The organism is Aeromonas sp. 160P (assembly GCF_055193095.1).
This window is the reverse complement of the sequence record NZ_JBUXKV010000001.1, coordinates 1,511,843-1,567,974: the sequence shown is the minus strand read 5'-3', so window position 1 is coordinate 1,567,974 and position 56,132 is coordinate 1,511,843. Positions and strand designations below refer to the sequence as shown.

Sequence of the window (56,132 nt, the reverse complement as noted above, 5' to 3'; positions counted from 1 at the left end):
GATTTTCACCACCAGACGCAGGTTGGACTCGATCATGCGCTTGCGGGCTGCTTTGTCACCCCGCAAGGCACGACGGGCGTAGTAGACTTCCTCTTCGGCAGTAAGCAGCGGGGAGAAACCTATCTCCCCCAGATAGAGTTGCGTGGCATCCATCACCTTGTTCAGTTCCGGTGCCAGCAACTCATCGGAGATCGTCTCTTCTGCCTCGGCAGTGACCTCCTGCAACCCTTCTGCTTCTACCTCATCGTCATCCTCATGGGAATGAGACTCAGCGTCAAACTCTAACTCTGCATCCTGCATTACCAGTTGTTCTTGGCTCATGGTGTGTCTCCCTGACGTTACCAGAGTAAGACTCGACCTCTGGGGTTAACGCTTTGGCAAATAGCTCATCGGATTGATCGACTTGCCCCGGTACCGGATCTCGAAATGCAATCGCACATCCGGCGCGTCCGTGCTACCCATGTTGGCAATCACCGAGCCCCCCTTGACGCTATCCCCTTCCTTCACCCGCAACTCATCGTTGTGAGCGTAGGCGGAGAGATAGTCATCATCATGCTTGAGGATGATCAGCTTGCCGTACCCCCTTAAAGCGCTACCGGCGTATACCACCTTGCCGCTGCTGGCCGCGTAGACGGGTTGCCCCTTCTGGCCTGCTATGTCGATCCCCTTGTTACCCTGTTCTGCAACAGAGAAACCCTCGACGATCCGGCCTTTTGCAGGCCAGTGCCAAACAAGTTTCGACTGGGAGTTGCTTGTTTTTTGTTCTTTGACCTGAGCGTATTCTTTCGGTGCTGCCGGAGCAACGGATTTCTGCGAAATGAATGGCGTGGTCTGACCTGACCCACTTGGCTCAGCCAGCGGACGTGGCCCACTGCTCTGCTGGCTCACTGCTACCGGCGTCACAGTTACCGGACGAGTCGCCGCGACCATCTGGGTCGAACCACCACCAGCAGACTGGACGTTAAGCACCTGACCCGGCTGCAACGCATAGGGGGCACTCAAGTTGTTGCTCTGTGCCAGTGTTTGCGGCGCCATACCAAACTGGCGGCCGATACTGCTCAGGGTATCGCCCCGACGAACCTCATAGGTGCTGGCACTTCTGCTGGATGTGGTTACAGAGCTGGATGAATCAAACCGCAGCCGCTGACCCGGATAGATGTTATAGGGGGGGCTGATGTTGTTGAGACTGGCCAGCGAGGGGACATCGCTACCGGAATTGAAGGCAATGGAGTAAAGGGTATCCCCTTTCTTGACCACATAGCCGCCACCCTGAATGGGGGCTCCCCCTTGAACTCCACCCTGGCGAGCCGGGATGGTCGAGACGAACTGATCATCACCGACACCGTCCACTGGAGCTGCCGTTTTACTGGAAGCGCAGGCAAGCAACAGCCATGACAACACCACAACACAGCTTCCTTGCCAAATAGGCGAACGCATAATGGATCCTTAACGACTAAACCAGAAATAGGCCACAACGGCCAGACCAATACAGAGCCAACCGAGCACATCTACATAGTGCATCAGTTTGCGTTCCATCTTTTCACCACCCCAACGCATCAGGCCCGCAACCAGAAAGAAACGCATGCCACGACCGATGAGGGAGGTGATGATGAAGGGCAGCAGAGCCATTTGCAACAACCCTGCCGTCACGGTAAACACCTTGTAAGGAATGGGGGTGAAGCTGGCAATGAAGATGACCCAGATACCCCACTGTTCAAACCAGTGGCGGGCGATCTCGATCTTGCTCTGATAGCCAACCGATGCCACCAGCGGTTCTACCACCGGATCCCAAAGGGCGTAACCCAGGGCATAGCCGAACAGGGCACCCAGCACCGAGAATAAGGTCGCCAATCCGGCGTAATGCCACGCCTTGTTCGGCTTGGCGAGCGCCATCGGCGCCAGCATCACATCCACCGGGATCGGCCAGAACACCGACTCGATAAAGGCGATAATAGAGAGATACCAGGGGGCATACTTGTGGCGCGCCCACTGCATTACCAATACATACAAACGGGAAAACAACTTCACTCAACATCTCCGTCGATCAGGGGAACAAAACGGACCGGCTCCAGAATACGACTGGTCAACTGGGAGCCGGACCGTTCAATCAATTGCAAGGTTTGCTGGCTGTCACCTACCGGCAATACCAGTCGGCCACCCTCAGCCAGCTGGTCGGTCAGCGCGGTCGGAATTTCACTCGCCGCAGCCGTCACCAAAATGGCGTCATAAGGTCCCTTGTTGGCCCACCCCAGCCAGCCGTTGCCGTGCTTGGCCGAGACATTGTGCAGATCGAGCTGGCGCAATCGGCGTCTGGCCAAAAATTGCAACGACTTGATCCGCTCCACGGTATAAACATGCTCCACCAGATGGGCGAGAATGGCCGTCTGGTAACCGGAGCCAGTGCCGATCTCCAGCACATGGGCCGGATTATTTTGCATCAGCAACTCGGTCATTCGCGCCACCATATAGGGCTGCGAAATGGTCTGACCGTGGCCAATGGGCAGCGCCGTGTTGTCCCACGCCTTGTGCGCCATGGCTTCATCCACAAACAGCTGGCGCGGCACTTTCGCAATCGTCGCCAGCACGCGAAAATCACGAATATCCTGCGCAATAAGCTGATTTAACAGGCGCTGTACTATCACACCACCCTCATCCCTGCAGATCTAACCAGGCTCCCAGACCGGCGAGACTGTCATAGGCAGTCATATCGATGGTCAGGGGAGTAATCGAGACATAACCCTGCTCGATGGCAGCAAAGTCGGTACCTTCTCCAGCATCCTGCTGGTTGCCTGGCGGGCCAATCCAGTAGATCGGCTGGCCACGGGGATCCTCGGTGCGGATCACCGACTCCGCCCGGTGGCGATTGCCAAGGCGGGTGGTCTTGATCCCCTTGATCTGCGCGAGGGGCAAGTCCGGCACGTTGACGTTGAGGATCTGATCGGCAGGCAGCGGGTGCTTCATCAGCCCCTTCACCAGCAGGGCCGCATAGTGGGCCGCCGTGGCGAAGTGAGTCTTGCCCACCAGCGAAATGGCGATGGAGGGGTAGCCAAGATGGCGCCCCTCAGTGGCCGCTGCGACCGTCCCCGAGTAGATGACATCATCCCCCAGATTGGCGCCGTGATTGATGCCAGCCACCACCATGTCCGGCTCCGGGCGCACCAGCTCGTTGACCGCCAGATGAACGCAGTCGGTCGGCGTGCCCTTCACCGCATAGTAACCGCTTTCGTTGAGGCGGGTGACCCGCAGCGGTACTTCCAGCGTCAGGGAGTGACTCGCGCCGCTGCGGTTGCGATCCGGCGCCACCACAATGACCTCACCACAGGCGCGCAGCGCCTCGCTGAGGGCAGCAATGCCCTCGGCATGTACACCATCATCATTACTGACCAGAATTCGCATCGGTCTGATTCCTGAAACCATGATCGGCCTCTTCGGCCAGCATTAACTCGCGCACCACGCTGGTGGCAAACGCGCCTGCCGGCAGGAAGAAGGAGAGGGTCAGCGCCTCGCCATCCAGCTGCCAGCTCATCTGCTCCGGCTTGAGCAGCAACGGGCGGCGATCCTGATCCAGCCCGGCTTTCTCCAGCCCATCACACCATTCGGCATACGGGGCCAACACAGCCTGTTCAAACTCGGCAGCGGCGCCCTGGCTGGCCAGACGGCCACGGCCCCACTGGGGTGCGGTGAGCTGTACGTCGCCGGAGGCGAGGCGGGCCGCCAGCTCAGGGGTGACGCTCTCTTCGCTGAAGATGGAGTGGCTGCCCTTGAGCATCACGCAATCACCGGCCAGCAGCTGATGGGCCAGCCCCTGCTCGATGCGGGCGCTGACAATGGCGTTGAACAGCATGCTGCGGGCGGCAGAGAGGTAGAGGGAGCGCTTGTTGCGATCCTTGATCCGCTTGCCAGCGAACATCGCCTTGGCCGCTTCCAGATTGTTGCCATCGCGGCCAAACCGCTGCTCACCATAATAATTGGGGACGCCCTCAGTGGCGATGGCCTGCAGGCGATCTTCCAGCGCCTCGGCCTGGCTGACACCGGTCAAGCGCAGGGTGAAGTGGTTGCCCTTGAGGTAACCCACCCGCAGCTTCTTGTTGTGGCGCTTGGCTTGCAGGATCTTGATACTGGCACTCTCGATGACCGACAAGTCCGGTTCAGCCTTGCCCGGCAGGTGAATGCCGAACCACTGCTCGGTGACCGCGTGGCGATCCTTGAGGCCCGCCCAGCTCACCGCATTGCGGTTGACCCCGGCCGCATCGGCCAGCAGACCTGCCACCCAGGCAGTGTTCTCGCCGGTTTTGCGCACCCGGACGAAGATATGCTCCCCTTCCCCGCAGGGCTCGAAACCAAGATCTTCATTCACTACGAAATCGGCTGCCTCAGCCTTGAGGATACCGCGGGCAGTGGGTGCCCCGTGCAGATAGGCAAGTTGTTCCAGCATTATTGTTTCACCAGTAGGACGACGGCTTCGGTGGCGATCCCTTCCTTGCGCCCCGTAAACCCAAGCTGTTCGGTGGTGGTCGCCTTGACGTTCACCCGATTCAAATCACATTGCAGATCAGCGGCCAGCACGGCGCACATGGCGTCGATATGGGGAGCCATTTTGGGAGCCTGAGCGATGATGGTGACATCCAGATTGCCGATGGCATAACCCGCCTTCTGTACCCGGGCAAACACGTCCCGCAGCAGGATACGGCTGTCGATCCCCTTGAACTCGGCGGCAGTATCGGGGAAGTGGCGACCGATGTCACCGGCACCGATGGCCCCCAGCAGGGCATCGCTTACCGCGTGCAGCACCACGTCACCGTCGGAGTGGGCAATCAATCCCTGTTCGTAGGGAACCGGCACCCCGCCCAGCATGCAGGGGCCTTCCCCGCCAAACTTGTGGACATCAAAACCATGACCAATACGCATCATACCTGGCATCCTCCACACATGCAGGGAAGGCCCCCGTCACACTGGTGCACCTCAATACCCTGTCCAATCCGGACCATGTCAGCTCCTTTAGTCACTGCGCTTGCAAAAATGGCTTATGCCTGCTGGCTTAGAAACAACCCCGCCAAAGAGAGATCCTCCGGCCGGGTCACTTTGATATTGTCGGCGCGCCCCTCCACCATCCGCACGGTGAATCCGGCGCGCTCCATGGCGGACGCCTCATCGGTGATGGTGGCCCCCAGCAGCAATCCCTCTTCCAGCGCCCGTTGCAGGGTGCGGGTCGGGAACATCTGCGGCGTCAGGGCATGCCAGAGCTGCTCGCGCTCGACGGTGGCGATGATATTGCCCTCGCCATCTGAGCGCTTCATGGTATCGCGCACCCGACTGCCAAGAATGGCGCCACCGCAGCCCATGGCTGCGGCAATCAGCGCATCGAGATCGCCGTGGGTCAGGCAGGGGCGAGCCGCATCGTGCACCAGCACCCACTCCCCTTGCGCCACATGAAGACCATTGAGGACAGAAAAGGCGCGCTCGGCGCCTCCCTCTACCCGCACAATGCGCGGGTCAGCCGCCACGGGCAGGGCCTCGAACCAGCGGTCATGGGGCGCCAGCGCCACTATCACCTGTGTGATGGCGGGGTGAGAGAGCAACCGCGCCAGGGTATGTTCGAGAATGGTTTTACCCGCCAGTGGCAGGTACTGCTTGGGGCAATCGGCCCCCATTCGGCTACCGATGCCGGCGGCAGGGACGATAGCCGTCAGGCCGGATACCCGGCTGGCATCAGTCATCGTAGGGCTCATCGTCCGGCGCTGTCTCTTTGTCTTTCTCTTTGGGGATGATCCGGTAGAAGGTCTCCCCCTGCTTGATGTAACCCAGATCGTTGCGCGACAGCTCCTCGATGGCCGCAAGGCCAGAGGTGAGATCATCTATCTCGCGGTAGATGAGGTCGTTACGATCCTTGAGAGTCTGGTTGTCCCGCTGTTGCTGCGAGATGGCCTCCGACAGGTTCTGATAATCGGATAGCCCGTTCTTCCCCAGCCAGAAGTCATATTGCAGTCCCCCCAGCAGGAGGATCAGGATCAGGGTGAATAGCCGCATGCACTAGGTCTCCTTCAGGCGGCCTAGTGTCCCATATTCGGTGGCAAGACAAAAGAAAGCCAGCACCCCTGAGCCACCGGCCGAACAGAAAAAAGTGCCCAAGAGTGAATCAGATAGCACAAAGCCCCGCCAAACCGGTACAAGGATGGCCAACCAGGGCACACCTCATCCGGGGCGGGGCTCTTTATCAGAGCGGGATTAACCAGTTCAGTTGACCGCGACCGGCTCTCCCACGCTCTCGGCAGGGGTATTAAACTCCTCCTCTGCCTCGCGGAAACGCTCCAGCATCGCTTTTGATGGCGCTTCGCTCAGCAGACTGCCCACCACGATAGCCAGCAGCGCAAACAGGAAGCCCGGGATGATTTCATACAGCCCCAGCCAGCCGAACTGCTTCCAGACGATGACGGTGATGGCACCGACCAGCATACCTGCCAGTGCGCCGTTGCGGGTCATTCGCGGCCACAGCACCGAGAGCAGCACCACGGGGCCGAAGGCGGCACCGAAACCGGCCCAGGCGTAGCTCACCAACCCCAGCACCCGGTTCTCCGGATTCATGGCGACGGCGATGGCAATCACCGAGATCAGCAGCACCATCAGGCGCCCCACCCACACCAGCTCACGCTGGGAGGCATTCTTGCGCAGGAACGGCTTGTAGAGATCCTCGGTGATGGCGCTGGAGCAGACCAGCAACTGGCAGCTCAGGGTACTCATCACCGCCGCCAGAATGGCGGAGAGCAGCACACCGGCGATCCAGGGGTTGAACAGGATTTTGGAGAGCTCGATAAAGACCCGCTCCGGGTTGCCGGTCACTCCAGCCGCCACTTCCGGGAAGCGGGCAAAATAGGCTAGCCCGAAGAAGCCGATGGCCACCGCGCCTGCGAGGCAGAACACCATCCAGGTCATGCTGATACGGCGGGCATTGGCCATGGAGTGGTGGGAATCCGCCGCCATGAAACGGGCCAGAATGTGGGGCTGACCGAAGTAACCAAGGCCCCAGGCCATCAGCGAGACAATGGCGATCACATCCAGATTCTTGAACATGTCGAGGTTGGTGGCGCTCTTGGCGGCCACCTCGATCATGGCGCTGTCCACCCCGCCGACTGCGATGATGACGAAGACCGGGGTCAGGATCAGGGCGAAGATCATCAGGGTCGCCTGTACCGTATCGGTCCAGCTCACCGCGAGGAAGCCGCCGAAGAAGGTGTAGGTGATAGTGGCGGCGGCACCGACCCAGAGGGCGGTGTTGTAATCCATGCCGAAGGTGCTCTCGAACAGGCGGGCACCGGCCACCACGCCGGAGGCGCAATAGATGGTGAAGAACAGCAGGATCACCAGCGCCGAGAGGATCCGCAGCACCTTGCTGTGATCTTCAAAACGGTAGGTGAAGTAGTCCGGCAGGGTCAGGGCGTTGCGGTTCTTCTCGGTATGTACCCGCAGGCGGCCCGCCACCCAGCGCCAGTTGAGGTAGGCGCCGATGACCAGACCGATGGCGATCCAGCTCTCGGAGATGCCGCTGACGAAGACGGCGCCGGGCAGGCCCATCAGCAGCCAGCCGCTCATGTCGGAGGCACCGGCAGAGAGGGCGGTGACCCAGCTCCCCATCCGGCGGCCGCCAAGAATGTAGTCATCAAAGTTGCGGGTGGCGCGATAGGCGACGAAGCCGATCAACACCATTCCGAGGATATACACCAGGAAGGTGATTAACATGGGTGTGCTAGCTGTCATGCAAAACTCCGTTTTGTGTCAATTTCTGCCCGCTCTGGTGACGGGCTCATCCCTAAAAAACCGGCCTAGCTTAATCAGCCGTTCGCGCCAGCTCAACCATTTTTAACAAACACAAAACACAATAAAAACCTTTGCGCATCAAATCATCTGCCGCATCAAGAGGATGGCGCCAGATTTTCTGCCGTGGCAGTGGTGGCCATATCGCCGCGTCAGCGGCTATTGAGCGTTATATTTTCACATTTTGTTACTCTCCAGCTTTTTACATCTCTCTCGTCCGCTCCTACACTCGCCGCCTTGTTTACGCCATTCCAGCCAGAGGTCGGCACCATGTCATCTCATCTGTCACACCTGCGAACCCTCGCCCGCCGCCTTCATCCGGTGGAAGAATCAGGTCACCTCATCAGACGGGCCAAGTATGTGGGGCGTCTCTGGCTCAATTCCGGCACCCGCGCCCTCTATCGCCAGCAACAGGAGCAGCCGCTGCTGGCACAGGCGATCAGCCGCTTCCCCGATATTCTGGAAAAGCCGATCCACCCCTATCGCCACAAGGGGCTAAGCAAGCGCCTGCGCGCCGGGCTTATCAGCGATCACTACCAGCAACTGGCCCGCCAACTGCCCAAAGCGCAACAACTGGCAATCTACAGCGGGCGCGGCCTGCTGCTGGCCCAGTGGCAGAGCGACAAGCTGACAGCACCGCTGATCCTGCAACTGGATTACCAAACCCACATGGGTAAAGAGGGGGAGATGAGCCTGACCCTCAAGCTGGGTGACGCGGCGCTCTATTACATGGCCCTCAATCTGTGCCCCGCACCGACCCCGACCCTCGAGATCTGCTCGTTGCAGGGCGGCAAGGGGCTGGGCGAGGAGATCAAGCAGGTCACCAAGGCCTGCGGCGGGCTGCGCCCCATGTCCCTGCTGGTCTATATGGCCGCCGAGCTGGCCCGGGGGTTAGGTTGCAAGAGTCTGCTCGGGATCCGCACCCAGAGCCACATCTACCAGAGCAGCAAGCGCACCGCCGATCGGGTCAAGTTTGATCTCGACGGCTTGTGGCAGGAGCATCAGGGCTGCGTGCAGGATGAACTCTGGCTGAGCCTGCCGCTGGAGGTGCCCCGCAAGACGCTGGAGGAGATCCCCTCCCGCAAGCGGGCCAGCTACAAGGGGCGCTATCAGCTGCTCGATCAGCTCGGCAGCGAGCTGCAGGCAAATCTGCTGCCAAGCTGAGTCAGGCCAGCAGAAACAAAAAGGGCGAACAGCATGCTGTTCGCCCTTTTTCATGACGGGGATCGGCCTTAGCGGTTGATCGCCATCGGCATGCCGTTGCGCTGCTCCAGCGCCTGTTTCACCAGCTGGGAGTCGCTGTCGGCGTGAGCAATGAAGCGAGTTACCGCCGGGGTCATCGGCAGCGGCGCCGGCAGCTTGGAGTTGAACTCCTCCTCGCTGCGCGAAAGCGGCTGGTGCACTTCCAGATAACGGTGACCATCCTGTTCCACAGAGGCCTTGATCGGCTGGTTGACGAACTGAACGCGAGTGCCGACCGGTACCTGCTGGAACAGGTAGGCGATGTCGTCGTTACGCAGACGCACGCAACCGTGGCTCACCCGCAGGCCGATGCCGAAGTTGGCGTTGGTGCCGTGGATGGCGTACATCTTGCCGATATAGAGCGCGAACAGCCCCATGGGGTTGTCAGGACCCGCCGGCCAGACCGCAGGCAGACTCTTGCCATTGGCGGCATATTCGGCATGCATCTTGGCGGTCGGGGTCCAGGTCGGGCCCGCCTTCTTGCGCTGCACGCTGGTCACCCAGTTCTCCGGGGTGTCGGTGCCGAGCTGGCCGATGCCGATGGGCAGCACTTCCACCACTTTTTTACCCTTGGGGTAGTAGTAGAGGCGCATCTCGGCCACGTTGAGCACCAACCCTTCCCGCGGCGCATCCGGCAGGATCAGCTGCTGGGGGATCACCAGCTTCTGACCAGCCTGCACCAGCAGAGGATCCGCATCGGGGTTGGCTTCGGTCATGTTGGTGAGCCCCAACTGGAATTTGGCCGCAATGGCCTCCAGCGGCTGGCCGTTCTCTTCGGCCGTCACCACGTATTGCAGATTTTCACCCACCAGACGGCTGTTGGCCGCCGGCAGAACATATTCAACAGCGAAAACCGGCGCAGCGGTCAGCAGCAGGCTGTAGCAGAGTGTTGCCACACTATTGCGAAGGATCTTCATAACTTTCCCATGATGGTGACTTGAAGTGACATCTCAGGGCTAACGGCTGATCAGCGGAGGATCAGGGGCGCGAAGAGAAGGCCGCCATTTTTCTCCTCTGCACGGCAAATTTCAACCGACAAGTAGCGATGGGTCGATGATTAATATATGGATTTTTCCGCATCCTCGACCCGCCCGGTTTCCTTGCTTATCCCCGTTGCCAGCCACGCATGTCGTAACCTGTAGGAGATTGATGCAACCGCAGATGAAATTGCTCAATGACGGCAAAGATATGGTCAAAAATATCGGCCTGGATCCCTTCGTAATCGGCCCATGCGGTGGTCGCGGTAAAGCAGTAAATTTCCAGCGGCAGGCCGTCGGAAGTGGGCGCCAGCTGGCGCACCATCAGGGTCATCTCCTTGCGAATGCCGGTGTGGGCACGCAGGTAGGCATCCAGATAGGCGCGCAGGGTACCTAGGTTGGTGAGGTGACGACCATTGATGGGGCAGCTCAAGGCATCGCTCAGTTGCTGGTTGTAAGCACTCAGCTCTTGCTCCTTGCGGCTCAGATAGGGCGCCAGCAGTTGCGCCTGCTTGAGCTGCAACTGCTCATCGGCAGTCAGAAAGCGCACGCTGGTCATGTCGAGATTGACGCTGCGCTTGATGCGGCGGCCGCCCGATTCGGTCATCCCCTGCCAGTTCTTGAAAGAATCCGAGATCAGCGCATAGGTGGGAATGGTGGTGATGGTCTTGTCCCAGTTCGACACCTTGACCGTGGTGAGGCCGATGTCGGTCACCTCGCCATCGGCGCCGTACTTATCCATCTGCAGCCAGTTGCCGACACTCAGCATCCGGTTGGCGGAGAGCTGGATCCCCGCCACCAGCCCGAGAATGGGGTCCTTGAACACCAACATCAGCACCGCGGTCATGGCACCCAGACCGCTGAACAGGAACAACGGCGACTTGCCGAGCAGCAGGGCGATCATCAGGATGCCCACTAGAATGCTGCCTACCAGCTTGGCCCCCTGGAAGATGCCGCGCAGGGGTAAATCACGGCCTAGCCGGGTATAGCGGCTCACCGACAATACACAGTCAAGCAGGGCGAAGAAGGCCAGCAACAGGAACAGCAGGATCCAAAACTGCGCCACCATCTCGATCAGCTTGAGGCTATCTGAGCTGCGCGGCAGCCAGATCTCCGCCTGACCAAGCAGCACGGCCCCCTGTAGCACGAAGGCGAGCCGGTTGAAGAGGCGCTGTTGCAGCTCGGGCGGCAGCCACACCTGCTTGGCCTTGCCGAGGAGCCCCACCAGCCGCACCAGCAACACCCGGTGCAGCACCATGTGCAGCAGCAACGAGGTGATGACGATAAAACCCAGCGCGATCACCAGCGCCATCAGGTTGGTCACTTCCACCCCGAGGCCCGACAACCAGTTAAAAAACGCCTCTTTCATTGCTCTCTCCCGAACCTGGCAGCCGCTGGCTGCAAAAACAGTGGGGTCAGGGTACCGCTCCCCTCCCCCAAGTCAAATCGGCGAACGCCAGAAACGACAACGCCCGGCACAGGCCGGGCGTTGTTTCAAAGCGAGGCTGACTTAGCAGACCAGGCTCAGGGCATCGCGGGCGATGACCAGTTCTTCGTTGGTCGGGATCACCAGGGCGCAACGGCTGTCGGCGGTGGTGATGCGACCTTCGCCACCCAGTACCGCGGCGTTGTTGGCCTCTTGGTCCACCTTGAAGCCGAACAGGGCCAGACGAGCCAGCACCATCTCGCGCACCATGGCGGCGTTCTCACCGATACCGCCGGTGAACACCAGGGCATCCAGACGACCATCCATGGCGGCAGCATAGGCACCGACATACTTGGCAACACGGTAGGTGAACACATCCAGCGCACGCTTGGCACCGGCATCGGTGGCGTAGTTGCTGGTGACATAGCGGCAGTCACTGCTCGCTTCAGTCAGACCCAACAGACCGGATTCGCGGGTCAGGACATGGTTAATCTCGTCCACGCTGTAACCGAGCTGGTCGTGCATGAAGAACACCACAGCAGGATCGATATCGCCACTGCGGGTACCCATCGCCAGCCCTTCCAGCGGAGTCAGACCCATGGAGGTGTCAACAGACTCGCCGTTCTTGATGGCGCAAACAGAGGCACCGTTGCCCAGGTGGCAGTTGATGATGTTCAGTTCATGCAACGGCTTGCCCAGCTCCTTGGCCACTTCTTCCGCGATATAGCGGTGGGAAGTGCCGTGGGCGCCGTAACGACGAATGCCGTGTTCACGATAAAGCTTGTGCGGCAGCGCGTAGAGGTAAGCCTCTTGCGGCAGGGTCTGGTGGAAGGCGGTGTCGAATACGGCCACGTTCTTCTCGGACAGCTGCGGGAACACCTTCAGCGCGGCACGAATGCCGATGAGGTGGGCCGGGTTGTGCAGCGGGGCGAACGGAATGGCGGCTTCGATACCGGCGATCACGCCGTCATCAATACGCACGGAGCGGGAGAACTGCTCGCCACCGTGCACGATGCGGTGACCGATGGCCACCAGCTGCTCGGTAAGAGTCGGATCCTGCGGCAGGATGTGACCCACGATATGGTCGAGGGCGGCCTGGTGAGCGGCACCCGCTCCCAGCATGGCTTCGCCCTTGACCCCGTGGAGTTTCCATTTGATACGTGCATCATCCAGATTGAAGCATTCGGCCAGGCCGGACAGCATGTCCTCACCTGTTTCGGCGTCCATTACGGCAAATTTCAGGGAAGAGCTACCGCAGTTAAGGATCAATACCAACTTGCTCATGTTCTACATCTTCCTGTGCTTCGGCTTTATGCCGACAGTGTCGTGTCATCCAAAAGAGGATGGGATTCCCCTGCCGGGGGCTTATGGTCGCAGGAGGGTGTGCGCCCAATTTTTAAATTCTTGCTGTTGAAAGAGTCGTAACGCATCAAGAGTGCATAGCGCTCATTTCAATTCGCGACAGGCCCGCGCTGATCTCAAGCGACCCTGTCGTGGTCGGGTGTCTGACACCCAAGAATAGCGATCAACCGGTGATCAGCAGATCTTTATGCACCTTGACCACCAGCTTCTTGACGCGAGCGGGCTGATTGAAGGTGCAGAGCGGACGATGCAGCTCCCCTGGCCAGAAGATGGCGAAATCACCGGGCTGCAGCGCCAGATAGCTGGTCTGCTCGTCATCGACAAACCAGAGGTCGGGATGGGGATGGTCGGCGCCGTCGCTCACGTAGTCGTGGGGGCCCACACCAATCCACTCTTCACCGCGCAGCAGCAGCTGGATATCGAGATAGTGCTGATGAAACTCACCACGGCGATCTGCAGTTGGCTCGGTCAGATCATCGCTCACCAGACAGAACAGGTTCAGGCCATCGATCTCGGTCTTGCCGAGCGGTGCCTCACCCCAGTGAGCCACGCTCTTCACCACCTCGGCCATGATGCGGGCCAGTGGGGCAGGCAGCGGCGTACGCTGCAGGGTGTTCAGGCTACCGGTGATCATGGCGTCTGTTTCCTGTTAGGTATATCTGCGTGGCATCTTTGCCAGCCAATGAAAAAGGACCTGTGACAGGTCCCTCAATAATGCCCTCTGCAATCCGTGCAAAGGGGTTTAAATCTTTTGCTGATGTTCAGCGCTCAAGCACTGTTACACACTCATCAGGTAACTGCCAAGAGGCATAGTCCCATTTTCACGGTGATCGTACCAGCTGAAACCATATTATTCACCACCCTTTCACTGTCGACTTTGACCAGACGCAAAAACGGGCGCATCAGCGCCCGTTTTTTTCGCACAACCGCATAAGAAGCGGTGTCATTCAAACCTTATTGGCGTTTTCCACCGGTTTGGCATACATGGCACGCCAGATATCTTTGTGCTCTTGGGGCACTTCCGACTGACGGGTCAGGAAGGCTGCCTGCTCGATGGTGTTGGCCTTGCCAGAGACATCGGCCGCCAGATAGTTGCTCGGGAAGAGGCGGTAGCTGCTCCAGATTGCCTTGTCGATCAGCGCGGCCAGTTCGTCCGGATCGCTGAACCCCTCGCTGATGGGGGCGCCGAAGGAGACGTGTACCCGCCCTTTCATGCCGACGATACCGGCGACTATGCTCTCGATATCCTCAAACTCGCCCTTCTCATAGCAGCCGTTGACCGACTTTTCATAGAGCTCGCGGGCCTTGGCCTTATCGGTTGGGTCCAGCTCATAGCTGATGCTGACGGGCACGATATTGAGGCTGCGCATGTAATCAACGAAGTCGATCTTCTGCTTCTTGCCGTCAACGTAGAACATCTTGAGGATGGCCGGATCTGTCTTGTCATCGCCATTCTTGGCGCGCCCCTCTTTCTGGGCGATCCAGATGGAGTGACCTTCGTGCACCGAGTTGCCGATATAGGCCGACAGTTCCCCGAGCATCTTCATCATCTCGCGTGGCCCTTTGGCAGATCGCTTGACGATAAAACTCTTGTTGAGCTTCATCAGCTCGGTGGCGCAGGGCTTGCGCAGCAGGTTGTCGCCGATGGCGATGCGCACGGTATCGAAACCATGGCTATGCAGCCCCCAGTTGACGAACGCCGGATCCATGGCGATATCTCTGTGGTTGGAGACAAACAGGTAGCCCTGCTCTTTTTTCAGATGCTCGATTCCGGAGAAGGTGATCCCCTTGGTGGAGGTGGCAATCATCCGCGACATATAACGGGTCACGCCGAGCTGCACCTGACGCACAGTAGTGACCTTGGACCACTTGCGGCGCAGGAACAGGCGGATCAGCGGGCGAATGGCCCACCCCAACCAGCTCATCAGAGAACCGAAACGATATCTGGCAATGGCCCCGATAAACTCATCATCCTGGATCAGTCGTTCGATGGCGGCCGGTACTTCTTCATCGCGGTAAGGGCGAATATCCGCGAATCTATCTACGTCAGTCACAATGTCAGCCTTGCATGCTAGGGAGTCGCGGCCAACCTGCGTTGGCCGGGAGAATTCAGGGCGCGATTTTACACGCTTTTATGGCAAGGGGTATGCAGCAAGCAACAATAGTGCGATCTGATCAGTTAATTAATCAAGGCTCAACGCCAGTGCTACGGCTGCCTCGGCATGAATGGCGGTGGTGTCGTAGAGCGGCACGGCTGCTCTGGCATCGCCCACCAGCAGGGCAATCTCGGTACAGCCGAGGATCACCGCCTCGGCACCTGCGGCCGCCAGCCCCGCGATAATGGCCAGATACTCGGCGCGGGATGACTCGCGGATCTCGCCAAGGCAGAGCTCGTCATAGATGATCCGGTGCACCCGCTCCCGCCCTGCTTCATCGGGCACCAGCACCGCCAACCCGAAGCGATCCTGCAGGCGTCCCTTGTAGAAATCCTGCTCCATGGTGAAGCGGGTGCCGAGCAGGCCAACTCGCGTTACCCCGTCTGCCCGCAATTTGGCAGCCGTCGCATCGGCGATATGGAGCAGCGGGATATCGATGGCCGCCTCAATCTCGGGGGCGACCTTGTGCATGGTGTTAGTGCCGATCAGCAAAAAATCGGCGCCGCCATCCTGCAGCTTGCGCGCTTCCGCCGCCAACAGGCGAGCGGTGGCGGGCCAGTCACCGGCATGCTGCAACCGCTCAATCTCGGCAAAATCGACACTGTTGAGCAACACTCGCGCCGAGTGCAAACCGCCAAGCTGTGCCCGCACCCCGCGGTTGAGCGCCTGATAGTAACTGACGGTGGACTCCCAGCTCATGCCACCCAGCAGACCGATACATTTCATATGAACTCCTTTCATCCCAAGGGAGGGCCGAGCCACGCCACCTTGCAGGCAAGGCAACGCGGGCGAGATAAAAAAGGCCCCGCAGGGCCAACAAGACAGCCGGTAACGGCCCGGGTCAGCCCCGGGCTAAAGCCAGATCATCCCGACACAGGCGGCCGTCGCCAGCCCCATGCCAAGATTGAAACGTCGCCAACCCCGGGCGGTGCGAATGATTTGCCGCACCTGGGCACCAAAAAGCACCCAAAAAGCCCCGGTGTAGAGGCCAGTAATAAAGAAGATCAGCAGCACCCAGAGCGCGGAGGGCCAGTAGGCCTCCCCCGCCAGGGTGAAACCGCTGATGGCGGAGAGCGCCATCATCCACGCCTTGGGGTTGAGCAGTTGCAGCATGGCACCCTGATGGGCGGGGATCAGCGGCCGGTTGCCCTCGGCCGGGCCGCTGGCGGTCGCTACCTTCCACGCCAGCCAGAGCAGATAAGCCGAGCCGATAAGCTTGAGGCCATCGTGCAGCAGCGGCACTTTCTCGAACACCACCCCGAGCCCCAGCGCGGTGGCGAGGATCATCAGATTGATCCCCCCCACCACCCCCACCAGCAGGGGAATGGTGCGGCGAAAACCTTGCGCTGCGCCGGCGCTGGTGAGCAGCATGTTGTTGGGCCCCGGTGTGCCGCAGGTGACCAAGGCAAACCCCGCCAGGGGCAGTAACCAGTTCAGATCCATCTCAACCTCTTGTTGATGCAAAGCGCCCGTTATGGGGAAAGCCTTCTAATATGCAGAGCCAACCCCGTGGCGACAAGTCAGAAATGCCTCTTTCTTGGCCACCTCGTCCATCAACGCTACGCGGTTCAATACCAGAGCATCACCACACAGAGCGCCGTCAGCAGGCCGAGGGAGCCATTGAGCCGCCGCCAGCCACGATCCGAGCTGATCCAGTTGCTCAGCTGATGGCCGAACAGCACCCAGACAAAGCAGACCGGCAGCGCCACCAGCACAAACATGGTCATCACCGCCAGCTGACTTGGCCAGTAACTGGCACCGTGCAGGCTGAACAGACTGATGGCGGAGATCCCCATCATCCACGCCTTGGGATTGAGAAACTGGAACCCCAGCCCCTCCAGCATGGTCAGCGGACGAGCGCGCCGGGCCGGATCTCCCGGTGCACCGGCCACCGCGATGCGCCAGGCCAGCAACAGCAGGTAGAGGCTGCCGAAGATCTGCAAACCGAGCCGCAGCAGCGGCCAGCGCTCGAACAGGGGATAGAGCCCCAAGGCCAGTACCAGCTGCAACACTGGCTGACCCACCCCCACCCCGAGCAGATGTGGCAGGGTGCGCCGCACCCCGAAGTTAGCACCGGAGGCGGTCAGCATCAGGTTGTTGGGCCCCGGCGTACCGCAGGTGAGCAGGGCAAAACCGAACAGGGTGATATACCACTCCATCGTCATATTGTGACTCCTTCCTCGCCACATTGTATCGATACAATGTGTGCTACTTGGTTGTGATTGGGATGAAATCCACGCTATATTGGCAGCAACGTTGGATCAATGGATTTATTGTCACCATGACAATCTGGACCCCGGACCTGGCGGCCTTCGATGGCCCCCTCTACCTCAAGCTGGTCAAGGCGCTCGAACAGGGGATCGCGAGCGGCGAGTTGCCCGCCCAGACCCGCCTGCCCACCCACAGATCCCTGGCGGATCGATTGGGCGTCACGGTCGGCACCATCACCCGCGCCTATGGCGAAGCGGAGCGACGCGGCTTGCTGGCGGCCAGAGTGGGCCACGGCACTTGGATTAAGGGAAGCGAGGTTAAGGGGGCGGGTACCGATCCCGCCAATGAGTGGGTGATCCGCAAAGAGGAGGGGCATCGCATCGAGCTGTGGCAGAACCTGCCGGTGCAGCTGGATCGGGCCGCCATCATTCGCCCCCTGTTGGGTGAGGTGGCGGACGGAAATCTCAACGCCCTGCTCGGCTACGACCAGGAGGCGGGGCGGCCGGATCAGCGCCAACAGTTCGTTGATTGGCTGGCAGATCAGGGGGTGACCAGCAGCGAGGAACGCCTGCTGTTCAGCCACGGCGCCCAGCACGGCATCATGCTGGCGCTGCTGGCCACCAACTGCGTGGGGGAGACCATCCTGTGCGAAGGATTGAGCTACCCCGGCATGCTGGGCAACGCCCGCCAGCTGAAGAATCAGGTGGTGGGACTGGCGATGGACGAGGAGGGGTTGCTGCCCGAGGCGCTGGAGGCAGCCTGCCGCACCCGGCGGGCCAAGCTGCTCTACCTCACCCCGACCCTGCAAAACCCCACCACCGCCATCATGAGTCTGGCGCGGCGAGAGGCCATCGTCGCCATCGCCCGTCGCCACGATCTGCTGATCATCGAGGATGACGTCAACGGCCTGCTGCCGGAGCCCCACCCAGAGCCGCTGGTCAATCTGGCACCGGAGCGGGTCATCTATCTGGGCAGTCTGGCCAAGATCGCCTGCGGCGGCCTGCGGGTCGGCTTCGTACTGACGCCCCCCACCCTGCGCAGCGCCTTCGCCCAGACCATGCGGCTGTCGAGCTGGATGGTAAGCCCGTTGCTGGTTGAGCTGGCCTGCAAGATGGTGAGTCAGCGCCAGATCATGCCGCTGATCCAACAACAGAGAGAGATACTGAAACGCCGTGGCGAACTGCTGCGCCACCTGCTGCCCGCCGCCCGCTGGCAGCCGGGCAGCATGCACGCCTGGCTGCCGCTGCCGGAGCCCTGGCGCAGCCAGCAGTTTGTCGCGGCCGCCGATGCCCTTGACGTTGGCGTGGCGAGCGGAGAACACTTCGCCGCCGGCCAGTTCGCCGCTCCGCAAGGGGTGCGCCTGAGCCTGAGCCAACCTGCCACCGACGCCCGGGTGGGGGAAGGGCTGGCCCGTCTGGCGCAACTGCTGCAGGGGACGCCCCCCAGCAACCCCCTGCTATAGTCAGGGCCACCCGAATTGCCCCTCATTCGCCAAGGAGATGCCATGCCCCCCATCAGAGCCGTCCTGCTGCTTGCCACCCTGCTGCTGGGCGGCTGTGCCTCATCATCGACCCACCAGCAGCTGGGGGCCGCGCTTAATGGGCTAGAAGGGGAATTGCAACGGCTGGAAGAGGAGTTGGCGGCGATGAACGGCCTGCACTATCAAAAGGCGATCGATGCCCCCCTGAGCCTGCGCCGGGCGCTTAGCACACCGCAACCCACCCCCGAGGGGCTGGTGCCGGTAGCCAGCAAGCTGGAAGATGGGCCGCAGCTCAGCTATCGCTACCTGCTGCCAGCGGGCATGGCGACCCTGCCACAGAGCAACCTCTGCCAACGCTACGAGTTCGAGCTGCGCCACCTCGGTCGCCTCGGCAAGCTCGAATTAAGCTGGCAGGGGGAACATGGCAAGGGTTCGCGGTTGATCCGCCAGGCCGACTGCCCCTTTGCGGCGCAGGCCCGCCCGCTGTAATAACCGATAACAGCCATGAGAGATGGCAATAACCGATTGAAATAGCAGCTTATAGTGCCCCTTCCACCACCCTGCCAGCTACTGTTAACTTTTCACTCATCAAGTACTGTGACTATGTTCCCATTGGGTCTACCATAATCAACTTAATGGTTTGCTCACAGGAAGTGCGCGCATGACGATACTGCTGCTTGAAGAGGCTCCCCTGCTCCGCAGCGCCATCACCCGGCAACTGACCGAACAGGGAGTACCCGCCGACCGGATCCACTACCACAGCCATCCTGGCCACTCCCACAGCGGCCTGCTTGCCCTGCTGCAACAACAGGCGTTCAGCGCCATCATCTGCCAGCAGGACAAACAGCAGGGACTGGAGGGGGCTCGCCTGCTGCACGAGGCTCACTACCTCGGCCTGCTGCAACCCGGTTGCGTACTGCTGTTGCTCGATGCCGATCAGAGTGAGCCCGATTTTCTCCCCTCGGATCTCTACTTCTCTCTCTATCTGTCGCTCCCCTTCATCACCCAACAGCTCACCGTCGTGCTTGAGCAACTGGTGAAATTAAGCAGCCTGACTCGCGCCCTAGCCGCCCCCATCCTGCTGCGAGAGTGGCAACTGGCCACCGCCCTGTGCGAAGACCTGCTGTTTCAGCGGGAGCATCGCTCGCTGGCTCCCTGGCTGGATCGGCTCAAGGGCTACCTGCTGCTGCAATCGGCCGAGGGGGTCGCCGCCGCCCAGCACTACGCTCTTTGTGCCAATGAGTATCTGGCGAGCTGGCCACGCGCCGGGTTCTTCTACGCCATGCTGGGGCTGGGCAAACTGCAGAACGCCGAGACCGACTTGCAGCGCCATCAGGCCAAATTGCCTGCCGCCACTCGGCTGGAGCTGCAACTCGCCAGTCAGCTGCACCAGCATCAGTGGCAGGCAGCGTGGGAAACCATGGGGGAACTGCAGCAGATCCGCCCCCATCAGCCGCGCTGGCATCAGCTGGCCATGTTGCTCGGGCTGGTGCAGAAAAATGAGGAGAAAGCGCTGGAGCAGGCCAACAGCCTGACCCTGCGCCACTTCACCGAGCAGCACATCCGGCTCACCATCGACGGCTTCATGCTCAATGCCAGTCTGGCGGTGCTGTGGGGAACCCTGTCCGGCAACCGGCTGCGATCCCTGCAACAGCAGTGGGATCACCTCAAACGGACAACCACGCTGGAACCCCATGAATATGGGCTGCTGCATGCGCTGATGCTGGGGCTGGAGTACCGCTTTGACGAGGCGCTGATCCTGATTGCCCATCACCAGCCGGACGATGCGAGCGACAGCCATCTCGCCTTGTTGCTGGGTTTTGCGGTCAGCCAGTTCTGTGGCCTGCCCCACCACGCCCAGCGCTACCTGACCCAACTGACCCACTACCGTACCAGAGTGGCGCCCCACCCGCTGACCCGCCAGCTGTTTCATCATCTGGTGACCGAGCTGGGCCAGCGCCTGACGGCGCGAGAACAACGGCTGAGCGAACTGCGCCAGCTGCGCCACAAGGCGATGCAGGCCCGCCAGTATCAGACCGCACTACAGGCGGGTTTGCAGCTGCTGGAGGAGTTCCCCGCCCTGCCCGGCGATGCCTGGCACCTGCTGGAGTTGTTACAACACGGCTGGCCGGCGGGCATGGCGGCCCCCAGAGTGTCGCTGCTGGTCGACACCCTGGAGCGACGCCTCAAACACAGCCCCGCGTTTCTGGATCAACATGGACAGCAGTACCAGCGCACCCTGCGCGAGATCCGCACCCATTTGCAGCCACACCTCTCCGGCAACGGTCCCTCATGCCTTGTCGAAAGGCGGCCCGAGTCATGATGGTGCAGACGGCGCGCCAACCGGTGCCATCAGTTGCGCTCTAGTCTGTTGCGCTCAAATAGAGAGAGGGGAGCCTTGGCTCCCCTCTCTCTATTAGTGCTCTGTGTCAGCTTGGTATGATGAACGCCGGGCTCAATCCAGCGCGTCACTCGCCAGCGCCACCTTGAGAAAATCCTTCCAACTGATGATGCCGACCAGCTCGCCGTTCTCCAGCACTGGCAGGCAGGATACTCCCTTTTCCAGCATCAGCTTGACGCCGTCACGCACCGTGAGATGGGGGCCGATGGTAATGAGCTGACGGCTCATGACCTGATGAGCCCGCCGGTTAAGGGTCTCGGTATCGCGGCTCATTTCGGCCTCGGAGTCGAGGTAGGGGCTGATGGCGCGAAACAGATCCCGGTCCGATATGACCCCCACCAGTTTATCCTCCTCCAGCACTAGCAAATGGCGGAAGTGAGCCTGCTCGAAGATACCTTTGATGACATTGAGTCGATCATCCATAGAAACGGTGGCGACTCGAGTCGTCATAATATCCCTGATATGCATGCTAACCTCCGTGAACTGAACTGGTTTCTCTGTTATGGCATGTTTTTACCGCGCCAGCCAGTGGCCAGCCCTTTGCTCAAGTGCAAATCCTCGCCATTTCACGTAAGATCCGCGCCAGATTTTCTCCTCCATTTTGAGCAAGCAGACCCTCTCCATGATAGTTGCCAGTCAAATCGAACTGATCCGCGGCGGCCGCAAGCTGCTGGACAACGCATCCGCCACCATTCACCCCGGCCACAAAGTGGGCCTGGTGGGTAAAAATGGCTGTGGCAAGTCCACCTTTTTTGCACTGGTTCGCGGTGAGCTGAGCATCGACAACGGCGCCTTCAGTCTGCCAGTCGGCTGGCAGATTGCCGGTGTCGCCCAGGAAACCCCGGCGCTCGATTGCTCCGCCCTCGACTACGTGATCGACGGCGACAAAGAGTTCCGCATTCTGGAAGGCCAGCTGCAGCAAGCCGAACATGATGACAATGGCCTGCTGGTCGCCGAGCTGCATGGCAAGCTCGACACCATAGGCGCCTACAGCATTCGCGCCCGCGCGGCCGAACTGCTCCATGGTCTGGGTTTTAGCGACGAGCAGCTCGGCTCGCCGGTGCGCAGCTTCTCCGGTGGCTGGCGAATGCGTCTAAACCTCGCTCAGGCGCTGCTTTGCCGATCCGATCTGCTGCTACTCGATGAACCGACCAACCACCTGGATCTCGATGCGGTGATCTGGCTGGAGAAGTGGCTCAAGGGCTATCAGGGCACGCTCGTCCTTATCTCTCACGACCGCGATTTCCTCGATTCGGTGATCAACCGCATCATCCATATCGAGAACGGCAAGCTCAACGAATACACCGGCGGCTACTCCGATTTCGAACTGCAGCGCGCCGAACAGCTGGCCCAGCAGCAATCCATGTACGAGAAGCAGCAGCGGGAAATGACCCACATGCAGGCGTATGTGGATCGCTTCCGCTACAAAGCCTCCAAGGCTCGTCAGGCCCAGAGCCGCCTGAAAGCGATGGAGCGGATGGAGAAGATCCTCCCCGCCCACGCCGACTCCGAATTCAGCTTCGAGTTTCGCCAGCCGTCGGCCCTGCCGACCCCGCTGATCGCCATGGAGAACCTGTGCGCCGGTTACGGTGACAAGGTCATTCTGGAGAAGATCAAAATGAACCTGGTACCGGGTTCACGGATCGGTCTGCTCGGTCGCAACGGCGCCGGTAAATCTACCTTCATCAAGATGCTGTCGGGCTCAAACCCGCCACTGTCTGGCAAGCTGGAGGTGAGCGCCGGGGTCAGCATCGGCTACTTCGCCCAGCATCAGCTGGAGACCCTGCGTCTCGACGATACCCCCCTCGATCATCTGGCCCGCCTCGCGCCGGACAAATCCGAGCAGGAGCTGCGCAACTATCTGGGCAGCTTCGGCTTTCACGGCGACAAGGCGCTGGACAAGGTGGCCCCCTTCTCTGGTGGCGAAAAAGCGCGGCTGGTGCTGGCTCTCGTCACCTGGCAAAAGCCGAACCTGCTGCTGCTGGATGAACCGACCAACCACCTGGATCTGGAGATGCGCCACGCCCTGACCATGGCGTTGCAAGGCTTCGAAGGGGCCATGGTGGTGGTCTCCCACGACCGTCACCTGCTGCGCACCACCACCGATGACTTCTATCTGGTGCACGGTGGCCGGGTCGAGCCGTTCGATGGCGATCTCGACGACTACCACAAGTGGCTCGGCGAGCAGGAGAAAGAGGCCAACGCCAAACCGGCTGATGGCCCGGTCTCCGCCAACTCGGCGGTGGCACGCAAGGATCAGAAACGACTGGAAGCCCAGTTCCGCCAGCAGACCCGCCCGCTACGTCAAAAGCTGGAGAAGCTCGAAGCGAGCATGGCGAAGCTGCAAGACAAACTTGGCGACATCGAGAGCCAGCTGGCCGATCCTGCCATCTATGAAGAGGGCGCCAAGAACCGGCTCTCCGAACTGCTCAAATCCCAGGGCCCCCTCAAGGAGCAGCTGGAAGAAGTTGAGCTGGAGTGGATGAGCCTCTCAGAGGAGCTGGAAACCATGGAGCAGGCCTTCTTTGCGTGATGAGCAGCTGATGGCAAGCGAACGGATCGCGGTACATGAGTTACCGACGCCGCTGGGCTTCTGGCACTGGAGTGGCAAGGTCTATGGTGAGCGCAGTCAGGACTGGCTCACCGTGCAGACGCTGGGGGGCAACGTCAATCTGGCGCTGCTGCTACACCGCCTCGATCAGCTCGGCATCCTGGTCGATCTGACCGACCTGCAACCGGCGCTGGTGCAGACCGAAGCGGTGCTGACCCCGTGGCGCGCCCTGCGCCAGAGCGCCAAGGCGCGGGTCGATGCGCAGGAGTACCAAACCATGCTGGCCCACGAGCTGGAGCTGGAACGGCTGCAGCAGGGGGTCTTGCTGCAGACCCTGCGCAGCCTCTCCCTGTATCGCGGCAACAGCCGTAATTTGTTGAACTATCTATCGTTATTGGGTGCCCAGCAGGGGCCCCTCAGAGACCTAATATGCTGAGCTACCGCCACGCCTTTCACGCCGGCAACCATGCCGACGTACTGAAACACGCCGTTCAGGCCCTGATCATCGAATCCCTCAAGAAGAAGGATAAGCCCTTCATCGTGCTGGACACCCATGCCGGTGGCGGTCTCTACGACCTGCGCGGCGACTGGTCCCAGAAGAAGGCCGAGTATGCCGACGGCATCGGCCGGCTGTGGGACGAGCGGGCCCAGTGGTCAGCCATGGCCCCCTATCTCGGCGTCATCGAAGAGATGAACCCCGGCCAAGAAGGGCACGGCGGCGAGCTGCACTACTACCCGGGCTCCCCCGAGCTGTCACGCCGCCTCACCCGCGAGCAAGACAAGCTGGCGCTGATGGAGCTGCACAACAACGAGGTGGACGATCTGCGCGCCAACATGGGCTATGACCCCCGCGTGGCCGTGCACCACCGTGACGGCTTCGAGGGGCTGATCGCCCTGCTGCCGCCGACCCCGCGCCGCGGGCTGGTGCTGATCGATCCGCCCTACGAGCTGAAGGAAGATTACTTCGCCGTGGTCGATACCCTGAAAAAGGCGCAGAAGCGCTGGGCCACCGGCATCTACGCCCTCTGGTATCCGATCCTCGGGCAAGAGGCGGACAAATCCCGCGACATGCTGCGCGCCATCAAGCGCGAGAACTTCGGCAACGTACTGGTGGCCGAACTGGAAGTGGCCGGTCAGACCGCCGACTGGGGCATGAACGGCTCAGGGATGCTGATCATCAGCCCCCCCTGGATGCTGGATGAGCAGATCGAGGCATTCCTGAAACCGCTGTGTGCCAAGCTGGCCCAGGGTGCCGGCGCCCAGTACAAGGTGGAGTGGCTCAATAAAGCGGAAGCCTGAGCTGCCTGAAACCTGAAGCCTGAATAAACCTGAAGCCTGAATAAAAAGAGAAGCCCCGTGTTGGGGCTTCTCTGTTTTTTGCGCACCGTGCTTTTTGTACTGCACCAGGGTTCGACGCCAGTACCAGTGGCGGCAACGGGCTCTCTCAGGCATAGGGATGAACATGGCGGATCGGTGAGGCACGAGCTTGATAGGTTTTCTCTATGCTCACAATAGATGAGAATAGTTTTCATTTAGTCTCATTCTAGCGGATACTCATCTCATCACCAGAGGGAGCCGCCATCATGAAAAAAACCATCAGCTTTGCCATCCTGCACTTTATCGTTGCCTTTACCGTGGCCTACCTGCTGACCGGTGAGCTGCTGACCGCCAGCCTGATCGCCCTGATCGAGCCCGCCGTCAACACGGTCGCCTTCTACTTTCATGACCTTGGCTGGCACAAGTTCAAGCCAAATCATAGCCTGCAGGCCAAAACCAGCAGCTTCGCACTGGTGCACTTCAGCATCGCCTTCGGGGTTGCCTTCCTGCTGAGCGGCGAACTGCTCACCGGCGGCGTGATGGCGACGATCGAACCGGCCATCAACACAGTGGTCTTCTTCTTCCACGAGCGGCTGTGGCGTAGCCGCCAGCAACTGGCACTGGCCTAAGCAACTGCGGCAAACCAAGCAACTGGATAACTCACCACTCGGCCCCGGCGTTACCCGCATAAAAAACCCGACATTCCGGCAAGGAAGGTCGGGTTTTTCACATCAGCAGAAACCGTTGACGGGATGCATCACCCGATGCCCCCATCAGCGCCTATCAGGCTTTCTTGCAGAGTGGATCCACGATATAGGCGCTCTGATCAAACTTCTGCCAGGCACCGGTGCCGACACCATCGACCACCAGAATGGAGACAACGCCGAAATCGATAAAGATCCCGAGCAGGGTGGTGGCGTCAAACGACTTGGAGACCGGGATACTCACCGAGTAGCAGTCGGCACGCTTGACCGTGATGATGTAGTTCTCTTTCTTCTTGAACGAGGTGATCACATTGCCATGGCCCAGCAGCATATCGTTGACGTAAATCTCCGCATCCGGATCCTGACTGCGGATAGAAACCTGTTGGCTGGTGCCATTGAACATGGCAGCGCAACCGGACAGCGTGATGGCCAACAAGGCCCCCATCAAAAACCTGAACATATTTTTAGCCTGCTTGTTATGAACAAAAGCCGGCAATCTAGCACGTCACTTGAGGCGGAGTGAAAGCGCAATGCCACCCACTGGGGCGTTCGCTCAAAATAGCGACGCCTCCGCTCTGTTGTTAACCCGTTATTGTCTCAGCCAACAACAAACGCCTCGGCGCCCGAGTGAGCTATGCCACAACCGCCCCTCCCCCTGCAAAAAGCGCTCGGCCCCCAAACCGAAAATTAGGACCCCCACCTTTTTGCTCAAGACTCCCACATCCCGCCAACGGGCGATCAAACAGCCTTACTAATTAATTTATTGATCTTACTCAGGAATTTTCCATCTGCCCCTTTCCCTCAGTCTGCCCGCCAGTAATATAGCCAATTGGCAACACTCGCCTCGTCGGAGTCTCCCATGAGCCATGCCAACCCTATCCCGTTGGTTAAACGCAGCAGACTGGAGGCTGAAATTCAGGGGCGGTAGCCATGCCAAATCTTGCCCAGCCCCTTCTTGTCAACGCCAGGCAACCAGCAAGCCGGTGACCCATCAACAACATCCAAATCAAGGTGGTGTATGGAAACACAAACCCTGCATCGTGGTCGGCTGATCGACCATATCCAGCTGGTGGTCAAAGATCTGGTCGCTAGCCAGCGCTTTTACACCGCAACTCTGGCCAGCCTAGATATTCCGCTGGGTGGCACTGGCGATAGCTACTTCTGGGCTGACGAACTGTTTGTTACCGCTATCGACAGCCCCGCCGCGCTGGGGGTGCTGACCGGTCGCCATCATCTCGCCTTTCAGGCGCAAGACCGCGCCATGGTGGATCGTTTTTATCAGGCCGCGCTGGCCAATGGCGGCAAAGATAACGGCGCCCCCGGCGAGCGCAATTATCACCCCGGCTACTACGCCGCCTTTGTCCTCGACCCGGATGGCAATAATATCGAAGCGGTTTATCACGGTGAGACAAAGCACAGTGCGGATTCGGTGGAGATTCAGTTTTAGCAAGAATATTGAATCCCTGTTATTTAAATTTCTGCTATGACAAAAAATGGCTACAGCTTGCTCAATAATTGAGAGCCATGATTTTTACCTATATATTTACTGTAGCAACAACAATCATTATAAAGGCGGTAAAGTAAACACCGTCAGACACATGAGATAGACTGAAATATTTGAGTTAAACTTTCCAATAAAATTATAAATTTTATTTGGTGTTATACGGGAGACTCGATTCTCTGATTAGTATCGCAGTCCATCTAATCATTGATATCTAATTTTCTATAAAGAAGATCGGAAACAAAAAATATGATGCCACCACAAGAAACCATATTGTATGAAAGTAACTCAACCGTAATAAGCTGGCTTGGCGCAGTAGTCAGCATTGCTTGTACAATATTTTCATTGCTACTGATTGCTGGCGCACTAGCCTCTTCGGAACCGATTCTTGGCATCTTGGGTTGGCTGATACTAGTGCTTATTTTTCTGCTGATAGCTATGTTCTCCACAATATTTATCTACTCAATTCCGAGAAGTAAATACAAGGTCGTCTGGAATAAAAATGAACGTCTTCTAAAAAAGATAGGGAAAAATGTAAATCAAGAACTATGTGCAGCAACAGCCCCCATCAGATTACGCGCAATAAGAATAAATACCGGGAAGGCATATGTTGAATGCTTGATAGCGATAGACAATCACAGAGAGATAACAATTGCATCATCAGGTTATAATGGAAATATTGAAAAGCTGATTGATAAAATATTATTAGCAACTAATGGTGCTTGTATTAAAGAAGAAGGCTAGCCCGCAGTTAAAATAACACAGCGTATTCGGACAATCACGTATAACCCCACCACGAAATAAGCAAGGATCGGAAGATCCCCTTGCGGGGTTGATATCGAGCGCTTTGGCGTGACCCAAGGTGCGCCGCCGCCACTATAAGTTAGATTTATGGGTTTCCCGCCGATGACCCAATTTTTGCTTATAGTGGCTATCGCCAGCCAACACGCGCCTGAAATAGCTCGATTACGGGCCCCTGGGCGCTGGTCATATACTCTTCCGCTCCTATGACACGCCGAGGAGGCGTTGATATGCAATTACAGACTCACACTTTTATCATCAATGGCAGCCCGCTGCCCTGCCTGCAGGCCGGTTCGGGCGAGCCGCTGCTGCTGATCCACGGCGCGCTGGCCAACCATACCCTCTGGCTTGAACATATCGAGCTGCTCTCGAAGCACTACACCGTCTATGCCCCCACCCTGCGCCACTTTGGCGAGGCAGGCAAAGAGGGGGCATTTGGTCTTGAGACCCACGCCAACGATCTGCTGGCACTCTTGGCACAGCTGGCGTGCGGGCCTGTCCATCTGGTCGGGTGGTCTTATGGCGCGGATGTGGCTCTGACTGCCGCCCTGATGGCACCGGAGCAATTCATAAGCCTCTATCTGGTGGAACCGGGGTGCCCCGGCGCCCTCGATGAACAGGGGATCGCTGCCTTTATGGCCGATGCCGGGGCCATGTTTGGCCCCGTGTTTGGTCAGGTTGGGGAAGGGTTGCTGCAAGAAGCTGTTGCGACCCTGATCGATGGCTCGGGTGGTCATGCAGGCTATTTTGCTGCGCAGCCCCTCAAGTGGCAGCAGGCACAACTGGTAGAGGCCGACAGCCTGCCCAAGCAGCTGAGCCAGAGCGAGCGGCCAGATTGGTCGCCAGAGCGCCTTGCCGCGCTCAGCGTGCCCACATGCATCGTGCAGGGCGCAGATACCAGGGCGCAGTTTGCGCTGGTCTTCGAGGCTATTGGCAATGCCATTCCCGTCAGCGAGCGCTTGCAGGTGCCACACATAGGCCATCTCTACCCCATCGAACAGCCCGCGCTGTTTGTGCAGCATCTGCAACGCTGGCTCGAACAGCAGCCATAAAAAAACCGGAACCCAAGGGTTCCGGTTTTTTTCATTCCAGCCGAGGCTGGCAAACCAGCAAATTAAGCCTGGTTTTTAACTTCTTTCAGACCGCGGAAAGGAGCTTTGGCACCCAGAGCTTCTTCGATACGGATCAGCTGGTTGTACTTGGCAACACGGTCAGAACGGCTCATGGAACCGGTCTTGATCTGGCCAGCAGCAGTACCAACAGCCAGGTCGGCGATGGTCGCGTCTTCGGTCTCACCGGAGCGGTGGGAGATGACGGCAGTGTAGCCAGCGTCTTTGGCCATCTTGATGGCAGCCAGAGTTTCGGTCAGGGAACCGATCTGGTTGAACTTGATCAGGATGGAGTTGGCAACGCCGTTGTCGATACCGCGCTTCAGGATCTTGGTGTTGGTTACGAACAGGTCGTCACCCACGATCTGGATTTTCTTGCCCAGTTCAGCAGTCTGGTAAGCAAAACCGTCCCAGTCAGATTCGTCCAGGCCATCTTCGATGGAGACGATCGGGAACTTGGTGGTCAGGTCAGCCAGGTAGTCAGAGAAACCGTTGGAGGTGAAGATACGACCTTCGCCTTTCAGGTTGTACTCTTTCTTCTCTGCGTCGTAGAACTCGGAAGCAGCACAGTCCATCGCCAGAGTGATGTCGGTGCCCAGCTTGTAACCGGCAGCAGCAACGGCTTCAGCGATTACTTCCAGTGCTTCGGCGTTGGATTTCAGGTTAGGAGCGAAACCACCTTCGTCACCGACTGCAGTGTTGTAGCCCTTGGACTTCAGCACTTTGGCCAGGTTGTGGAACACTTCAGCGCCCATGCGGACAGCTTCTTTCAGGGTCTTGGCGCCAACCGGCTGGATCATGAACTCCTGGATGTCGACGTTGTTGTCGGCGTGCTCACCACCGTTGATGATGTTCATCATCGGCAGCGGCATGGAGTAAACACCCGCGGTGCCGTTCAGCTCAGCGATGTGAGCGTACAGCGGCATGCCTTTGGCAGCAGCGGCGGCTTTGGCGTTAGCCAGGGAAACAGCCAGGATGGCGTTGGCGCCAAACTTGGATTTGTTCTCGGTGCCGTCGAGGTCGATCATGATCTGGTCGATAGCGGCCTGGTCCTTGGCATCTTTACCCAGCAGAGCTTGAGCAATCGGGCCGTTTACGGCTTCGAGGGCTTTCAGAACGCCTTTACCCAGGAAACGGCTCTTGTCGCCGTCACGCAGTTCCAGCGCTTCGCGGGAACCGGTAGATGCGCCAGACGGAGCTGCTGCCATACCAACAAAACCACCTTCCAGGTGAACTTCGGCCTCAACGGTCGGGTTACCACGGGAGTCGATGATTTCACGACCGATTACTTTAACGATCTTGGACATGTGTATTTCCTCAGGTTTCGTAAAAAAACAACAAAAATATGCCAAAAAAAGCGGCTGTGGCACAGAGCCCCAACCGCATTTATTTTAAATTACTTCAAATTACGCTTCTGATACTCGCCTGCCGCCTTCACAAACCCGGCGAACAGAGCGTGGCCATCACGAGGAGTGGAAGTGAACTCCGGGTGGAACTGCGCTGCCACAAACCAGGGGTGATCCGGGATCTCGATAATTTCCACCAACTTCTTGTCGGCAGAGAGACCAGTCACTTTCAAACCGGCTGCTTCAATTTGCGGCAGCAGCTTGTTGTTCACTTCGTAACGGTGACGGTGACGCTCGTAAATGGTCGGGCTGCCGTACATCTGACGCACCTTGGAACCTTCGACCAGGTGGCAGAGCTGGGAACCCAGACGCATGGTGCCGCCCAGATCAGAGCCTTCGGTACGGGTCTCGACGTTACCTTCTTCATCAACCCATTCGGTGATGAGGCCGACAACCGGATAGGCACAATCTTTCTTGAACTCGGAAGAGTGCGCGCCAGCCATGCCCGCGACGTTGCGAGCAAATTCGATCATGGCAACCTGCATGCCGAGGCAGATACCCAGGTAGGGGATCTTGTTCTCGCGGGCATACTGGGCCGCCAGAATTTTGCCTTCCACGCCACGCTCACCGAAGCCACCCGGGACCAGAATCGCATCCAGACCTTCCAGCAGCTCGGAGCCACGGGTCTCGATATCCTGGGAGTCGATGTACTTGATGGTGACAGAAAGACGGGTCTTGAGACCACCGTGCTTGAGTGCTTCGTTGACCGACTTGTAGGCATCCGGCAGGGATACGTACTTGCCGACCATACCGATGGTCACTTCTGCAGTCGGGTTGGCCTCTTCGAACACAACCTGTTCCCACTCGGACAGATCGGCTTCCTTGCACTCCAGACCGAAACGCTCGGTGAAGTAGGAGTCCAGATTCTGGGACTTGAGCAGTGCCGGGATCTTGTAGATGGAGTCGACGTCTTTCATGGAGATGACGGCGCGCTCTGGCACGTTGCAGAACAGGGCGATTTTGGCGCGCTCGTTGGCCGGAATGGCACGGTCAGAGCGGCAGATCAGCACATCCGGCTGGATACCGATGGAGAGCAGCTCTTTAACGGAGTGCTGGGTCGGCTTGGTCTTCACTTCACCGGCAGCCGCCAGGTAAGGCACCAGAGTCAGGTGCATGAACATGGCGTTGTTGCGGCCAACGATGGTCGCCAGCTGGCGAATCGCTTCGAGGAACGGCAGGGATTCGATATCACCCACGGTACCGCCCACTTCGACGATGGCAACCTGATGGCCTTCGGCACCGGCAATCACCCGCTCTTTGATGGCGTTGGTGATGTGCGGGATCACCTGAATGGTGGCACCCAGATAGTCACCACGGCGCTCTTTACGCAGTACATCGGCGTAGATACGGCCGGTGGTAAAGTTGTTGCGACGGGTCATCTTGGTGCGGATGAAACGCTCGTAGTGGCCCAAATCCAGATCGGTTTCGGCCCCGTCCTCGGTTACGAACACTTCACCATGCTGGGTCGGGCTCATGGTGCCCGGATCCACGTTGATATAGGGGTCCAGTTTCATGATGGTCACATCCAGACCACGGGCTTCCAGAATGGCCGCCAGAGAAGCTGCGGCAATGCCTTTGCCGAGGGATGAAACAACGCCACCAGTTACAAAAATATATTTTGTCGTCATGCTGAACCTGAAAGAAGTTTAGGGAGTTTTAAGGGGTGCTTCGGGGATGAAGCAGGACGGGGAAACAATATAGCAAAAACCCCTCTCCCAAACAATGAACAAAAATCTATCAGGCTCATCGTCACCCCATCTTGCGCCAAATCAATTTTGCTCGGTTTCCTTGGCCCGATCCCAGGCAGCATCTAGCTTTTCAAGGGTGCAATCGGTCATTTTCAAGCCTTCTGCGGCGATAAACTGCTCAACCTGACGAAAGCGCCGCTCGAACTTGCCATTGGCGCCTCGCAACACCTGCTCCGGATCCTTGCCCAGATGGCGTACCAGATTGACGGTGGCAAACAGCAGGTCGCCGAGTTCGTCGCTGACCCGCGCCTCGTCCACATCGGCCATCAACGCCTCTTCCATCACTTCGTCGATCTCTTCGTGGATCTTGTCCACCACCGGCCCGAGTGTCTTCCAGTCAAAGCCGACGGTGGCGCAACGTTTCTGAATTTTGGCGGCGCGGGTCAAGGCGGGCAAGGAGAGCGGGATATCATCCAGCACGCTCTCTTTATCAAGGGCCGCGCGTTCTTTGGCTTTTTCCGCTTCCCAATTGGCCTTCACTGCCTGCTCATTATCGAGGTCTGCATCAGAAAAGACGTGAGGATGGCGGCGAATGAGCTTTTCACTCACCGTATCGATGATATCGGCAAAATCGAACAGTCCTCGTTCCTTACCAAGCTGGGCATAAAACACCACCTGAAACAGCAGATCGCCCAACTCCCCTTTCAACCCCTGCCAATCCTCGGTCTCGATGGCATCGGCCACTTCATAGGCCTCTTCCAGGGTGTGCGGCACTATGCTCTGGAAGTTCTGCTTCAGATCCCAGGGGCAGCCGGTTTGCGGATCGCGCAGACGAGCCATGATGTCGAGCAGTTGGGGAAGGTCGTAACGTTGGGACATGGAATATTCGCTTGTTGATTCGTACCACATGGAGAAAAACAGTGACCGACCTGGCGGTCGGTCACGAGTTGGTGCTTGATGACAATCAGAGACGCTTGGCGCTGATCACATCGTTAAGCTGGCTCAACTTGGCCAACGCCCGGTTGAAGGCGTTGATGTTGTAAATCTCCAGCTCCATGTCGATCTCGGCGGTCTGCTCACGCACATTCGAGCGCGAGCGCACCCCCATCACATTGATCTTCTCGTTGGCCAGCACTGTGGTGATATCACGCAGCAAGCCGGAGCGATCGTTGGAGATGATCCGGATGGTAAGGCCGTAGCCACCGGAGTAGTTCTCCCCCCACACCGCATCGATCAGCCGCTCCGGATTGCGCCGTGACAGCTCCTTGAGCTGCTCGCAATCTTCCCGGTGGATCGAGACGCCGCGCCCCATGGTGATGAAGCCCTGAATGGAGTCTCCCGGGATCGGCTGACAGCAGCGGGCGATATGGGTCATCAGGTTGCCGACCCCTTCCACCACTATGTGATCTTTGGGTTTGTGGCGCAGCGGCGCATTGGCCTTCTGTTCCAGCTTCTCCAGCAGGCGGCGATCTTCTTCCTCCGCCGTCGGCTTGTTGTAGCAGGTGTCGAGATAGTTGAGCACCTGATTGATCCGGATATCGCCACTGCCAATCCCGGCTAGCAGATCGTCGGTGCTCTCCTGATTGAAGCGGCGCAGCATGTTGCCCTTGTCGATCTTGGACATGCTGAGGTTGTGGCGATCGAGCTCTTTCTCGAACAGCTCGCGACCGGCCACTATGTTCTTGTCCCGATCCAGCTTTTTGAACCAGGTCGCTACCTTGGCCCGCGCCCGGCTGGAGCGCAGGAAACCGGAGTTGGGGTTCATCCAGTCGCGGCTCGGGTTCGGCTCCTTCTGGGTGATCACCTCGACCTGATCGCCGGTCTGCAACGCGTAGGTGAACGGCACGATGCGGCCATCAATTTTGGCACCAATGCAGCGGTGGCCGATCATGCTGTGGACGTGATAGGCAAAGTCGAGCGGAGTCGCACCTGCTGGCAAGTCGATCACATCCCCTTTCGGGGTGAAGACGTAGACCCGATCTTCGAACACCTGACTGCGCAGATCCTCGAGCAGGGAACCGCTCTCGGAAAGATCCTCCTGCCAGGCAAGCAGCTTGCGCAGCCACTCGATCTTGTCTTCGAAGTTGTTGGCCTTGTTGACCGCATGAGCCCCTTCCTTGTAGCGCCAGTGAGCCGCCACGCCGAGTTCTGCATCCTGATGCATCTGGTCGGTACGGATCTGGATCTCGACGGTCTTGCCCTCGGGCCCGACCACCACGGTATGGATCGACTGATAGCCGTTGGGTTTGGGGTTGGCGACATAGTCGTCAAACTCACGGGGAATATGGTGGAAGTGGGTATGAACGATGCCGAGCGCCGCATAACAATCCTGCAGCCGCTTGGTGACTACCCGCACCGCACGCACGTCGAACAGCTCGTTGAATTCGAGGTGCTTCTTCTGCATCTTGCGCCAGATGCTGTAGATGTGTTTCGGACGACCGTTGACTTCAGCCTCGACCCCCGCCTCTTTGAGGCCATCCCGCAGCGATTGCACAAACTCGCGGATGTAACGCTCCCGATCAAGACGCTTTTCATCGAGCTGCTTGGCGATCTGCTTGTAGGTGTCCGGATGCAGGTAACGGAAGGCGAGATCTTCCAGCTCCCACTTGAGCTGGCCGATGCCGAGCCGGTTGGCCAGCGGCGCATAGATGTTGGTGATCTCCTGAGCCATCAAGACCCGGGTCTCTTCATCCGCTTTTTTTGCTTCCCGCAGGCAGGCGATCCGCTCCGCCAGTTTGATCACCACGGCGCGCACATCCTCGACCATGGCGAGCAACATGCGGCGCACGTTATCGACCTGTTCCGGCGAGGTTTCACTGCGATGGAGGGTCTGCAGGGAGCGAATCGCTTCCATCTCCAGCACCCCTTCCACCAGCTTGGCGATCTTGGGGCCGAAGTCTTCGTCCATCCGCTCCTGGCTGATGAGACCCGCCTCAACGAAGGGGTAGATGATCGCGGCCTTGAGGGTGCCGAGATCCATGCTGAGCATCAACAAGATGCCCGCCATCTCGACGCCACGCACCAGCAGGCGGCTGGTAAGGGCTTCGTCTCCGAGAGTCAGACAATACTGGTAAACAGTTCGCAGCTGATCTTTGTCACTGTCACTCAGTGCGAGTGAGCCAACCCACTCCTCCAGAGTGAAGTTATCTTTCAAATGAATATCGCGAACCGCCACCATGGTATCAATCCTTTAAATTATCGGGCCGAAAGCTAGCGCTTTCTCTCCTCATGAGACTGCGTCAAATGGGGATGTTCGGGGTGCTTTTCAAGGCATATTGTCAAAAAAGACAATAGAGTAGCCCCACCGACCCTACCTATGTACGAGTGCCTAGCTTACCCCAATCACGACAGCCCAAACAGCGCCAAGCTGTCACACCGGGTGGACTTTTGTCGCTCTCGCGCAACCGAACCAAAGACGCCAGATGGCCGCGATGGCGCATCTGGGGAGCCGTTTCCTAGATCCGCTCAAACAGCGCCATGGATTCCAGATGACCTGTGTGAGGGAACATGTCGAGCATGCCGAGACGCACCAGACGGTAGCCACCTTTCACCAGCACCTGACTGTCACGGGCCAGGGTGACCGGGTTACAGGAGACATAGACCACCCGCTTGGGGGAAAGTTTCACGACGTGTCCCATCACTTCCAGCGCACCGGGGCGAGCCGGATCCAGCAGCACCAGATCAAACCCTTCCCGCGCCCAGGACATCCCGACGATGTCACCGCTCAAGTCCGCCTTGTAAAAACGGGCATTGGTGATGCCGTTGCGGCGGGCGTTCTCTTCAGCCCGTTGCACCATGGCCAGCTCACCTTCGACACCGACCACTTCCCGGGCCTGATAGGCCAGTGGCAAGGTGAAGTTACCTATGCCGCAGAACAGATCGAGCACCTTGTCATCTTTGGTCGCGCCGAGCCATGCCAACGCCTGCTCAACCATGCTCTGGTTGATCGGGCCATTGACCTGAATGAAATCACCGGGAACAAATGCAAGAGACAGGCCATCCAGTGAGTAAGATGGAGAAAATTGTTGCTGTAGTGCTTCGATACGCTCATCCGCCGCCTGCAGGTAGAGGTCGATCCCCTGAGCTTGGGCAAACGCCACCAGCAGGGCGCGATCCGCCTCATTGGGGCGACCGGTATGGCGCAGCAGCATCAAGATCCCCTGCTCGGCCTGGATAAGCTCGGCGTGGCCCAGCTCGCGCTGGCTCTTGAGCCGGTTGAGGCACTCACGCAGCGGCGGGATCAGTGCCGAGAGCGGTGCAGTCAGCACCGGGCAGCCGTCGATTTCAACCAGATCGTTGCTGTTGCGACGGCGAAAACCGACCCGGGTGCAGCGACCATTCTTGTCAAATTTGATGGCCAGTCGACAGACCCGGCGGTAGGCGCGATCTTCACCGGTCAGTACCGGATCCAGTGCCGGGGCCTGAATATTGCCCAACCGCTCGAACAGACTGACCAGTCCCGCCGCCTTGGCACTCTGCTGATCGGCCACTGACATCTGCTGGGCATTGCAACCGCCGCACTCGCGGAAGTGGCTGCAGAAGGGGGCAATGCGGTTGGCCGCTGGCGTCACCACTTGTTGCAACGCCGCGTGGCCATATTGTTTCTTGTCTTCGGTGATGCGAGCCTTGACGACCTCGCCGGGCAGCGCCCCTTCAACGAAGATCGCCTTACCCTGGTGACGACCAATACCGACGCAATGATGATCCAGACTGTCTATCGTAAATTCAATACGTTGGAGCTGGGTTGACTTCTTTTGAGGCTTGAAAAACTGGGCCATAAAACTTGGTGCCTATAGGTGGCTATGTCATGATTGTGGAATCTGCAGCTGGGTATTGTCCCACAAGAATAATAGTATGACCAAATACGGCCACAGAGCCCGTGTATTGCCATCGACCCTATCGCCAATCCAGCTCACTGGTGACCTGTTCGTATGACCAAATATGGCCTGAGAGCACGCGTTCTCGCCTTTACCATTTTGCCCACCCTGATCATCGGTGGCCTGATGGCCGGTTACTTTACCTTCCACCGCTATCAGCAGTTGGAAAACAACCTCATCGATCAGGGGATCAACATCATTGAACCCCTGGCGATTGCCAGTGAATATGGCATGACCCAGCACAGCCGCGAGTCCCTCAAACGGCTGATTGGCCTGACCCACCGCAAAAACTCTCCGCTGATCAAGTCCATCGCTGTCTTCACCCAGGACAATCAGCTGTTCGTCACCTCGAACTATCATCGGGATTTCACCCGCCTCAGATTGCCAGATGGGGTGCCGATCCCGGATCTGACCAGCATCACCTTGCAGGGGGACGACATCATTTTGCGCACCCCGATCCAGGCCGAAACCAGCATGGACGGTTTCCCGCTGCCCAGCGATGCCGAGCCACCGATGATCGGTTATATCGCGATGCAGATGACCACAGATCGGGCCATGCTGCTGCAGTACCGCGATACCTTCTTCGCCATCATCATGGTGATCATCGGCGTCGCCTTCAGCACCCTGTTTGGTTTCCGGCTGGTCAAGAGCGTGACCCAGCCCATCACCCACATGGTGCAGGCGGTGCACAAGATCAGGGAGGGACGGCTCGATACCCGGGTCAGCGGCCAACTCACCGGCGAGCTGGATATGCTGAAAAATGGCATCAACGCCATGGCCAAGGCGCTCTCCGAATATCACGAAGAGATGCAACAGAATATCGATCAGGCCACCTCGGATCTGCGAGAAACGCTGGAACAGATCGAGATCCAGAACGTCGAGCTCGACATGGCCAAGAAACGGGCGCAGGAGGCGGCACGGGTCAAATCGGAGTTTCTGGCCAACATGTCTCACGAGCTGCGCACCCCGCTCAACGGCGTCATCGGCTTCACCCGCCAGTTGCTGAAAACCAGCCTGACCCCGAGCCAGACCGACTACATGCAGACCATCGAGAAGTCGGCGCGCAACCTGCTTGGCATAATCAACGACATCCTCGACTTCTCGAAGCTGGAAGCGGGCAAGCTGCAGCTGGAGCACATTCCATTCAGCCTGCGCGACACCCTCAACGAAACCATGCATCTGCTCGGCCCCAGTGCCCACGACAAACAGCTGGAACTGTCGCTACGGGTGGATGCGAACGTACCGGACACCCTCACCGGTGACCCCATGCGGCTGCAACAGGTGCTGACCAACCTCACTGGCAACGCCATCAAGTTCACCGAGCAGGGCAACGTAGATGTCCATATCGAACAGATCGGCAGTGGCCACCACAAGGTGAGACTCAACGTCCAGATCCGCGATACCGGCATCGGCATCTCACCAGAGCAACAGCGCCAGCTATTCCAGGCTTTTAACCAGGCCGACTCCTCCATCTCTCGCCGCTACGGCGGCACCGGGCTAGGCCTCGTCATCACCCAGAAGCTGGTACAGCAGATGGGTGGCCAGATCCGTTTTGAATCGGTACTGGACCAGGGCTCGACCTTCTCGTTCAGTCTGGATGTGGAGGTCTCACCGCTGCCTCAAACCGACCAGCTGCCGCTGGATCGTATTCAGGGTAAACGGCTCTGGCTGCTGGAACCGGACGCCTTCGCCCAGGCCTCGCTGCTTGCGCTGCTGGCGGAGTGGCAGCTCGATGTGCACCCCTTGGCCATTGACGCCCCCTGGCCTGAAATGAGCGAGCAGGATATGGTGCTGATCGGCAGCAGCACCCGACACATACCGCAGCAAGTGCTCCAGCGGCTCGACAGCCTGAGCGGGCAGCAGCAGAACACCATAGTGCTGCTGAGCAGCCACGAACCGGCGCTCTATGAAGCTATGCTGGCCCACGGTGCCCAGCACTGCCTCTCCAAACCGGTCAACCATCGCAAGCTGCTGCACGCCCTACTCTCACCGGAAGCGAGCCGCCACAAACTGCCAGCGCAGCCCGCCCACCACCCATTGCAGCCGATCAAGGTGCTGGCGGTGGATGACAACGCCGCCAACCTCAAGCTGATCGCCGCCATGCTCAAGGAGATGGTCAGTCAGGTGGTGGTGTGCAAAAACGGCAAAGAGGCGGTCAAACAGGCCCGCAGCCAGCCATTCGACATCATCTTTATGGATATCCAGATGCCGATCATGGATGGCATCAGCGCCACCCAGGCGATCCGCAATCAGTCCCTCAACACCACCACCCCGATCGTGGCGGTGACCGCCCACGCCATTCCCGGTGAACGGGAGCGGCTGATCCGCCAGGGGATGGATGACTATCTGACCAAGCCCATCGACGAGAGCATGTTGGCCCAGCTGATCACCGATTTCGCCCATCGTCGTCATCAGAATGACGGTGCCCAGCAGATCGACTGGGCACTGGCGGTGCGTCAGGCGGCGGGGAAAGAGGATCTTGCCAAAGAGATGCTGACCATGCTGCTGGCCAACTTCGACGAAGTCGAGCCAGTGCTGGATGCCGCGCTGGCGAGTGAAGTTGCAGATGAGGAGGTGCTGACCCAGATCCACCGCCTTAATGGTGGTTGCGCCTACTCCGGCGTACCCGGCTTGCAACGGCTACTCTCCCAGCTGGAGCAACAACTGCGTGACGGCGTGCCGGTCAGCGAGCTGGAGCCCGAACTGCTGGAGCTGCAGGATGCGCTGGAACTGGTGCGTCAGGAGGCACCCCGCTATCTTCCCTGACGCCAATTTGCTTGATTGAAACTGTATCGGTCCCCGCTTTTTCTGACGCGGGGGCCGCCAGATGGTAAAGTTGCGCCGTTTAAACAGGAGTCATCATGACCAACAACGATATTCTGCGCCGTCTGCGCTACGCCCTCACCATCAGCAACGATGAGATGGTCGACATGTTCGCCAAAGGCAACTTGCCGGTCACCCACACCGATCTGCACAGCTGGCTGATGAAAGAAGCGGCGGAAGGGGAAGAGCAAGAAGCAGGCTATGTTGCCTGCCCCGATGCGGCCCTGAGCCAATTTCTGGATGGCTTCATCATTGCCCGCCGTGGTGTGCGAGCAGATGCCCCCGCCCAGGTGATCCCGAACCGGATCAACAACAACCTGATCCTGCGCAAGCTGCGCATTGGTCTCAACTACAAAGAAGAGGATATGCTCGGCACCCTCAAACTCGCCGACTTCAGCCTCTCCAAATCCGAGCTCAGTGCCCTGTTCCGCTCCAAGGATCACAAGCACTATCAGGATTGCGGGGATCAGATCCTGCGCAACTTCCTGATCGGCCTCACTGCCAAGTACCGCGGCTAACCAGCAGCGCGGCTGACCGAGCAGAGCCTTCGACATGCGCCAGCGACTCACTCTTACCACGCTCACCGGACCGGCTGCAGCAGGGGGATGGCGCTGGCGCTTGTTACTCCCCCTCTTCTTCTTGCTGCTGGGTGGCTGCACGCCGGCCGAGTATCAGCTCTCTGCCCGCTATCAAAGTGCCAACCAGAACGCCCGCATCGCCTTTCTGATCCTCCATTACACCGACGAAGATGATGCCAACTCCCTGCGCCTGCTGACAGAGCCGGAGCACAAGGTGAGCGCCCACTACCTGATCCCCCGCGAAAACCGCGAGACCCCGCTGCCGATCTATCAGCTGGTGCCGGACAGCGAACGCGCCTGGCATGCAGGGCGAAGCCGCTGGCACCAATATGCCGGGCTCAATGCCAGCTCCCTTGGCATCGAGATCGTCAACCTCGGTTATCCAGCGGAAGATGAGCCGCTGGCCCCCGATGCGCGGCGCTGGCAACCCTACACCCCGGCGCAGATTGCCGCCGTCGGCGCCCTCAGTCGGGAGCTGGTCGCCCGCTACCAGATCCCGGCCACTCAGGTACTGGGCCACAGCGATGTCGCCCCCGAGCGTAAACAGGACCCCGGCCCCCACTTCCCCTGGCGCCAGCTCTATCTGGAATACGGGGTCGGCGCCTGGCCTGATGAAGATCGGGTGGCCGAGTTGCTGGCCAGCCCCCTGCCTGAATGGGATGCGGCCATGTGGCAGCAGCAGCTGGCCCGCTATGGCTATGGCTTGCCCCAGACTGGCCAGTGGGATGAGCAGAGCCGCGCCGTGATGCGCGCCTTTCAGCTCCACTTTCGAGCCAGCAAAGTCGATAGCGAAGCGGACCGCGAGTGTCAGGCCATCCTGATGGCGCTGCTCGAAAAATACTTCTCCTGATCCCCCCGCACGACTACGTACGGTTTGATAGCCATTAGCTATCAAACCGTTAGCCACGAGCAATTGTCCCTCTATTTTGCAAGGCGTTACTCTTACTGCGTTCCGAAAGACAATTTCAAACCGATTTCCACATCTGGAGGTGAATGATGAAAAGCCCGATTGGTCTTGATACTGCTCAATCACAAGTCCTGGCAGCCGAGTTGAACAAATTGCTGGCCAGCTACCAGATCCTCTACATGAACGTGCGCGGCTTCCACTGGAATATCCGTGGCAACCAGTTCTTCGAACTGCACCTGAAATTTGAAGAGATTTACAACGACCTGCTGCTCAAAGTCGATACCCTGGCCGAGCGGATCCTGACACTGGATAGCGTGCCCATGCACAGCTTCAGCGACTACCTGAAAGTCTCTGCCATCCCTGAGCAGAAGGGGCTGCACGATGGCCGCGCCTGTGTCGAATCGCTGCTGGAGAGCTTCCGCGAACTGCTGGTCGCCCAACGCCGTATTCTGGGCCAGGCCGCCGAAGCCGGTGATGAGGGCACCGCCTCCATCCTCTCCGACTATGTGCAGCAGCAGGAAAAACTGGTCTGGATGCTACGTGCTTACCTGGCCTAACCCATTGTTAAAATGAGTGTTGTTGCACGAAACTGTTATAAACCCTTGTTGTAAACCAGCGTTGTCTCTCCTGTTATCCACCCGCTTGCCGCCCTGTTTGGGCGGCTTTTTTGTTTTTGATCTGCATCAAGGGAACCTTAATTGGCAAATTGAATGCCTATTAAGTTTTTCGCGAGGGGAATAGAATCGCCACAAAACAGACAACTGAAATGTCCAATTAGGAGAGGCATAATGTTTTGTGTGCAATGTGAACAGACAATTCGTACCCCGGCTGGCAACGGCTGTGCTTATGCACAAGGTATGTGCGGCAAGACGGCGGAAACCTCGGATCTGCAGGATGTGCTGATCTATACCCTGCAGGGGCTCAGCGCCTGGGCGCAGGCCGCCCGCGAGCAAGGCATCATCGACCGCGAGATCGATGCCTTCGTGCCCAAGGCCTTCTTCGCCACCCTCACCAACGTCAACTTCGACTCCGCCCGCATCGTGGCCTACGTCAATCAGGCCCTCACTTATCGCCAGCAGCTGGCCGATCGTCTGACCGCCATGGCGGTGCAGGCCAACGATTTGCCGCAGTCCGCCTACTTCGAGCCCGGTTTTGAGCTGCTGGAACAGCTTGCCCATGCCGCCCCGACTGCCCCCAATCGGGGCAAGAGCGAGGTGAATGAGGACATCATGGGGCTGCGCCTGCTCTGCCTCTACGGCCTCAAGGGCGCCGCCGCCTACATGGAGCACGCCCGGGTGCTGGATCAGCAGAGCGACGAGGTGGCCGCCGAATTCCACCGCATCATGAGCTGGCTCAGCACAGACCCGAACGAAATGGGTCGGCTATTCAGTTGCGCCATGGAGATCGGTCAGCTCAACTTCAAGATCATGGAGATGCTGGATCTGGGTGAAACCAGCGCCTTCGGCCACCCGGAACCGACCCAGGTCAGGGTCACTCCGATCCCCGGCAAGTGCATTCTGGTCTCCGGCCACGACATGGTGGATCTCAAGCTCATTCTGGAGCAGACCGCTGGCACCGGCATTCATGTCTACACCCACGGTGAGATGCTGCCCGCGCTGGCCTACCCCTTCTTCAAACAGTACCCCCATCTGGTGGGCAACTACGGCTCTGCCTGGCAGAACCAGCAGAAGGAGTTTGCCAACTTCCCGGGCGCCGTGGTGATGACCTCCAACTGCATCATCGACCCGAATGTGGGTAACTACTCAGATCGCATCTTCACCCGCTCCATCGTCGGCTGGCCGGGCGTAACCCATCTGGAGGGGGATGATTTCTCCGCCGTGGTGGCGAAAGCACTTACGCTGGAAGGCTTCAAGCACACCGAACTCGAACACTTCATCACCATCGGCTTTGCCCGCAACGCCCTGATGCAGGCAGCCCCAGCAGTGATTGAGAAGGTGAAAGCCGGGGAGATCAGCCACTTCTTCCTGGTGGGGGGCTGTGATGGCGACAGGGCCGAGCGCGCCTACTTCACCGAATTTGCCAAGGCTGCACCAAAAGACAGCCTGCTGCTCACCCTCGGCTGCGGCAAGTACAAGTTCAACAAGCTCGACTTTGGTGATATCGGCGGCATTCCGCGCCTGCTGGACGTGGGCCAGTGCAACGATGCCTACTCCGCCATTCAGCTGGCACTGGCGCTCTCCGAGGCGTTCGAGTGCGGCATCAACGATCTGCCGCTGACCCTGGTGCTCTCCTGGTTCGAGCAAAAAGCCATCGTCATTCTGCTCACCCTGCTCTCCCTCGGGGTGAAGGACATCCGTACCGGCCCGACCGCCCCTGCCTTCCTCACCCCGGCTCTGCTCAAGGTGCTGGAGGAACAGTTTGGCCTGAAAGGGACTACCACGGCTGAAGCAGATCTGGCCGAGATCCTGGCGGCCTGATCAGCACCTCATGTTGTAAGCATTTGGCGAGCCGCCCGGCTCGTCTTTTTTCTGGATCCGGCTTTTTCATCAGACGTTTTTCAAACCGTTTCAAACATAAGGAGCCTTGTGATGACCGCTCTCACCCTCATCTGTATTGGCCGCCAACAGAACACCCACGATGTGGTGAGCTGGCAGCTGGCGCCGGTTGCAGGCAGCCTCCCGCTCGTTCTGGCTGGCCAGTGCATCACCCTGCATACCGAGATCGACGGCCAGCCGGAGTGCCGCGCCTATACCCTCTCCTCCAGCCCGCAAGATCCGTGCTGGCAAGTGACCATCAAGGAGGTGGGACGGGTCTCCCGCCATCTGCACCAGACCTTGCAGGTGGGAGACAAGATCCGGGTTGATGGCCCGTTCGGCGATTTCAACCTGACCGCTCTGCCCTGTGAACGCCCGCTATTTTTGAGTGCAGGCTCCGGCATCACCCCCATGTGGGCCATAGTGCGGGACGAGCTCGCCAAACGGCCGGACGCCGATATCCGCTTTATCCATAGCGCCCGTTCGCCAGCAGATGTGATCTTCGCAGACGAACTGGCGGCCCTGGCCGAGGCCCATGCCGGTGTACGCCACGCTTTAGTGCTGGAGAAAGTACTGGAACAGGCCCCTTCAGATCACCCCTGGGTTGGCCGACTCACCCCCGCCATGTTGGCCGAACTGGCCCCTGACCTGCACGAGCGCCATGTCTATCTCTGCGGCCCCGCCCCCTATATGGCGGCGGTCAGCAGCATGCTGGCGGAGATGGGATTGCCGCCGGAGCAGCTGCATCAGGAGTCGTTCGGTCTTCCCCCTGTAGAGCCCGCCGCTACCACCAGCGACCACTTCTGGCTGACCCTGAAAAAGAGCGGCAAAAAGGTGAAAATCCTGCCGGGTCAGACCCTGCTGGCGGCACTGGAAGCGGCGGGCGAAACCATGATGGCAGCTTGCCGCGCCGGAGTATGCGGCAGCTGTCGTTGTACCACCACAGGTGACATCGAGCGCCAGAGCCTGATGACATTGAGCCCGCAGGATCTGGCGAGCGGCGTTGCTCTGGCCTGCTCCTGCACCGCGAAAGGGGATATCAGCCTCGATTATTGAGGCGTAGCTAAGGTTTTCTTGAGGAGTAACGAAGGCTTCATTGGCATCCCAAGCTTTTCCCGAGCAAACAGGACGGGTAGACTCTGCCCCAGTTTCACCAGAACACGGGATAAAAAATGACAATACTGGTCACAGGGGGCGCCGGCTATATCGGCTCCCACACCCTGGTTGAACTGCTCAGCGCGGGGCAGCAGGTCGTGGTACTCGACAACCTCTCCAACTCCTCACCGGAGTCACTCAAGCGGGTCGAGCAGATCACCGGCAAGCCGGTCACCTTCGTCGAAGGGGATGTGCTGGACAGAGCCTGTCTGCAGCAGCTGTTTGCCAACCACCAGATCGAATCGGTGATCCACTTCGCCGGTCTCAAGGCGGTCGGTGAGTCAAGCCAGATCCCGCTCACCTACTACCAGAACAACATCAGCGGCACTCTGGTGCTGTGCGAAGAGATGGCCAAGGCCGGGGTTTTCCGGCTGGTATTCAGCTCCTCGGCCACCGTCTATGGCGATCCCGCTTCGGTACCGCTGCGGGAAGATTTCCCCACCAGCGCCACCAACCCCTACGGTCGCTCCAAGCTGATGGTCGAAGAGATCCTCCGTGACTTGTCCAAATCCGATCCCCGCTGGGCTATCGTGCTGCTGCGTTACTTCAACCCGGTCGGCGCCCATGATAGCGGCCTGATTGGTGAAGACCCCAACGGCATCCCCAACAACCTGCTGCCCTATATCAGCCAGGTCGGTGTCGGCAAGCTCAAGGAGCTGGGGGTATTTGGCAACGACTACCCGACACCGGATGGCACCGGCGTGCGCGACTACATCCATGTGGTGGATCTGGCCATCGGCCACCTGAAAGCACTGGCGCGCATCAAGAGCGACACTGGCGTCTTCACCTACAACCTGGGCACAGGTCAGGGCTACTCGGTACTGGAGATGGTCAAGGCGTTCGAGGTAGCCAGCAGCCGCCCCATTCCCTACCAGATCAAACCCCGCCGCCCGGGCGACATCGCCGAGTGCTGGGCCGAGCCGACGCTGGCCCGTGCCGAGCTTGGCTGGCAGGCAGAGCGTGGTCTGGAGCAGATGATGGTCGATACCTGGCGCTGGCAAAGCAACAACCCGAACGGCTATCAAGGCTGATTGTCTAGCGGGCTGATAATAAAACGCCCCGACCTGAAAATGTCGGGGCGTTTTATTTTGCGGCAGTGACTCAGTTGGTCTGGCTGCGCAGCAGTGGCACGCTGACCAATTGAGGGGTGATGCGGTCAATCAGCCGATCCGCCAGCGGGGTCAGCAGCAACCAGGGCAGACAGAGGGTCGCCAGCCCCAGCGCGCCGACATAGACGTCGGTAAACCAGTGGGCGCCCGCCAGAATGCGCGGCGCGGAAAAGATTGGCACCATCAGCAATGCGGTGCCCCCCGCCCAGCGCGGCAGATAGCGCAGGGCAAAACCGGCGAAGATCATCAAAAAGAGGGCGTGATCCCCCGGGAAGCTATCGCCGGAAGAGTCCTTGGTCGGAATGCCGCTGATCTGGGTCACCCGCAGCGCATCGGCCACCATCAAGGTCGGGCTGGGTCGCTCCACCGGCAATCTGTGACCAAGCTGGTTGATCACCAGTGCGCTCAGCAACATCACTATGCCCATCGCCACCAGCTGGCGACGCCCCGCCAAGTCCCGGGTAAAAAAACAGCGGGCTAGGATCAGTCCCATACAAGCCAGTACCGCCAGATCGAACAGCCGGTTATTGGTGATAGCCACCAGATCGGCCCACAGCGCCGACTGCCCGAGCCAGCCGTTAACAGTATGAAAAATGGCGAGGTCCCACTGATCCCAGGGACCATGAGCTGGCAGCGCAGCCCAACTGATGGCTACCAGACCACCGACCAGATAGCAAAGCAGGAACTTGCCCATGGGGACTCTCCTTTGGAAAAGGGCGATATCGTAAAACTGTAGAGTGCGTCACAAAACCGAAGAATTGTAAGAAAGTGCGACACAATATCAAGCCTCAAATAAAGCCCGCCACCCTATTCCAGTTTCGCACACCCCAACAGCGCCAAGATTTCTGCCTCCAGTGCTGCATCTATGGGCCTCTCACCATGAGTGCGGCTTGTGCCACCACCGCAACACCCCCTAGAATGCGCACTTCCCTTTACTGCGAAAGGAAGCGGTATGCATATTCACATTCTCGGGATCTGCGGCACCTTTATGGGTGGTCTGGCGGTGTTGGCAAAACAGCTTGGTTACCGGGTGACCGGTTCGGATGCCAACGTCTATCCCCCCATGAGTACCCAGCTCGAGCAACAGGGCATCGAGTTAACCGAAGGCTATGACCCCTCCCAACTCGATCCGGCGCCGGATCTGGTGGTGATCGGCAACGCCATGAGCCGCGGCAACCCCTGTGTTGAATATGTACTGGACCGCAATCTGCCCTATATCTCCGGCCCCCAGTGGCTGCTGGAGCATGTACTGCAGGATCGCTGGGTACTGGCCGTCGCCGGCACCCACGGCAAGACCACCACCGCCAGCATGCTGGCCTGGGTGCTCGAATACGCCAAGCTGGCACCCGGTTTCCTGATCGGCGGCGTGCCCGGCAACTTCCCGGTCTCGGCCCGTCTCGGCTCTGCCCCCTTCTTCGTCATCGAAGCGGACGAGTATGACTGCGCCTTCTTCGACAAGCGCTCCAAGTTCGTTCACTACCACCCGCGCACCCTGGTGATGAACAACCTGGAGTTCGATCACGCGGACATCTTCCCGGATCTCGCCGCCATCCAGCGTCAATTCCATCACCTGATGCGCACCGTGCCGAGCAACGGCCGGGTGCTATTCCCGCAAGCCGATGACAACCTCACCACCGTGCGCAAGATGGGCTGCTGGAGCGAGGTGGAGCTGGTGGGTCAGGACGACGCCAAGTGGAAGGCGGTCAAGCTGGTCGATGACGGCTCCGCCTTCGAGGTGTGGCTGGATGGCGTGAAGCAGGGCGAGGTGCACTGGGAGTGCATCGGCGAGCACAACGTCAACAACGGTCTGATGGCCATCGCTGCCGCCCGCCATGCCGGTGTCATGGTGGAGCACGGTATTGCGGCCCTCTGCCAGTTCAAATCCCCCAAGCGGCGGATGGAGCTCAAGGGCGAGGTGGCCGGTATCAGCGTCTATGACGACTTTGCCCACCACCCCACCGCCATCGAGACCACCCTCGGCGGCCTGCGCGCCAAGGTGGGTGCGGCCCGTATTCTGGCGGTGCTGGAGCCGCGTTCCAACACCATGAAGCTCGGAGTGCACAAAGAAGAGCTGGCAGGCTGCTTCGATGGCGCCGACGAGGTGTTCTTCTTCCAGCCCCCCAACATCGGCTGGGATTTGGGGGAAGTGACTGCCCACATGAGCCGACCGGCCAAGGTGTTCAACGATCTGGAGCCCCTGATCAACCGGCTGGTGGCCGAGAGCCGCGATGGCGACCATATTCTGATCATGAGCAACGGCGGCTTCGGCGGGATTCATGACAAGCTGATCGCCCGCCTCAAGGATTACCACGGCGAACTATGAACAAAGCAATCACTCTGGCGCTGACCGGCGCCTCCGGCGCCCCCTATGCCCTGCGTCTGCTGGAATGTCTGGTGCAGGCGGACTATAAGGTCTACCTGCTCGCCTCCTCGGCGGCTCGTGTGGTGCTCAAGACCGAGCAGCAGCAGGAGTGGCCCGGCTCGCCGAAAGAGCTCTCTGCCTATCTCTGTCGCCAGTATGGTGCCAAAGATGGGCAGATCGTCGCCTGCGGCAAGGAGGAGTGGTTCTCACCGGTGGCCTCCGGTTCGGCCGCCCCCAAACAGATGGTGGTCTGCCCCTGCTCCATGGGCACCGTCTCGGCCATTGCCAACGGCACCTCCGACAACCTGCTGGAGCGGGCGGCGGATGTGGTGATCAAGGAGCGCGGCCAGCTGATTCTGGTGCCCCGCGAAACCCCCTTCTCGGCGATCCATCTGGAAAACATGCTGAAACTGGCGCGGCTCGGGGTGACCATCATGCCCGCCGCCCCCGGTTTCTATCATGAGCCGAAAAGCATCGAGGATCTGGTGGACTTTATGGTCGCCCGCATCCTCGATCATCTGGGTGTCGAGCATGCGCTGACCAGCCGCTGGGGCTATGGCCACCCCTGAGGTGCCCCGCCCCATCCGGCCATAAAAAAACGGCGCCACTCAATGAGTAGCGCCGTTTTTTCGTTAAGCCGTGTTAGCGAGCCTGGATCGGCGCCGTCACGTACTTGAACAGGAAATCAGTCACCTCTTCGCGCGCCGGGCGCTGGGGTTGATTGATCATCTGCATCATCACATAGCCAAAACCACTCAGTGAGCGGGCCAGATCCTGTGCTGACAGCACGCTGGTGATCTCCCCTGCATCCATGGCAGTTTGCAGCTCGCTGGCGATCAGCTCAAGACACTGATCGAGCAGCCGGGTATAGCGGGGCCATACCTCTTCCCGAACTGATGAACTCCACTCCAGCCAGATACCGGCATAATCCGGTTGATCGTAGGCGGCATCGACAGAGAGGCTGACATGACGCCTGACCTTGTCGAAGATGGAGCCGTTGGCATCGTATGCCTGTGACAGCATATGGTTCACAAAGCGTTCGATCTCGGCCAGCACCTCATCAACCAACTCCTCGCGGGTGTTGAAATAGTTGAATACTGTAGCAACTGAGACCTTAGCCTGTTCGGCTATCTCGGCGTGCCCTGCACGGCCAATGCCGCGGCGGGAGAACACCTCGATGGCACATTCCATCAATTGGGAGCGACGAGCTTCCGGCGAGAGCCGGGTACGACGTCTTATTTCTGCGCGTGGTTCCATAGTTTTTATCATCTAATAGTTATTGATTATGGTGTTTATAGTATTTTAACTAATCATGCCTGAGTGCCTGCTAACTCTATCAATTAAAATAAGCCGATAAAAGCACCACGTATCTCTAGCACCCTTCAACATGAGTGGTAGAATCATCGGTTTTGATATTCATGAACGGCCAAATCCCCTTTGGCCTTATGGGAGTAAGTGATGAAACACACTGTCGAGGTGATGATCTCCGAGGCTGAAGTAGCCGCCCGGATCGCCAAATTGGGTGAAGAGATCACCGCTCGCTATCAAGGTTCCGACGAAGTCGTGATGATTGCACTGCTACGCGGCTCCTGCGTATTTCTGGCTGATCTCAGCCGTCAGTGCCAACTGCCTATCACCATGGACTTCATGACCGCATCCAGCTATGGCTCCGGCATGCACAGCACCCGTGACGTCCGTATCCTGAAAGACCTGGACGACGACATCAAGGGCAAGGATGTGGTGATCGTGGAAGACATCATCGACACCGGTTACACCCTCAACAAGGTGCGCGAGATCCTCTCCCTGCGCGAGCCGAAATCTCTGGCCATCTGCACCCTGCTGGACAAACCTTCCCGCCGCGAAGTGCAGGTGCCGGTAGACTGGATTGGCTTCGCCATCCCGGACGAGTTCGTGGTCGGCTGTGGCATCGACTACGCCCAGAAGTACCGCAACCTGCCGTTTATCGGCAAAGTGGTACCCCAGGAGTAAGCCAGGTTCAGGAATATCGCGGATGACGTGGCCTGGTGCCATGTACTCTGTGCGGGCGGCCTTGGCCGCCCTTTCTGTATCGAGCCGGGTTCAACCATCACAGAGGTTGTAATGAACGCACTGGAAATCAGCGGCCTGAAAAAGACCTATCAGGGGGGCGTCGAAGCCCTTAAAGGCATCGATCTTGCCGTCAAGCAGGGGGATTTTTTCGCCCTGCTCGGCCCGAACGGCGCGGGCAAATCCACCACCATCGGCGTCATCAGTTCGCTGGTGAACAAGAGCGCTGGCAAGGTGAAGGTGTTTGGTTACGACATCGACAGCGATCTGGAACAGGCCAAGGCCCAGCTCGGGCTGGTGCCACAAGAGTTCAACTTCAGCCAGTTCGAGAAGGTGATCCAGATTGTCACCCATCAGGCCGGTTTCTACGGCGTGCCCAAGGCGGAAGCGAAAATTCGCGCCGAGAAGTACCTGCGCCAGCTCGATCTGTGGGAGAAGCGCGACATGGCTGCCCGCACCCTCTCCGGCGGCATGAAGCGCCGCTTGATGATCGCCCGCGCCCTGATGCACGAGCCCAAACTGCTGATCCTCGACGAGCCGACCGCCGGGGTCGATATCGAGATCCGCCGCTCCATGTGGACCTTCCTCAAGGAGCTCAACGAGCAGGGCGTCACCATCATACTCACCACCCACTATCTGGAAGAGGCCGAAATGCTGTGCCGCAACATCGGCATCATCGACAAGGGTCGTCTTATCGAGCACACCAGCATGAAAAATCTGCTGGGCAAGTTGGGCCGTGAGACCTTCCTGCTCGACCTTGCGCCAGGTTCTGCCGTACCGGACGTACCAGAGTTCAACGGCCGGATGCCGGATGAGCGCACCCTCGAGGTGGATCTCGACAAGAGCCAGTCACTCAACAGTCTTTTCGAACAGCTGTCGAGCCAGCAGGTGCAGGTCGTGAGCATGCGCAACAAGGCCAACCGGCTGGAAGAGCTGTTCGTCAATCTGGTCGAAGAGGGGAGAAAAGCATGAACCTGGCCATCTATTACATCGCATTCAAGAGCATTCTGGCCAAGGAAGTGAGCCGCTTTACCCGGATCTGGATCCAGACCCTGGTGCCGCCGGCCATCACCATGAGCCTCTACTTCGTCATTTTTGGCAACCTGATCGGTTCGCGCATCGGTGACATGGGTGGCTTCACCTACATGGAGTTCATCGTGCCCGGCCTCATCATGATGTCGGTGATCACCAACTCCTACTCCAACGTCGCCTCCTCCTTCTTTAGCGCCAAGTTCCAGCGCAATATCGAGGAGATGCTGGTGGCACCGGTGCCCAACTACGTCATCATCGCCGGTTATGTCGGCGGTGGCGTGGCGCGCGGCCTCTGTGTCGGCCTCATCGTCACTCTGGTGTCGCTGTTCTTCGTGCCACTGCAGATCCACCATCTGTTCAGCGTCTGCTTCACCGTGCTGCTCACTTCGATCCTGTTCTCGCTGGGCGGGCTTATCAACGCGGTGTTTGCCAAGACCTTCGACGACATCAGCATCATCCCCACCTTCGTGCTGACGCCGCTCACCTATCTGGGCGGGGTGTTCTACTCCATCAGCCTGCTGCCCTCCTTCTGGCAGGGTGTCTCCCAGGTGAACCCCATCATCTATATGGTGAACGCGTTCCGTTACGGCTTCCTCGGTATCTCCGACGTGCCGCTCGGCACCGCCTACCTCATCATCATCGGCTTTATCGTGGCCCTCTACGGTATCGCCTGGTGGCTCATCTCCCGGGGCACCGGCCTGCGCCACTGATCGGATTGAAAGTTCACTGCAACGGGCACCTTCGGGTGCCCGTTTTCTTTAGCCAGCAGCGCACCGGGGAGCAAGCCGGACAACCAAAAGCGTTTCCCCGAGCAATACGGCCATCAGGGTATCAGTAGGAAATGCAGCCCCCCCGCGCACTGCTCCGCAAAATCGAGATTTATCTTGTCCGGCATGGGTTTAGTCATTGCTCCTCAATCGGGAATGGTTAGAATTCACTCCTCTCTATAAAGAGGTAGAACATGCCTGCGTTGCTGCGCATGCTGGCCAATCTGGCACTGGGTGGCTTCTTCGTCGCCTCGGCCGGGTTCAAGCTGGTATCCCCCGCCCTGTTTGTCGAACAGATCGCGGCCTTCGGGCTGATCTGGCCGTCACTGATCCCGCCGGTGGCCTGGGGGCTGCTCGCCCTTGAGCTCTGCGCGGGGCTGGCGGTGATCGCCAACCGGCGCTGGGGGCTGTGGCTGGTGATCGGGCTGCTCGCCCTGTTTATTCCGGTGTTGGGCTATGGCATTGCCATCGGGCTCGACATCTCTTGCGGCTGTCTTGGCAAGGCTGATCTCAGCTCGCTGCCACAAGCCATTGTGCGGGATCTGCTGCTACTGACGCTTGCGGGCGCCCTGCTGCGAACTTCCCGCCCCGTATTTTCCGTTCCAAAGGAGTAGTGACATGATGACATTGCGATCCCGCACTCTGGTGGCCTCACTGATTGCGGCCAGTTTTGCCCTCGGCGGCTGTGGCGACAACCAGTTCGAGCAAGAGGTGAAGCTGGAGCAGTCGGCGGTGCAACTGGCGCAAGAGGCGCAGCAGGGGGGCTATCAGCTGCTGACCGTGGCCGAGCTGAAGACCCGCATGGACAAGGGCGAGGAGCTGGTGATCATCGACACCATGCCCTATGAGGAGTCCTACAAGAAAGAGCACATCCCGGGCGCCAAGAACTTCGTCTTCGTGAAGGAGGCCAAGTCCGGCGATAACTGGAGCGAGATCGTCGAGGGGAGCGGCACGCCGGAGCAGTTCCAGGCGCTGTTGGGTGAAGACAAATCCCGCCCTCTGGTGATCTACTGCGGCTTCGTCAAGTGCGGTCGCAGCCACAACGCCGCCGCCTGGGCGGTGACTCAGGGCTATCAGCAGGTCTATCGGGTGCCGGGCGGCATCTTCGCCTGGAAAGGAGCCGGTTACCCCGTCTCCGCCGAGTAACCGTGCCTGCCAAAAGCCTACACTGCTGACATAAAGAAGCCCGCAACTGCGGGCTTCTCTCGTATGGTCAGTTCATGTCAGATCAGAGCTTGGGAGCGTCGTACTGCTCGGGCTCGTCGCTATAGACGCAGACGTTCCATTTGGCGGCCAAGCCGTCATCGGCCAGGCAATAACGCTCGAAGAACGAGGTGATCTCGGCGCGCTGGCAATGGGATTCAAAGGCCGCCATATCTTGCCAAATCTCGTTGAACACTATGGGGAAGCTCTCCCCCTCGGCAAACGGGCTAGGGATGTGGCGGGTCACCCGATATTGCAGGCAACCATCCTCACGCAGGGTGTTGGGCTCGAGCGCCTGCAGCACCTGAAACAGGGCTTGCTCCTGACCGGGTTTGGGCAGGAATTGGGCAATGCAATAAACCTTCTTGGACATGGGATCCTCCTGGTTGTGGCGGGCTCAGGCTTGCTGCAGCGTGACCACTTGGTTGTCGATAAGGCGGGCCTTGCCCAGATAAGCGGCCATCAGGATCACCAGCTGCACGCTCTCGTCAGTGGCGGATTCGAGGGTGGCGGCATCGACGATGTCGATGGCATCGGTACGGAAACCGGCGTTGTCGAGACGCTGGCTGGCCTGCGCCACCAGCGACGGCAGGTGGTGGTCACCCGCTTCAATCTGCCCGGCGATCCAGTTCATGGTGCGCGCGAGCTCAGGGGCAATGGCACGCTCGGCGGCAGTCAGGTAGCCGTTGCGCGAAGAGAGCGCCAGCCCGTCTTCGGCCCGCACTGTGGGCACACCGACGATCTCGATGGGCATCGCCATGTCGGCCACCATCTTGCGAAGGAGCGCCAGCTGCTGGTAATCCTTCTGGCCAAAGCAGGCCACATCCGGCTGCACCAGATTGAACAGCTTGGTAACGACGGTGCTGACGCCACGGAAGTGACCGGGACGCAGCGCCCCTTCCAACAGGCCGGAGAGGCCCGGCACCTCGACGAAGGTCTGGCTCGCCAGCCCCTGCGGATACATGATCTCCGGGGTCGGGGTGAACACCATGTCGACACCAGCGGCTTCCAGCGCCGCGCAATCCTGCTCCAGGGTGCGCGGGTAGTTGGCAAGATCCTCGACCTTGTCGAACTGCATCGGGTTGACGAAGATGCTGACCACCACCTTCTCGGCGTGGCTGTGCGCCTCTTTCACCAGCGTCAGGTGACCCTGATGCAGGTTGCCCATGGTGGGCACAAATGCGATGGCACGCCCTTCACGGCGCCATTGGCTTATCTGCTCACGCAGAGCGACGGGATTATTTACGACCAACATCAGCAGTTCACCTTCCGATAAATCAAAAAGAGACGGATTACATCACCCAACGCGGATAACGCTGGACTGTTAACCAGCATCATCTGCAGCTCAACTATCCAGTATTCAACTATGCCGCAGCACAACCTCAGATGAATTAACAAGATACGGATTAAATATCTCTGGCCAGAAAAGGCAAATGGGGGCATATGCCCCCATCAGAATACCGAACCGGATCAGTTAAAACAGTGTTCGGGGCCGGGGAAGCTCCCCTCGCTCACCTGCTGGACATAGAGGCGGATGGCGGCACGCACATCACCGGTCTCGGCCAAGAAGTTCTTGGTGAACTTGGGCACATAACCGGAGGTGACGCCAAAGGCATCGTGCATCACCAGGATCTGGCCGTCGGTCGCGGGACCGGCACCTATGCCGATCACCGGAATGCGCAGCGCCTTGGTGATGCGCTCGGCCAGCGCCGTGGGCACACACTCGAGCACCAGCAGCTGGATACCGGCCGCTTGCAGTTCGAGGGCCTGACGGTAGATCTCCTGGGCCTGAAACTCGTCACGCCCCTGCACCTTGAAACCGCCAAAGACATGGACGGATTGCGGGGTGAGGCCGAGGTGACCGCACACCGGCACCCCGTTACGGGTGAGGTGGCGGATGGAGTCGCAGAGCCAGTCGCCCCCTTCCAGCTTCACCATGCGGGCACCGGCGGCCATCAGGCGGGCGGCGTTCTGGTAAGTCTGCTCCGGGGTGGCGTAGCTCATGAACGGCATGTCGGCGATGACCAGCGCCTTGCTGGCACCGCGCGCCACACAGCGGGTGTGATAGACCATCTCATCCATGTTGACCGCCAGGGTATCCTGACCCCCTTGCAACACCATGCCGAGCGAATCGCCGATGAGCAGCACGTGGGCGCCCTCGTCGTCGAACAGCTTGGCAAAGGTGGCATCATAGGCGGTGATGGCGGTGAACTTTTGACCCTCCTGCTTCATCTTCAGCAGGCTGGCGGTGGTGATCTTGCTCATAGAGGCTCCTGTAGATCTGCACTCGGGGCAATGATGACCAAATCATTGTGCGGGCAGCGGGCAACCAGTCGGGCGAGCGGGGTGCCGCAGGGCAGCACCAGAGCAGACGCAATTTCGGCAAGGGGCAGCAGCACGAACTCCCGCTCCTTCATGCCGTAGTGGGGTACGGTCAGGCGCTCATGGTTGATCACCTGCTCCCCATAGAGCAGCAGATCGAGATCCAGGGTTCTGGGTCCCCACCGCTCATCTTTGCGCACACGTCCCTGTTCCAGCTCGATTTTTTGTAATTGATCCAGCAGCGCAAGGGGCGCGAGCCGGGTATTGAGCCGGACCACGGCATTGACGTAGTCCGGTTGGTCAGCAGGGCCCATG

At 59.2% G+C, this 56,132-nt stretch carries 56 protein-coding genes (2 of these 56 running past the window's edge); 25 read left to right on the top strand and 31 right to left on the bottom strand.

Translation table 11 applies throughout. The features are described 5' to 3' along the window. From rpoS to putP, 10 genes are all read right to left on the bottom strand, one after another. Positions 1–321: the start of an RNA polymerase sigma factor RpoS gene (rpoS, locus tag ACY8FN_RS07475; protein ID WP_042021453.1), read on the bottom strand. Its footprint begins 678 nt before the window's first position; the window shows 321 of its 999 coding nt (coding positions 1–321); the start codon lies at positions 319–321; its stop codon lies off the left edge, out of view. Positions 322–366: 45 nt separating this feature from the next. Further along, the gene (locus ACY8FN_RS07470) at positions 367–1,437 is read right to left on the bottom strand and encodes a peptidoglycan DD-metalloendopeptidase family protein (protein WP_101348118.1); all 1,071 of its coding nucleotides are present in this window, start codon (positions 1,435–1,437) and stop codon (positions 367–369) included. Between the two features lie 9 nt (positions 1,438–1,446). Further along, on the bottom strand, positions 1,447–2,028 hold the full coding sequence (locus ACY8FN_RS07465; protein ID WP_162515476.1) for a YqaA family protein: 582 nt from the start codon (positions 2,026–2,028) through the stop codon (positions 1,447–1,449). Next, positions 2,025–2,642, bottom strand: coding sequence for a protein-L-isoaspartate(D-aspartate) O-methyltransferase (locus ACY8FN_RS07460; RefSeq protein ID WP_101319502.1), 618 nt, complete (start codon positions 2,640–2,642; stop codon positions 2,025–2,027). Before ACY8FN_RS07460 ends, ACY8FN_RS07465 begins: the two co-directional genes overlap by 4 nt. 7 nt (positions 2,643–2,649) lie before the next feature. Next, positions 2,650–3,396, bottom strand: coding sequence for a 5'/3'-nucleotidase SurE (gene surE, locus ACY8FN_RS07455; protein WP_463099626.1), 747 nt, complete (start codon positions 3,394–3,396; stop codon positions 2,650–2,652). Next, complete coding sequence (truD, locus tag ACY8FN_RS07450; RefSeq protein ID WP_101319506.1) at positions 3,377–4,435, bottom strand: tRNA pseudouridine(13) synthase TruD; 1,059 nt, start codon at positions 4,433–4,435, stop codon at positions 3,377–3,379. Before truD ends, surE begins: the two co-directional genes overlap by 20 nt. Further along, entirely contained in the window at positions 4,435–4,911 is a 477-nt protein-coding gene (gene ispF / locus ACY8FN_RS07445) for a 2-C-methyl-D-erythritol 2,4-cyclodiphosphate synthase (protein ID WP_101325746.1), read from the bottom strand. Before ispF ends, truD begins: the two co-directional genes overlap by 1 nt. A gap of 113 nt (positions 4,912–5,024) precedes the next feature. Next, a complete protein-coding gene (gene ispD, locus ACY8FN_RS07440; protein ID WP_463099625.1) occupies positions 5,025–5,717 on the bottom strand; it encodes a 2-C-methyl-D-erythritol 4-phosphate cytidylyltransferase in 693 nt (230 codons plus the stop codon). Beyond that, positions 5,710–6,027, bottom strand: coding sequence for a cell division protein FtsB (ftsB, locus tag ACY8FN_RS07435; protein WP_463099624.1), 318 nt, complete (start codon positions 6,025–6,027; stop codon positions 5,710–5,712). The genes ispD and ftsB overlap by 8 nt, the downstream gene beginning before the upstream one ends. Before the next feature lie 207 nt (positions 6,028–6,234). Next, positions 6,235–7,752 carry a sodium/proline symporter PutP gene (gene putP, locus ACY8FN_RS07430; protein WP_042021438.1) on the bottom strand — a complete coding sequence of 506 codons (1,518 nt, stop codon included), beginning with the start codon at positions 7,750–7,752 and terminating at the stop codon, positions 6,235–6,237. 327 nt (positions 7,753–8,079) lie between these two features. Between putP and ACY8FN_RS07425 the strand changes: the two genes are divergently transcribed. Further along, positions 8,080–8,973, top strand: coding sequence for a VirK/YbjX family protein (locus ACY8FN_RS07425; protein WP_463099623.1), 894 nt, complete (start codon positions 8,080–8,082; stop codon positions 8,971–8,973). A 68-nt stretch (positions 8,974–9,041) separates the two neighbouring features. Here the strand turns inward: ACY8FN_RS07425 and ACY8FN_RS07420 are convergent, their stop codons facing one another. The 8 genes from ACY8FN_RS07420 to ACY8FN_RS07385 form a co-directional block, all read right to left on the bottom strand. Beyond that, complete coding sequence (locus tag ACY8FN_RS07420) at positions 9,042–9,968, bottom strand: L,D-transpeptidase family protein (RefSeq protein WP_101319518.1); 927 nt, start codon at positions 9,966–9,968, stop codon at positions 9,042–9,044. 187 nt (positions 9,969–10,155) lie between these two features. Beyond that, positions 10,156–11,397: a mechanosensitive ion channel family protein gene (locus ACY8FN_RS07415; RefSeq protein ID WP_463099622.1), complete on the bottom strand. Its 1,242-nt coding sequence runs from the start codon at positions 11,395–11,397 to the stop codon at positions 10,156–10,158. Between the two features lie 141 nt (positions 11,398–11,538). After that, positions 11,539–12,738 (bottom strand): acetate kinase, encoded by a 1,200-nt coding sequence (locus ACY8FN_RS07410; RefSeq protein ID WP_101325750.1) that lies wholly within the window; start codon positions 12,736–12,738, stop codon positions 11,539–11,541. A gap of 241 nt (positions 12,739–12,979) precedes the next feature. Beyond that, positions 12,980–13,450, bottom strand: a complete 471-nt coding sequence (locus ACY8FN_RS07405) for a NanQ anomerase/TabA/YiaL family protein (protein WP_463099621.1) — start codon at positions 13,448–13,450, stop codon at positions 12,980–12,982. 313 nt (positions 13,451–13,763) lie between these two features. Next, entirely contained in the window at positions 13,764–14,870 is a 1,107-nt protein-coding gene (locus ACY8FN_RS07400) for a 1-acyl-sn-glycerol-3-phosphate acyltransferase (RefSeq protein ID WP_101319526.1), read from the bottom strand. A 129-nt stretch (positions 14,871–14,999) separates the two neighbouring features. Next, entirely contained in the window at positions 15,000–15,698 is a 699-nt protein-coding gene (locus ACY8FN_RS07395; protein ID WP_463099620.1) for an aspartate/glutamate racemase family protein, read from the bottom strand. 126 nt (positions 15,699–15,824) lie between these two features. Further along, the gene (locus tag ACY8FN_RS07390; protein WP_101348108.1) at positions 15,825–16,415 is read right to left on the bottom strand and encodes a LysE family translocator; all 591 of its coding nucleotides are present in this window, start codon (positions 16,413–16,415) and stop codon (positions 15,825–15,827) included. Positions 16,416–16,540: 125 nt separating this feature from the next. Continuing rightward, positions 16,541–17,137, bottom strand: coding sequence for a LysE family translocator (locus tag ACY8FN_RS07385; RefSeq protein WP_463099619.1), 597 nt, complete (start codon positions 17,135–17,137; stop codon positions 16,541–16,543). Positions 17,138–17,253: 116 nt separating this feature from the next. Here ACY8FN_RS07385 and ACY8FN_RS07380 point away from each other — a divergent pair, with 116 nt between their 5' ends. The 3 genes from ACY8FN_RS07380 (at position 17,254) to ACY8FN_RS07370 (ending at position 20,986) form a co-directional block, all read left to right on the top strand. Further along, the gene (locus tag ACY8FN_RS07380; RefSeq protein ID WP_463099618.1) at positions 17,254–18,645 is read left to right on the top strand and encodes an aminotransferase-like domain-containing protein; all 1,392 of its coding nucleotides are present in this window, start codon (positions 17,254–17,256) and stop codon (positions 18,643–18,645) included. A 42-nt stretch (positions 18,646–18,687) separates the two neighbouring features. Next, positions 18,688–19,152, top strand: coding sequence for a hypothetical protein (locus ACY8FN_RS07375; RefSeq protein WP_463099617.1), 465 nt, complete (start codon positions 18,688–18,690; stop codon positions 19,150–19,152). Positions 19,153–19,324: 172 nt separating this feature from the next. Continuing rightward, a complete protein-coding gene (locus ACY8FN_RS07370; RefSeq protein WP_463099616.1) occupies positions 19,325–20,986 on the top strand; it encodes a response regulator in 1,662 nt (553 codons plus the stop codon). 132 nt (positions 20,987–21,118) lie between these two features. On the opposite strand, the gene ACY8FN_RS07365 is transcribed toward ACY8FN_RS07370, so the two are convergent. Continuing rightward, the gene (locus ACY8FN_RS07365) at positions 21,119–21,532 is read right to left on the bottom strand and encodes a CBS domain-containing protein (RefSeq protein ID WP_101325759.1); all 414 of its coding nucleotides are present in this window, start codon (positions 21,530–21,532) and stop codon (positions 21,119–21,121) included. Between the two features lie 154 nt (positions 21,533–21,686). Here ACY8FN_RS07365 and ACY8FN_RS07360 point away from each other — a divergent pair, with 154 nt between their 5' ends. The 4 genes from ACY8FN_RS07360 (at position 21,687) to ACY8FN_RS07345 (ending at position 25,561) form a co-directional block, all read left to right on the top strand. Further along, on the top strand, positions 21,687–23,597 hold the full coding sequence (locus ACY8FN_RS07360; RefSeq protein ID WP_463099615.1) for an ABC transporter ATP-binding protein: 1,911 nt from the start codon (positions 21,687–21,689) through the stop codon (positions 23,595–23,597). Next, a complete protein-coding gene (locus ACY8FN_RS07355; RefSeq protein WP_463099614.1) occupies positions 23,590–24,051 on the top strand; it encodes a DUF2390 domain-containing protein in 462 nt (153 codons plus the stop codon). The genes ACY8FN_RS07360 and ACY8FN_RS07355 overlap by 8 nt, the downstream gene beginning before the upstream one ends. Continuing rightward, positions 24,045–24,914, top strand: a complete 870-nt coding sequence (locus ACY8FN_RS07350; protein ID WP_463099613.1) for a 23S rRNA (adenine(2030)-N(6))-methyltransferase RlmJ — start codon at positions 24,045–24,047, stop codon at positions 24,912–24,914. The genes ACY8FN_RS07355 and ACY8FN_RS07350 overlap by 7 nt, the downstream gene beginning before the upstream one ends. 284 nt (positions 24,915–25,198) lie before the next feature. Then, positions 25,199–25,561: a DUF2061 domain-containing protein gene (locus ACY8FN_RS07345; protein ID WP_101325762.1), complete on the top strand. Its 363-nt coding sequence runs from the start codon at positions 25,199–25,201 to the stop codon at positions 25,559–25,561. A 154-nt stretch (positions 25,562–25,715) separates the two neighbouring features. Here the strand turns inward: ACY8FN_RS07345 and ACY8FN_RS07340 are convergent, their stop codons facing one another. After that, positions 25,716–26,096, bottom strand: a complete 381-nt coding sequence (locus tag ACY8FN_RS07340) for a hypothetical protein (protein ID WP_139721446.1) — start codon at positions 26,094–26,096, stop codon at positions 25,716–25,718. A 558-nt stretch (positions 26,097–26,654) separates the two neighbouring features. On the opposite strand from ACY8FN_RS07340, the gene ACY8FN_RS07335 reads away from it, so the two are divergent. From ACY8FN_RS07335 to ACY8FN_RS07325, 3 genes are all read left to right on the top strand, one after another. Further along, the gene (locus tag ACY8FN_RS07335) at positions 26,655–27,083 is read left to right on the top strand and encodes a VOC family protein (protein ID WP_463099612.1); all 429 of its coding nucleotides are present in this window, start codon (positions 26,655–26,657) and stop codon (positions 27,081–27,083) included. Between the two features lie 303 nt (positions 27,084–27,386). After that, positions 27,387–27,881: a hypothetical protein gene (locus ACY8FN_RS07330; RefSeq protein ID WP_463099611.1), complete on the top strand. Its 495-nt coding sequence runs from the start codon at positions 27,387–27,389 to the stop codon at positions 27,879–27,881. Positions 27,882–28,168: 287 nt separating this feature from the next. Next, entirely contained in the window at positions 28,169–28,990 is an 822-nt protein-coding gene (locus ACY8FN_RS07325; RefSeq protein WP_463099610.1) for an alpha/beta fold hydrolase, read from the top strand. A 62-nt stretch (positions 28,991–29,052) separates the two neighbouring features. Here ACY8FN_RS07325 and eno read toward each other — a convergent pair whose 3' ends face one another. From eno to rlmD, 5 genes are all read right to left on the bottom strand, one after another. Continuing rightward, positions 29,053–30,354, bottom strand: a complete 1,302-nt coding sequence (gene eno, locus ACY8FN_RS07320; RefSeq protein ID WP_042023643.1) for a phosphopyruvate hydratase — start codon at positions 30,352–30,354, stop codon at positions 29,053–29,055. Between the two features lie 89 nt (positions 30,355–30,443). After that, entirely contained in the window at positions 30,444–32,081 is a 1,638-nt protein-coding gene (gene pyrG, locus ACY8FN_RS07315; protein ID WP_068977696.1) for a glutamine hydrolyzing CTP synthase, read from the bottom strand. A 141-nt stretch (positions 32,082–32,222) separates the two neighbouring features. Then, positions 32,223–33,020, bottom strand: a complete 798-nt coding sequence (mazG, locus tag ACY8FN_RS07310) for a nucleoside triphosphate pyrophosphohydrolase (RefSeq protein WP_068977695.1) — start codon at positions 33,018–33,020, stop codon at positions 32,223–32,225. 85 nt (positions 33,021–33,105) lie between these two features. Then, entirely contained in the window at positions 33,106–35,319 is a 2,214-nt protein-coding gene (gene relA, locus ACY8FN_RS07305; RefSeq protein WP_101348095.1) for a GTP diphosphokinase, read from the bottom strand. Between the two features lie 277 nt (positions 35,320–35,596). Next, positions 35,597–36,919 carry a 23S rRNA (uracil(1939)-C(5))-methyltransferase RlmD gene (rlmD, locus tag ACY8FN_RS07300; RefSeq protein WP_463099609.1) on the bottom strand — a complete coding sequence of 441 codons (1,323 nt, stop codon included), beginning with the start codon at positions 36,917–36,919 and terminating at the stop codon, positions 35,597–35,599. 153 nt (positions 36,920–37,072) lie between these two features. Between rlmD and barA the strand changes: the two genes are divergently transcribed. The 7 genes from barA to galE all read left to right on the top strand — a co-directional run bounded on the left by barA (position 37,073) and on the right by galE (position 46,007). Beyond that, positions 37,073–39,784, top strand: a complete 2,712-nt coding sequence (barA, locus tag ACY8FN_RS07295; RefSeq protein ID WP_463099608.1) for a two-component sensor histidine kinase BarA — start codon at positions 37,073–37,075, stop codon at positions 39,782–39,784. 95 nt (positions 39,785–39,879) lie between these two features. Continuing rightward, a complete protein-coding gene (locus ACY8FN_RS07290) occupies positions 39,880–40,359 on the top strand; it encodes a YehS family protein (protein ID WP_042023631.1) in 480 nt (159 codons plus the stop codon). 34 nt (positions 40,360–40,393) lie between these two features. Further along, positions 40,394–41,269, top strand: coding sequence for an N-acetylmuramoyl-L-alanine amidase (locus tag ACY8FN_RS07285; RefSeq protein ID WP_463099607.1), 876 nt, complete (start codon positions 40,394–40,396; stop codon positions 41,267–41,269). A 146-nt stretch (positions 41,270–41,415) separates the two neighbouring features. Next, on the top strand, positions 41,416–41,883 hold the full coding sequence (locus ACY8FN_RS07280; protein ID WP_042023626.1) for a Dps family protein: 468 nt from the start codon (positions 41,416–41,418) through the stop codon (positions 41,881–41,883). A 231-nt stretch (positions 41,884–42,114) separates the two neighbouring features. After that, positions 42,115–43,764 (top strand): hydroxylamine reductase, encoded by a 1,650-nt coding sequence (gene hcp / locus ACY8FN_RS07275; RefSeq protein WP_463099606.1) that lies wholly within the window; start codon positions 42,115–42,117, stop codon positions 43,762–43,764. Positions 43,765–43,875: 111 nt separating this feature from the next. Then, entirely contained in the window at positions 43,876–44,877 is a 1,002-nt protein-coding gene (locus ACY8FN_RS07270; RefSeq protein ID WP_463099605.1) for an FAD-binding oxidoreductase, read from the top strand. A gap of 116 nt (positions 44,878–44,993) precedes the next feature. Next, the gene (gene galE / locus ACY8FN_RS07265) at positions 44,994–46,007 is read left to right on the top strand and encodes a UDP-glucose 4-epimerase GalE (protein WP_463099604.1); all 1,014 of its coding nucleotides are present in this window, start codon (positions 44,994–44,996) and stop codon (positions 46,005–46,007) included. A gap of 70 nt (positions 46,008–46,077) precedes the next feature. Here galE and ACY8FN_RS07260 read toward each other — a convergent pair whose 3' ends face one another. After that, positions 46,078–46,779, bottom strand: a complete 702-nt coding sequence (locus tag ACY8FN_RS07260; RefSeq protein WP_463099603.1) for a phosphatase PAP2 family protein — start codon at positions 46,777–46,779, stop codon at positions 46,078–46,080. Between the two features lie 258 nt (positions 46,780–47,037). On the opposite strand from ACY8FN_RS07260, the gene mpl reads away from it, so the two are divergent. Together mpl and ACY8FN_RS07250 are read left to right on the top strand one after the other, a co-directional pair. Continuing rightward, positions 47,038–48,408, top strand: coding sequence for a UDP-N-acetylmuramate:L-alanyl-gamma-D-glutamyl-meso-diaminopimelate ligase (gene mpl / locus ACY8FN_RS07255; protein ID WP_463099602.1), 1,371 nt, complete (start codon positions 47,038–47,040; stop codon positions 48,406–48,408). Beyond that, positions 48,405–49,016 (top strand): flavin prenyltransferase UbiX, encoded by a 612-nt coding sequence (locus tag ACY8FN_RS07250; protein ID WP_463099601.1) that lies wholly within the window; start codon positions 48,405–48,407, stop codon positions 49,014–49,016. Before mpl ends, ACY8FN_RS07250 begins: the two co-directional genes overlap by 4 nt. A 73-nt stretch (positions 49,017–49,089) precedes the next feature. Here ACY8FN_RS07250 and ACY8FN_RS07245 read toward each other — a convergent pair whose 3' ends face one another. Next, positions 49,090–49,704 carry a TetR/AcrR family transcriptional regulator gene (locus ACY8FN_RS07245; protein ID WP_139691667.1) on the bottom strand — a complete coding sequence of 205 codons (615 nt, stop codon included), beginning with the start codon at positions 49,702–49,704 and terminating at the stop codon, positions 49,090–49,092. A 201-nt stretch (positions 49,705–49,905) separates the two neighbouring features. Between ACY8FN_RS07245 and hpt the strand changes: the two genes are divergently transcribed. The 5 genes from hpt (at position 49,906) to ACY8FN_RS07220 (ending at position 53,438) form a co-directional block, all read left to right on the top strand. Continuing rightward, positions 49,906–50,436 (top strand): hypoxanthine phosphoribosyltransferase, encoded by a 531-nt coding sequence (gene hpt, locus ACY8FN_RS07240; RefSeq protein WP_042023605.1) that lies wholly within the window; start codon positions 49,906–49,908, stop codon positions 50,434–50,436. Positions 50,437–50,547: 111 nt separating this feature from the next. Next, on the top strand, positions 50,548–51,465 hold the full coding sequence (locus ACY8FN_RS07235; protein WP_101325779.1) for an ABC transporter ATP-binding protein: 918 nt from the start codon (positions 50,548–50,550) through the stop codon (positions 51,463–51,465). Further along, the gene (locus ACY8FN_RS07230) at positions 51,462–52,235 is read left to right on the top strand and encodes an ABC transporter permease (RefSeq protein WP_042023600.1); all 774 of its coding nucleotides are present in this window, start codon (positions 51,462–51,464) and stop codon (positions 52,233–52,235) included. The genes ACY8FN_RS07235 and ACY8FN_RS07230 overlap by 4 nt, the downstream gene beginning before the upstream one ends. Positions 52,236–52,486: 251 nt before the next feature. After that, complete coding sequence (locus tag ACY8FN_RS07225; RefSeq protein WP_463099600.1) at positions 52,487–52,906, top strand: MauE/DoxX family redox-associated membrane protein; 420 nt, start codon at positions 52,487–52,489, stop codon at positions 52,904–52,906. A gap of 4 nt (positions 52,907–52,910) precedes the next feature. Beyond that, a complete protein-coding gene (locus tag ACY8FN_RS07220; RefSeq protein WP_463099599.1) occupies positions 52,911–53,438 on the top strand; it encodes a rhodanese-like domain-containing protein in 528 nt (175 codons plus the stop codon). An 82-nt stretch (positions 53,439–53,520) separates the two neighbouring features. Here the strand turns inward: ACY8FN_RS07220 and ACY8FN_RS07215 are convergent, their stop codons facing one another. The 4 genes from ACY8FN_RS07215 to folK all read right to left on the bottom strand — a co-directional run. After that, positions 53,521–53,868, bottom strand: coding sequence for a putative quinol monooxygenase (locus ACY8FN_RS07215; protein ID WP_463099598.1), 348 nt, complete (start codon positions 53,866–53,868; stop codon positions 53,521–53,523). A gap of 24 nt (positions 53,869–53,892) precedes the next feature. Further along, positions 53,893–54,750, bottom strand: a complete 858-nt coding sequence (panC, locus tag ACY8FN_RS07210) for a pantoate--beta-alanine ligase (protein WP_463099597.1) — start codon at positions 54,748–54,750, stop codon at positions 53,893–53,895. Between the two features lie 215 nt (positions 54,751–54,965). Beyond that, positions 54,966–55,760, bottom strand: coding sequence for a 3-methyl-2-oxobutanoate hydroxymethyltransferase (gene panB, locus ACY8FN_RS07205; protein ID WP_068977679.1), 795 nt, complete (start codon positions 55,758–55,760; stop codon positions 54,966–54,968). After that, positions 55,757–56,132: the 3' portion of a 2-amino-4-hydroxy-6-hydroxymethyldihydropteridine diphosphokinase gene (gene folK / locus ACY8FN_RS07200; RefSeq protein WP_463101139.1), read on the bottom strand. The gene runs 134 nt beyond the window's last position; only the last 376 of its 510 coding nucleotides appear in the window; the start codon falls outside the window, past its right edge — the gene reads right to left on this strand; its stop codon occupies positions 55,757–55,759. Before folK ends, panB begins: the two co-directional genes overlap by 4 nt.

What these genes read in the sequence shown, in the direction of transcription:
- ACY8FN_RS07425 (WP_463099623.1), top strand. Translation starts at nt 8,080, where the DNA reads ATGTCATCTCATCTGTCACACCTGCGAACCCTCGCCCGCCGCCTTCAT.
- ACY8FN_RS07340 (WP_139721446.1), bottom strand. Translation starts at nt 26,096, where the DNA reads ATGTTCAGGTTTTTGATGGGGGCCTTGTTGGCCATCACGCTGTCCGGT.
- ACY8FN_RS07230 (WP_042023600.1), top strand. Translation starts at nt 51,462, where the DNA reads ATGAACCTGGCCATCTATTACATCGCATTCAAGAGCATTCTGGCCAAG.
- ACY8FN_RS07420 (WP_101319518.1), bottom strand. Translation starts at nt 9,968, where the DNA reads ATGAAGATCCTTCGCAATAGTGTGGCAACACTCTGCTACAGCCTGCTG.
- ACY8FN_RS07250 (WP_463099601.1), top strand. Translation starts at nt 48,405, where the DNA reads ATGAACAAAGCAATCACTCTGGCGCTGACCGGCGCCTCCGGCGCCCCC.
- hcp (WP_463099606.1), top strand. Translation starts at nt 42,115, where the DNA reads ATGTTTTGTGTGCAATGTGAACAGACAATTCGTACCCCGGCTGGCAAC.
- ACY8FN_RS07260 (WP_463099603.1), bottom strand. Translation starts at nt 46,779, where the DNA reads ATGGGCAAGTTCCTGCTTTGCTATCTGGTCGGTGGTCTGGTAGCCATC.
- surE (WP_463099626.1), bottom strand. Translation starts at nt 3,396, where the DNA reads ATGCGAATTCTGGTCAGTAATGATGATGGTGTACATGCCGAGGGCATT.
- ftsB (WP_463099624.1), bottom strand. Translation starts at nt 6,027, where the DNA reads ATGCGGCTATTCACCCTGATCCTGATCCTCCTGCTGGGGGGACTGCAA.
- ACY8FN_RS07390 (WP_101348108.1), bottom strand. Translation starts at nt 16,415, where the DNA reads ATGGATCTGAACTGGTTACTGCCCCTGGCGGGGTTTGCCTTGGTCACC.
- relA (WP_101348095.1), bottom strand. Translation starts at nt 35,319, where the DNA reads ATGGTGGCGGTTCGCGATATTCATTTGAAAGATAACTTCACTCTGGAG.
- ACY8FN_RS07365 (WP_101325759.1), bottom strand. Translation starts at nt 21,532, where the DNA reads ATGCATATCAGGGATATTATGACGACTCGAGTCGCCACCGTTTCTATG.
- ACY8FN_RS07370 (WP_463099616.1), top strand. Translation starts at nt 19,325, where the DNA reads ATGACGATACTGCTGCTTGAAGAGGCTCCCCTGCTCCGCAGCGCCATC.
- ACY8FN_RS07470 (WP_101348118.1), bottom strand. Translation starts at nt 1,437, where the DNA reads ATGCGTTCGCCTATTTGGCAAGGAAGCTGTGTTGTGGTGTTGTCATGG.
- rlmD (WP_463099609.1), bottom strand. Translation starts at nt 36,919, where the DNA reads ATGGCCCAGTTTTTCAAGCCTCAAAAGAAGTCAACCCAGCTCCAACGT.
- ACY8FN_RS07225 (WP_463099600.1), top strand. Translation starts at nt 52,487, where the DNA reads ATGCCTGCGTTGCTGCGCATGCTGGCCAATCTGGCACTGGGTGGCTTC.
- ACY8FN_RS07335 (WP_463099612.1), top strand. Translation starts at nt 26,655, where the DNA reads ATGGAAACACAAACCCTGCATCGTGGTCGGCTGATCGACCATATCCAG.
- ACY8FN_RS07270 (WP_463099605.1), top strand. Translation starts at nt 43,876, where the DNA reads ATGACCGCTCTCACCCTCATCTGTATTGGCCGCCAACAGAACACCCAC.
- ACY8FN_RS07215 (WP_463099598.1), bottom strand. Translation starts at nt 53,868, where the DNA reads ATGTCCAAGAAGGTTTATTGCATTGCCCAATTCCTGCCCAAACCCGGT.
- putP (WP_042021438.1), bottom strand. Translation starts at nt 7,752, where the DNA reads ATGACAGCTAGCACACCCATGTTAATCACCTTCCTGGTGTATATCCTC.
- ACY8FN_RS07375 (WP_463099617.1), top strand. Translation starts at nt 18,688, where the DNA reads ATGCCCCCCATCAGAGCCGTCCTGCTGCTTGCCACCCTGCTGCTGGGC.
- eno (WP_042023643.1), bottom strand. Translation starts at nt 30,354, where the DNA reads ATGTCCAAGATCGTTAAAGTAATCGGTCGTGAAATCATCGACTCCCGT.
- ACY8FN_RS07405 (WP_463099621.1), bottom strand. Translation starts at nt 13,450, where the DNA reads ATGATCACCGGTAGCCTGAACACCCTGCAGCGTACGCCGCTGCCTGCC.
- ACY8FN_RS07285 (WP_463099607.1), top strand. Translation starts at nt 40,394, where the DNA reads ATGCGCCAGCGACTCACTCTTACCACGCTCACCGGACCGGCTGCAGCA.
- ACY8FN_RS07235 (WP_101325779.1), top strand. Translation starts at nt 50,548, where the DNA reads ATGAACGCACTGGAAATCAGCGGCCTGAAAAAGACCTATCAGGGGGGC.
- ACY8FN_RS07395 (WP_463099620.1), bottom strand. Translation starts at nt 15,698, where the DNA reads ATGAAATGTATCGGTCTGCTGGGTGGCATGAGCTGGGAGTCCACCGTC.
- mazG (WP_068977695.1), bottom strand. Translation starts at nt 33,020, where the DNA reads ATGTCCCAACGTTACGACCTTCCCCAACTGCTCGACATCATGGCTCGT.
- barA (WP_463099608.1), top strand. Translation starts at nt 37,073, where the DNA reads ATGACCAAATATGGCCTGAGAGCACGCGTTCTCGCCTTTACCATTTTG.
- ACY8FN_RS07345 (WP_101325762.1), top strand. Translation starts at nt 25,199, where the DNA reads ATGAAAAAAACCATCAGCTTTGCCATCCTGCACTTTATCGTTGCCTTT.
- pyrG (WP_068977696.1), bottom strand. Translation starts at nt 32,081, where the DNA reads ATGACGACAAAATATATTTTTGTAACTGGTGGCGTTGTTTCATCCCTC.
- ACY8FN_RS07325 (WP_463099610.1), top strand. Translation starts at nt 28,169, where the DNA reads ATGCAATTACAGACTCACACTTTTATCATCAATGGCAGCCCGCTGCCC.
- panB (WP_068977679.1), bottom strand. Translation starts at nt 55,760, where the DNA reads ATGAGCAAGATCACCACCGCCAGCCTGCTGAAGATGAAGCAGGAGGGT.
- ACY8FN_RS07360 (WP_463099615.1), top strand. Translation starts at nt 21,687, where the DNA reads ATGATAGTTGCCAGTCAAATCGAACTGATCCGCGGCGGCCGCAAGCTG.
- ACY8FN_RS07415 (WP_463099622.1), bottom strand. Translation starts at nt 11,397, where the DNA reads ATGAAAGAGGCGTTTTTTAACTGGTTGTCGGGCCTCGGGGTGGAAGTG.
- truD (WP_101319506.1), bottom strand. Translation starts at nt 4,435, where the DNA reads ATGCTGGAACAACTTGCCTATCTGCACGGGGCACCCACTGCCCGCGGT.
- ACY8FN_RS07245 (WP_139691667.1), bottom strand. Translation starts at nt 49,704, where the DNA reads ATGGAACCACGCGCAGAAATAAGACGTCGTACCCGGCTCTCGCCGGAA.
- galE (WP_463099604.1), top strand. Translation starts at nt 44,994, where the DNA reads ATGACAATACTGGTCACAGGGGGCGCCGGCTATATCGGCTCCCACACC.
- ACY8FN_RS07290 (WP_042023631.1), top strand. Translation starts at nt 39,880, where the DNA reads ATGACCAACAACGATATTCTGCGCCGTCTGCGCTACGCCCTCACCATC.
- ACY8FN_RS07330 (WP_463099611.1), top strand. Translation starts at nt 27,387, where the DNA reads ATGATGCCACCACAAGAAACCATATTGTATGAAAGTAACTCAACCGTA.
- panC (WP_463099597.1), bottom strand. Translation starts at nt 54,750, where the DNA reads ATGTTGGTCGTAAATAATCCCGTCGCTCTGCGTGAGCAGATAAGCCAA.
- ACY8FN_RS07280 (WP_042023626.1), top strand. Translation starts at nt 41,416, where the DNA reads ATGAAAAGCCCGATTGGTCTTGATACTGCTCAATCACAAGTCCTGGCA.
- ispF (WP_101325746.1), bottom strand. Translation starts at nt 4,911, where the DNA reads ATGATGCGTATTGGTCATGGTTTTGATGTCCACAAGTTTGGCGGGGAA.
- ACY8FN_RS07380 (WP_463099618.1), top strand. Translation starts at nt 17,254, where the DNA reads ATGACAATCTGGACCCCGGACCTGGCGGCCTTCGATGGCCCCCTCTAC.
- ACY8FN_RS07385 (WP_463099619.1), bottom strand. Translation starts at nt 17,137, where the DNA reads ATGACGATGGAGTGGTATATCACCCTGTTCGGTTTTGCCCTGCTCACC.
- mpl (WP_463099602.1), top strand. Translation starts at nt 47,038, where the DNA reads ATGCATATTCACATTCTCGGGATCTGCGGCACCTTTATGGGTGGTCTG.
- hpt (WP_042023605.1), top strand. Translation starts at nt 49,906, where the DNA reads ATGAAACACACTGTCGAGGTGATGATCTCCGAGGCTGAAGTAGCCGCC.
- ACY8FN_RS07220 (WP_463099599.1), top strand. Translation starts at nt 52,911, where the DNA reads ATGATGACATTGCGATCCCGCACTCTGGTGGCCTCACTGATTGCGGCC.
- ACY8FN_RS07350 (WP_463099613.1), top strand. Translation starts at nt 24,045, where the DNA reads ATGCTGAGCTACCGCCACGCCTTTCACGCCGGCAACCATGCCGACGTA.
- ispD (WP_463099625.1), bottom strand. Translation starts at nt 5,717, where the DNA reads ATGACTGATGCCAGCCGGGTATCCGGCCTGACGGCTATCGTCCCTGCC.
- ACY8FN_RS07410 (WP_101325750.1), bottom strand. Translation starts at nt 12,738, where the DNA reads ATGAGCAAGTTGGTATTGATCCTTAACTGCGGTAGCTCTTCCCTGAAA.